Genomic DNA, 57,671 nt, shown 5'->3' with positions numbered 1-57,671 from the left:
TGGTAGCCCGCCTTCCGGGTGCGCTCGATCAGCGTCGCATCCGGAACGCGGCCCTTGGTGACGATATGCGAGTACACGGCCAGCCCGGGCTTCGAAGCGCTGAACAGTTGCGCGGCCTGGGCGACGGTCAGCAGCTTCGCAAACACCGGCTTCCACTGCGCCAGGCCCTCCTGCGCCGGAGTTCCGGCAGCGACGTTCGCGATCAAGACGTCCACGCGAGGAGCGGCCTGCAGCAACTCGGGCGTGAGCGTGCAGTCGCCCGTGAGAAACACCGAGTGGGATCCGTTGCGAATCAGGAAGGCGAACGCGGGATTGCCGTCGGCGTGCTGCACGGTTTTGGCGCGAACGGAGAAGCCGTTGATCTGGAAGTCGGCTGCGTCCTCGAGTTCTATGACGTGGATGTCGAGGTCGCGGACCAGAGCGGTTGGATTGGCGCGGGCGACCAGGTCATGCGTGTACATGGCTCTCATGCCGTTTACCATCTGCTGCGTGCCGCGAGGTCCGTAGATCGTGAGTCCACCTGTGCGGTGGAGCAGGAACCACGGCGTGATCCAGAGGTCGGGCAGGCCGCTGATGTGGTCGCTGTGCAGATGCGTGAGCAGGAGCGTCTTGACCGTGTTCGGGTCGATGCCCGCACGGTAGAGGTTATCGAGCGTGTTGCGTCCTGCGTCGATCAGCAGCGTGTCGTCGCCGCTTCGCACCAGCGTGGCAATGCCGCTGCGGTCGGGCGTGAGTTCCGGTCCACCGGTGCCGACGAGGGTGATGGTGAGCTTCTGCGCGTGGGCTGTAGCGGCGATGGCGCAGAGGCAAAAAAACAGCCGCAGGGAACGAGTCCATGCGGCTGTTTGGGTTTGTGCGGAGGCACGCATTACACATTCGCTCCGTGGCACTTCTTGTACTTCTTGCCGGAGCCGCAGGGGCAGAGGTCGTTGCGGCCAACCTCGGGTTGCGCGGGCTTCGGGCTCGGGTCCGAGGTGCCGGCGACCGCACCTTCTTCGCGAGCCATGCCGAGTTCGCGAGCCTTACGCTCCTCGAACTCGCGCTCCATGGCGTCGATCGAAGTGCGCTGCTGCGGTGTGCCGAAGGCCTGATGCGAGAACTGTGCGGGAAGCTGCTGTTGCGCGGCGGCTGCGGCGGCGAGTTGCTGCTGCTGGGCCATCTGCGCATCGTAGGCTGCCTGCTGAGCTGCGGCCATCGCTGCCTGCAGAGCCTGGAACTGCTCGGCGGACTCGATCGGCGTGCCATCGGGAGCGAGGATCTGCATGCGGAAGAGGTGACGTGCGGTCTGCTCCTGGAAGGCGAGCATCATCTGCTCGAACATCTCGAAGCTTTCCTTCTTGTAGGCCACGAGCGGGTCCTGCTGCGCATAACCACGGAGGCCGATGCCCTCCTTGAGGTGGTCCATGTTCAGCAGGTGGTCCTTCCAGAGCTGGTCGAGCACGCTGAGCATCACCACGCGTTCGTGATAGCGCATCGTGTCCGGTCCGAGGATCTGCTCCTTCACGCTGTACTTGCTGCCGAGCAGGTTGAAGATGGCTTCGCCGAGGTCGTGACGGCTGAGGTCGGTGACGTTCGGTACTTCGCTTGCCAGCTTCACGCCGAAGACATCTTCGACACCGCTATAGAGGCCCTCGGTGTTCCACTGCTCGGGGCGCGACTGCAGCGGAATGTTCTGCTCCATCAGCCCGGAGAGGATCGTCGCCGTGTAGTGCTCGGTGATGAGCTCCTTCTGGTCGACGCCTTCCATGAGCTGGCGGCGCAGTGAGTAAACAGCTTCGCGCTGCTTGTTCATCACGTCGTCGTACTCGAGCACGTGCTTGCGGCTTTCGAAGTTCTGCGATTCGACGGCCTTCTGCGCGGCTTCGATGCGGCGCGAGATCATCTTGCTCTCGATCGGCACGCCTTCTTCCATGCCGAGGGACTGCAGCAGCGTGGAGACCCACTCGCGCGCAAAGATGCGCATGAGATCGTCTTCGAGCGAGAGGAAGAAGCGCGAAGAACCGGGGTCCCCCTGACGTCCAGCACGTCCGCGAAGCTGGTTGTCGACGCGGCGCGATTCATGGCGCTCGGTGCCGAGGATGTGCAGACCGCCAGCGGCGATCACGGCATCATGCTCGATCTTCGTCGCAGCCTGATGCGCTGCGATCACTTCGTTGTACTGCGGTTCAGCTACCTCGAACTCCTGCGACTGATACAGGAAGCGCACGAAGCCGGGAGCCGCGTTCGGGGTGATCTCGCCTTCCACGACTGCGAGAGCCTTTGCGATGTTGCGCTTCACGAGGTCCTGGCGCGCCATGAACTCAGCGTTGCCGCCGAGCAGAATGTCGGTACCGCGGCCCGCCATGTTGGTGGCGATGGTGACCATGCCCAGACGGCCGGCCTGCGCGACAATCTCCGCTTCCTTCTCGTGGAACTTCGCGTTCAGCACGACGTGGCGCACGCCCTTGTGCTGCAGGATCTGCGAGAGTAATTCCGACTTTTCGATGCTCGTGGTGCCGACCAGCACAGGGCGCTTCTCGGCGTGGAGCTTCTCGATTTCGTCGGCGACGGCGAAGTACTTTTCCTTCGCGGTGCGGTAGACGACGTCCGGGTGCTCGATGCGCTGCATCCCGCGGTTGGTCGGGATGACGACGATGTCGAGCTTGTAGATCGAGTGGAACTCGGTGGCTTCCGTTTCGGCCGTACCGGTCATGCCGGAGAGCTTTGCGTAGAGGCGGAAGTAGTTCTGGAAGGTGATCGTCGCGAGCGTCTGGTCTTCCTTGCGGACTTCCACGCCTTCCTTGGCTTCCACGGCCTGGTGCAGGCCATCGGACCAGCGGCGACCCGGCATCAGACGACCGGTGAAGGTGTCGACGATGATGACTTCGCCGTCCTTCACAACGTATTCGACGTCGCGCTTGTACAGCGAGTGAGCCTTGATCGCCGTCTCGACGTGGTGCTTCATGTCCCAGTTTTCCGGGTCAGCGATGTTGCCGATGCCGAGCAGCTTTTCGACCTTCTCCCAGCCTTCGTCGGTCACGGTCACGGCGCGTGCCTTTTCGTCCACAACGTAGTCGCCGGACCAGGTCTTGGTCTCGAGCGTCTCGACGAGTTCGCCTTCTTCCAGCTGCGGGATAATCGTGTTCGCGATCCCGTACTTGTCGGTCGTCTTGTCGGTCGGGCCGGAGATGATGAGCGGGGTACGCGCTTCATCGATGAGGATGGAGTCGACTTCGTCGACGATGCAGTAGTACTGTCCGCGCTGCACCATCTGGCCGAGCTCGAACTTCATGTTGTCGCGCAGGTAATCGAAGCCGAGCTCGTTGTTCGTGCCGTAGGTGATGTCGCACTGATAGGCGTTCTTGCGCTCGTTGTCATCGAGCTCGTGGGTGATCACACCTACGGACAGCCCGAGGAAGCCGTAGACCTTGCCCATCCACTCGGCGTCGCGCTTGGCGAGGTAGTCGTTCACCGTGACCACATGCACGCCCTTGCCGGCGAGCGCGTTCAGGTAGCAGGGCAGCGTGGCGACGAGGGTCTTACCTTCACCGGTACGCATTTCGGCGATCTTGCCGGAGTGCAGCACCATGCCACCGATCATCTGCACGTCGTAGTGGCGCATGCCGATGATGCGGCGCGAGCCTTCGCGCACGACGGCGAAGGCCTCGGGCATGATCTCGTCCAGCGCCTTCTGCTCAGCGGCCTTGATCTGCTCGGCGTCTTCGAGTCCGGCGCGAGCGGCTTCGATGCGCTGCTGGAACTCATAAGTCTTGCCGCGAAGCTGCTCGTCGGTGAGCTGCTTGAGCGACTCTTCGTAGCCGTTGATCTGTGCGAGAACGGGCATCAGGCGCTTTACAGCGCGCTCGTTGGAGGTGCCAAACACTTTGGCGAGGGTCTTGTTGAACACGGTCGTTTGTCCTAGCGGGATGGGCAGGCTGTCTGACGCACAGACGCACTGCGGATATGGAAATCGAAAATCAGGGAGGTGCGACGGGGTGGTCGCTTAGGCCGCGATGCGCGCGACGATGGCGCTGGTGTGCGCGGCGGCTGGCATCATGGGCCAGCTTGTGTCGAGCGCGGCGTGCTCGCGGGCGTCGAGCGCTGTGGGGCGAACGTGGGAAGCTTCGTCGGGCTCGCCTGCAGAGGCCAACATGCGAAGGTTGCGGGCGTGCAACTCCTGCAGCACGGCCACATAGCGCGGGGCGAACTCAGCGGTCGTATGACGGCTGTTGTCTCCTGCCGCTGCCGTGATGCTGGCGAGGAGGAAGAGGAGGCAAGCGAGTTGGCGAACGCGCAAACGCATCGATGGCTTCCATTTTAGACGCAAAAATGGGGCGGTTCGTCGCTTTGGGGCCGGAACTTCGTTTCCCGCGCGACCGAAAGCGTTAGCATGTTGCTGAATCCAAGGAGTACGAGGAATGAAGCGAGTGGTTCGTGGGGGTGTGGCGGCGTGCGTGTTGGCGATGGCGTTGCCGATGACGGCGCAGCAGGCTGCGTGGACGGTGAAGCCCGAGTGGGTGAAGGCGCATGAGGAGTTTCTGGCCAGCGATGTGATGGCCGGGCGCGGCTCCGCCACGCGCGACGAGCAGATTGCGGCGACGTATGTTGCCAGCGAGTTTGAGGGCTACGGGCTGCAGCACGCGCCGGGCATGTCGAGCTATCTGCAGATGGCGACGCTGATTTCGCCGAGGCTCGACGGCCACGCGACGCTGAGCGCGGGCAGTGTGTCGGTGAGTGAGGGCAAGGACTTCGACCTGCTGGTGTACGGAGGCAGCGACCTGAGCGGCAAGCTCGTGCGCGTGCCGATCACGGAGCTGAAGACGACGAAGTTTGAGCGCGGCTCTATCGTGCTGGTGACGGGCGTGGCGGGCGATCCTGGCAAGGGCTTCGGCGCGTATACGGCGGCCAGGCGCGCGGGCGCGGCGGCGGTGTTGCTGCAGGGTGAAGGCGTCGAGGGGCTGTACGGCGTGCTCGGCAGCCAGACGAAGGTCGGGATGCATCTCGAAGGCGTGAAGCCCGAGCGTGCCCAGGCCGCAGCGTTGGCGTTGAAGTCCGCGGCGCTGGATGGCGTGGCTGCAGGCACGGTGGTGACGCTGAGCGCGAAGGAGATGGCCCCGGCGAAGATGGAGACCTTCAATGCGATCGGCTATCTGCCAGGCTCGGACCCGAAGGCGGGAACGATTCTGCTGACCGCGCATCTGGACCATCTCGGCACGGGCAAGCCGGTGAATGGCGACGCGATCTACAACGGCGCGAACGATGACGCTGCCGGAACGACCGCTGTAATGGAGTTTGCGCACGCGCTGGCGGCAGGGCCGAAGCTGCGTCGCAGCGTGCTTTTCGTCTGCTACGGCAGCGAGGAGATGGGCGAGTACGGCTCGCTGTACTTCGGCGCGCACTCGCCTGTGCCGCTGAAGGATCTTGTGGCCAACATCGAGTTCGAGATGATCGGCAACCAGGACCCCAAGACGCCGAAGGGGACGCTGCTCTTCACCGGCTACGACCGCTCGAACCTTGGCCTGACGCTGAAGGAGCATGGCGCGCTGGTCGGGCCCGATCCTTACCCGGAGCAGCACTTCTTCGAGCGGTCGGACAACTATCAGTTGGCGCTAAAGGGCGTGGTGGCGCATACGGCTGCGGGTTGGGGCACGGTGCCCACGTATCACCAGCCGAACGACGACATCGCGCACCTCGACCTGCCGTTCATGACGGCGGCGATTCAGTCTTTCGTCGAGCCGATCCGCTGGCTGGCGACGAGTGATTTCGTGCCGAAGTGGAATCCCGGCGGCGATCCTAGCAAGGAGAAGTAATCGCTTGAAACGTCGAAGGGCTTCTGCGATCTGCAGAAGCCCTTTGTTGCGTCTAGTGCCTTTGTTGCGTCTAGTGGTGGATGCGCCTGGCGATGCCCTCAAGATAAGCGCGCGTGTCCGCGAGGTCCTGCGGTGAAAGCGACGGTGCTGTCTGCTGGAGCATCGCGATGTACCAATCGATCTCGGCGGGCAGGACGGGGTAGCCGATGTTGTTGCTCTTGTCGCCCTTCAGGTAGGAGTTCACGAGCGGCTTGCCGGCGGCGTCGGTGACGATGAGGAACGGGAAGCCCGGTTCGGCTGCGGCGCCGAGTTGCGAGCGCAGCTTTTCGCCGCCGGGAGTATTGGTGTGTTTGGTGTCATCGGCGCGCTCGCCGACATCGATGCGCTCGACGACGTAGCCCTTCTCGGTGATCGCCTTCATCTTCGGATCGTCGAGGAAGCGCTCGTAGAGCTTGCAGGGACCACACCACGAAGCTGAGAAGACGAGCAGCACGTTCTTGTGTCCGGCGCTGGCTTCGGTGCGTGCGTGCTCGAAGATCGCGTTGGCGCTGCCGGGTTCTGCAGCGCGGGCGCGCGGCATGGCGATGAGGCTCAGCGCGATGCCGGTGAAGGCCAAAGCTGTACGAAGAGGGTGGCGCATAAAAACTCCTGAGAAGTGGTGACGCCAGCATACACGCGGGGTTTCGTCGGCAGGAGTCTTGTATGCTCGCGGAAGGCGCAGAAGCCGCCGAAGATCGCCCGCTCTTTGGAACTTTGGCCGGTGTTTGAGCATCGGAGTGAAGATGAAGATTGCATCGTCGTTTCTCGTAAAGCCGCATGACAAGGTGAAGCTCGGATCGCTGCGCACGAAGATTCACACGGGTGTGAAGGATGAGCACGCCGCCAGCGATGTGGTGAAGCAGCATCGCAAGCAGCTGGAAGACCTGCAGGAGATCTTCTACGCGACGCAGCAAAATTCGATCCTGGTCGTGCTGCAGGGCATGGACACGGCGGGCAAGGATGGCACGATTCGCCACATCTTCTCGGGTATAAACCCGCAGGGCTGCGATGTGGCCTCGTTCAAGGTGCCGACGCCGATTGAGCAGCGGCATGACTTCCTCTGGCGCTGCCATCAGCAGGTGCCCGCGCGCGGCATCATCGGCATCTTCAACCGCTCGCACTATGAGGATGTGCTCTCGCCGCGAGTGCATGGGCAGATCACGAAGAAGACGGCGCGCGAGCGAATGCAGCAGATCAACGACTGGGAACAGATGCTCGTCGAGAACGGCACGGTGGTGCTGAAGTTCTTCCTGCATATTTCGCAGGAGGAGCAGACGGAGCGCCTGCAGGCGCGCATCGATACGCCGGAGAAGCACTGGAAGCTGTCGCCTTCGGACTTCTCAGAGCGCCTGTACTGGGACGGATACGTCGAGGCGTATGAAGACATCTTGCGCCACACATCGAAGAAACATGCGCCGTGGTTCGTGATTCCGGCGGACCATAAGTGGTATCGCGATGTGGCGGTGTCGAAGGTGCTGCTCGAGACGATGCAGTCGCTGAAGATGAAGATGCCGAAGCCGCAGTTTGATCCGACGGGGCTGAACCTCGACAAGGAAACGCCCGAGGCAATTGCGCTGAAGGTGAAGATGCGTGTGAACAAGGGCGCGGTCGAGGCCGAGCATGACTCGCTGACCGCAGGCGGCGGCGAGCGCGGCTCGCGCTAGGGCGGCTACACTGTTGGACGTGGATAAGGTTCGCTTTGGAAGGGCGTTAGGGCGCGGGGTGCGGGCATCGGCGAAGTCGCTGATGGAAGCCGCTGACGCTGCTGCTTCGCCCGATCCTCGCGCAGATGTGCGTAGCTCGGCGCAGCCTGTGGTCGAGAAGGTGATTGAAGCGCACCGCCACGTGTCCGAGACGAAGACGCAGGCCAGGCGCGCCGTGATGGCTGGCGGCAAAGGTGCTGCGAAGGGCATGGCTGCACCAATTCGTCGCTTCTCCAGCGTGCTTTGGCTGGAGGTGACGGGGTTCTTCTTCGTAGTGATCGCGGCGTTCATCGCGCAAGGGGCCTGGAAGCTGCGGGGCTCACTGCATGGCGGGCCGGACCATGTGAAATTCCTGCTACACCTCGTACTGTTTGCGCTCTTTGCGTACTTTGCGGTGAGCAGCTTTGTGCGGGCTCGCCGCCGCGAGCGTCGCGGCTGATAATCGCTCCGTTGCCGTATCGCTTGCGTGGCTCTCCGCGCATACACTAAGAGCGATATGGAAACCATGCTCGAAAACGCACTTCCTCTTCGCAAGACCTCTCTCCACGCCACGCACCACGCGCACAAGGCGCGCATGGTGGACTTCGGCGGCTGGGACATGCCCGTGCAGTACACGGGCCTGATCGACGAGCACATGGCCGTGCGTGAACGTGTGGGCATCTTCGACGTCTCGCACATGGGCGACATTCAGCTGCGTGGGCCGAACTCGCTGGCCGCCGTGCAGAAGCTGCTGATGAACGATGCGAGCAAGCTGCAGACGGGCCAGGCGCACTACTCGGCGATGCTCACGCCCGACGGCACCTTCGTCGATGACGTGGTGCTACACAAGCTCGGCGAGAATGACTACCTCATCGTCATCAACGCTGGCACGCGCGAGAAGGACGTGAAGTGGGTGCGCTCGGTGATCGGCGGCATGAGCGGCGTGCACGTCACCGACGTCAGCGACTACTACACACAGATCGCGATCCAGGGACCGCGCGCCATGGAGACGCTGCAGAAGCTCACCGGCGTCGACCTGAAGGCGATCAAGAACTACTGGTTCACGTGGGGCACGGTCTGCGGTTGCCACAACACGCTGATCGCGCGCACCGGCTACACCGGCGAGGATGGCTTCGAGATCTACGTGCCGAGCGATGAGCCGACGAGCTCGCGCGTGTGGGCGGAGGTGCTCGAAGCAGGCAAAGAATTCGGCATTCAGCCGTGTGGCCTGGGCGCGCGCAACACGCTGCGTCTGGAGTCGGCGATGGCTCTCTACGGCCACGAAATCTCGGATACGATCAATGTGTTTGAGGCCAACCTTGGTCGTTACTGCAAGCTCGATAAGGGCACAGACTTCGTCGGCCGCGACGCTCTGCTGAAGGTGCAGGAAGCAGGCGGACCGAAGCGCAAGCTCGTCGGCCTGGAGATGGTAGAGCGTGGCATCGGTCGCGATATGTATCCGGTGCGCTCGGCGGAGGGTCTGGTAATTGGCGAAGTGACCTCGGGTTCGCCCGCGCCGTTCCTCAAGAAGAACATCGCGCTTGCGTATGTGCCGGTGGAGTTCGCTGAGGTGGGCACGGGAGTGTTTGTGGAGATTCGCAATCAGCCGGTTAAGGCCGTTGTGGTGCCGACGCCGTTCTACAAGCGTCCGAAGGTTGCGGCTCCTGTGGTGACTGCGCCGCTGTCGTAAGCTGCGCGCACATCAGATTGCCAGAGTTGAGATTCCAGAGTTCCAGTGGTTCAGGAGTTTGTGATGAGTGAGAAAGCGACGCAATACGCGCAGCAGAATGGCGCGCGATTTGTCGATGAGTTGAAGGACCTGCTGCGGATTCCGTCGGTTTCGACGGCGCCGGAGCATGTGGAGGATGTGCGCAAGGCTGCGCAGTTTGTGGCGGATCATTTGACCGCCGCGGGCTTGCAGAATGTGAAGCTCATCGAGACGACCACGAGTGAGCGCAAGGGACATCCGCTGGTGTATGCGGATTGGCTCAACGCGCCGGGTAAACCGACGGTGCTTTGCTACGGGCATTACGACGTTCAACCCGCTGAGCCTTTGGACGAGTGGAAGACGCCGCCGTTCGAGCCGACTGAGCGCGACGGCAACATCTACGCGCGTGGTGCGGTGGACGACAAGGGCCAGCTCTGGATGCATGTGAAGGCGCTTGAGTCGTTGCTTAAAGCGGACGGCACGCTGCCGGTGAACATCAAGGTCATCGTCGAAGGCGAAGAAGAGGTTGGTGGCGAGGGCATCGCTGCGTTCGTGCGTGAGCATGGCGATGTGCTGAAGGCCGACGCGGCGCTCGTTTCTGACACCGAGATGTTTGCGCCGGAGTTGCCGACGTTGTGCGTTGGCCTGCGCGGCATGATCTACGCCGAACTTGAAGTGCGTGGCGCGATGACCGATCTACACTCGGGCATGTACGGCGGCGCGGCGCCGAATCCGTTCATCGCGCTGGCGCAGATCATCGCGCTGATGAAGCGCGCCGACGGCCACATCGCGATCCCCGGTTTCTACGACAACGTGGAAGCGCCGACGAAGGCCGAACTCGACGCGTGGCGTTCGCTGCCGTTCGACGAAGAGCACTATCGCAAGACCGAAGTGGGCTCGCCTGCGTTGACCGGTGAAGAGGCGTTCAGCGTGCTTGAGCGCACGTGGTCGCGCCCGACGATGGACGTGCACGGCATGCCCGGAGGCTTCATTGGCGCGGGTGCGAAGACGGTGATCCCGGCGAAGGCTGTGGCGAAGATCAGCTTCCGCCTGGTGCCGGGCATGAAGCCTGCGGAGACCTTCGAAAAGTACAAGAAGTTTGTGGAAGAGAACATGCCGAAGGGCGTGACCGCAGAGGTTCGCATGATTCACTTCGGCGAGCCGATCGTGGTATCGACGGACAACGACTACATTCACGCAGCGGCTGCGGCGATGAAGGATGTATGGGGCAAGGACACCGTATATGTACGCGGCGGCGGCTCGATTCCTATCGTCGGCGACTTCGTGCGCGAGCTGGGTATTCCGACGGTGATGATGGGCTTCGGTTTGCCGGATGACAATCTGCACGCGCCGAATGAGAAGTTCCATTTGCCGAACTTCCATCGCGGCATCGCATCGATCATCCGCTTCTTCGAGAAGGTCGGAGAGTAGCTCATGGTCGCCGAGCGTTTGCCTCTTCACGGCTTTGTGCTGGTGGGTGGGCAGAGTTCACGCATGGGGCAGGACAAGGCCATGCTCGTGTTTCGCGGGCAACCGATGGCGGAGATCGCCATCGATAAGTTGAAGGAAGTCTGTGAGGTCGTCTCGGTCGTTGGAAACCGAGACGACCTCGCGGCTTTTGCGCCGGTAGCGCATGAGCAACGCACCGGTTGTGGCCCCGCAGCGGGGGTGGAGGCCGGTGTCAGCACGGCCTTGCAGGAGTGGGCTTTGTTCATCCCTGTCGATGCGCCTTTCGTTCCAGCGGAGTTGCTGCATACATGGGCGCAGCAAGCGCTGGTGATGGCACAGGATGGCGTCAGCGTGTTGTTTGCAGAGGCGATGCAGCCTGCGTTCTGCATGGTGCGTCGCAACCACGCTCCAAAGCTGCAGAGCTTGCTGGAATCGGGGGAGCGTCGGTTGATGCGCGTGCTCGATCAGCTTGGCGAAGTGTACGTCTACCGCGTGGAAGACGCGCGCGCGGCAGAGTGGTTCCGGAATCTTAACACGCCTGAGGAACTCGCGGCGGCTGAAGCTGCGTCATACTAAAGAGCATGGCGCATACCCCCGACTCCCATGAGGCTCCCCGGCACGACGCGGAAGAACCGCTCGTCGCCGAGTTGACGCCGGACGTTGCCCCGACGATGGAAGCATTTCTCGGCGAGGTGGCCGAGCATGTGGAAGAGGGCGCGCAGGAAGCCAAGGCGCAGGCGGGCAGCGTCGTAGGGCCGTACATCGCGTTCCAGCATGTGCACAAATCTTTCGGCGAGTTCGTCGTACTCGACGACGTGAATTTCTTCGTCAATGCAGGTGAGACGCTCTGCATCCTGGGGCGTTCGGGCGTCGGCAAGTCGGTGTCGCTGCAGATTCTGATGGGTTTTCTGAAGCCCGACAGCGGAACGGTGCTCGTCGCAGGGCAGGACATCGCTGGCTTCAACGAGCGGCAGATGCAGGAGGTGCGTCGCAAGGTCACGATGGTCTTCCAGAACGGCGCGCTCTTTGACTCCATCACCGTTGGGGAGAACGTCGCGTTTCCGCTGCGCGAGCGCGGTGGTATGAGCGAAGAAGAGATGCTGCAGGTTGTCAAAGGCCTGCTGGAGATGGTCGGCGTGGCGGGCATGGAAGATAAGCTGCCCAGTGACCTTTCGACGGGCATGAAGCGGTCGGTGGCGATCGCTCGCGCACTGGCCGCGCAACCCACGGCGGTGCTCTACGACGAGCCGACGACGATGGTCGACCCGCTGATGGGGCAGCTGCTCGGAGACCTGATCCAGCGTCTGAAGCAGCAGTTGCATCTCACCAGCATTGTCGTGACGCATGACACTCGCTTTGCAGAGAACCTTGCCGACCGCGTGGTGTTTCTGCATGAAGGAAGGGCACGCTTTTTTGGCACGATGGCCGAGATGCGCGCGAGCGAAGACCCCATTCTTCGTGAATTTCTGGCACTGGACGAGTTAGTGCTGCCCTACTGATTTCCTGCTAACCCGCGGAATGCCGCATGTTAGCCTGAAGTCAACAGCAAGCCCCGCTTTTGTGATCGCTGCTCGTTCTTCCCAGCTCGCAGACAATTCGGGTGCAGGAGTTGAAACGCAGATGACCACCCCCGATTATCTCGAGCAGGTCGTTGTTTCCAACCGGAGACGACGTGCGACTTCGGGCGCGCGCGGAGAGGCCAGTCTTAAGTTCTCTGCGACAAGTTTTGCGTGGGCGTTGTTGGACACGCTCAGCATCCTCGTGGCGGCGTTGCTGGGGTTTCGCTTTCGCGTAAGTGGTGCGCCTGTGCCGGAGCATGGTTGGCTGCACGACATCTCGCACTCGCCGGTCGCACAGCTTTCGTATCTGACGATTTTCATCCTCTACTTCCTGATCTTCGCGCGTATCTACGGGCTTTATCGTGCGAACAGCAACACCAGCGGACTGCACGAGCAGCGCATGGTTTTCCAGACGACGCTGGTCGCTGGGCTGCTCTTTCTGGGCACGCTGTACATGCTGCACGCGTATGAAGTCTCGCGCCTGCTGGTGATCTACACCGTTCTGTTCACGGTGTTCCTCATCGCGCTGCGGCGCGGCATCTGGCGCAAGCTGCGGCAGCGGCAGTTCCTGGAAGGCATTGAGACGCGCAACGTGCTGATCGTCGGCAGCGGGCGCGTGGGGCAGGCTTTGCGCAACCATCTTGAAGCGCTGCCGCATATGGGTTTCCGTTTCAAGGGGTTCATCTCGCTCTCTGATGTTGGAGAGAGTTCGGCCGACCCGAATGTGATCGGCAACGTGCAGGAGTGTGTTTCGTTGGCGCGCACTCTCTTCGTGGACGAAATCTTTTTCTCCACGCCTGCGGACAAGAAGATCGTCGTGGGTGTCGTTGAGGAAGCGCGCGCACAGGGCATTGACGTGCGCGTAGTGCCCGATCTCTACGACGGCCTGGCGTGGAACGCGCCGGTCGAGTTCATCGGTCAGTTCCCGACGATCCCGCTGCACCGCGGCGATTTTCCGCGCGGCGCGTACATGATGAAGCGCATCCTGGATGTCGTGCTGTCGACGCTTCTGCTCATCGTGCTTTCGCCGATCCTGTTGGCCATTGTGATCATGGTGCGCCTCGACTCCAAGGGCCCGGTGCTCTACCGCGCTGTGCGTATAGGCCGCAAGGGCCGCATGTTCCGCTGCTTCAAGTTCCGTTCGATGGTCACGAACGCAGACAAGATCAAGGAAGATCTGGCGCATCTGAACGAGCGCAATGACGTGCTGTTCAAGATCACGAATGATCCGCGCGTGACGAAGGTTGGCGCGCGTCTCCGTAAGTACTCGCTGGACGAGTTGCCGCAGTTGTTCAACGTCCTGCGCGGCGACATGAGTCTCGTCGGGCCGCGTCCGCCGTTGGCGTCGGAGGTCGCGAAGTACGAGATCTCGCACCTGAAGCGTCTTGACGTGCTGCCCGGCATGACCGGATTGTGGCAGGTGGAAGCGCGGCAGGACCCGTCCTTTGACAGCTACATTTCGCTGGACACCGCGTACGTCGAGAACTGGAACCTGATGCTCGATTTGCGCATTCTGGCCCGCACGATCGGCGTGGTGCTTTCGGGTAGCGGCAGCTAAGCGTTTAGACTAGACACGTGCGAATTGCGCTTGCTCAGATCAACCCCACAGTTGGGGACTTCGACGGAAATTACGGGAAAATCGCGAGCTTTTACGAGCGCGCCACAGCTGCCGGCGTCGAGCTGGTGATGTTTCCCGAGCTTGCCGTCTGCGGCTACTGGCCAGCCGACCTGCTCGAGAAAGAGTCCTTCATCGCGCGCACGGAAGAGACGCTGTTGCGCGTGGCGGAGGTGACGCGCGGCGACGGCAAGCCTGCGATTCTGTGCGGCGCAGTGATGCGCTGCGATCGGCCCGGCGAGAAGCATGTACGCAACGTGGCGGTGGTTTGCGATGGTGGCCAGGTGCAGTTCGTGCAGACGAAGATGCTGCTGCCGTTCTACGACGTCTTCGATGAGCAGCGTTATTTCGAGCCCGCGCAACAGCAGGGGCTCACGATGATCAAGGGCCAGCCGGTGGCGATCAGCATCTGCGAAGACGCCTGGAACGACAAGATGTTTTGGCCGCGTCAGCAGTATCCTGTCGATCCGATCGAAGAACTGATGAAGCAGTGGGCCGTGCTGCCGCAGCCTCTCAGCGGCAACCGCATCATCCTGAACATCTCTGCCTCGCCTTACTGGCACGACAAATGCGAGGTGCGCTATCGCATGATCGGCGCGCTGGCGAAGCGGCATCGCGCCACGGTGGTGATGGTGAACCAGGTCGGCGCGAACGATTCATTGGTATTCGACGGCGCCTCGTTTGCGATCAACCCGGAAGGCAAGTTGCTCGCGCAGTCGCATGGCTTTGTCGAAGATCTCGTGATCGTGGACACCGCTTCGAGCGAGACCATTCCGTTTGCTGAAGATTCTGAGCAAGCTGAGATTGCACGTACGTGGGATGCGCTGGTGCTCGGCACGCGTGATTACCTGCACAAGTCGAAGTTCTCGAAAGCCCTCGTGGGCTTGAGCGGCGGCATCGACTCCGCGCTGGTCGCCGCGATCGCGGTCGAAGCGCTGGGTGCGGAGAATGTGACAGGCATCGGTATGCCGAGCGAGTTTTCGTCGGAGGGCTCGGTGACGGACGCGCGTGAACTCGCGGAAAACCTCGGCATTCGCTTCGAGATTGCACCGGTCAAAGAGATTTACAACCGCTTTGAGGATTCGCTGACGCCATTCTTTGCGGGTACGCCGTTCGGTTTAGCCGAAGAAAATCTGCAGCCGCGCATCCGCGGCACGATCCTGATGGCGGTCTCGAATAAGACCGGTGCATTGGTGCTGACGACAGGCAACAAAAGCGAGATGGCGACGGGCTATTGCACGCTCTATGGCGACATGGTCGGCGCGCTGGCGGTGATCGCGGACTGCTACAAGACTGAGGTCTACAAGCTCAGCCGCTATGCAAATCGCGAGCGTCGCATCATCCCGGAAGAGACGCTGACCAAGCCGCCGAGCGCGGAGCTGCGACCCGGGCAGAAGGACACCGATTCGCTGCCCGAGTATGACGTGCTTGATCCGATCGTGCGTGCGTACATTGAGGACTACACCTCGGCCGAAGAGATTGCCGCGCAGCAGCAGGTGGACGTGGAACTTGTGCGCCGCATCATTCGTCTCATCGAGATCAACGAGTACAAGCGCCAGCAGGCCGCGCCGGTGTTGAAGGTTTCCAAGAAGTCTTTTGGCCGTGGGCGCAGGTTCCCCATCGTGGCCGTGCGATAACGAGTTCAGCAAGAAAGAGGAAAAGCGTGAAGCAGACAGTGAAAGCAGCAGTGTTGGGATGGGCGCTTGCAGGCGCAGCAACGATGACGGCGCAGACCGCAGCTCCTGCGGCGCCGGCTCCTACTGCGGCCGCGCGCGCCGCTGCGCAGGGTGTGAAGTTCCCGACGCCGAACCCGAAGAACTTCACCGCAACCACCCCGACGGCCGCAGACACGGACGCCTTCCTGAAGCAGCTTTGGGGCTATGACGAAAACCGCGTCTGGAGCGTGCAGGCGATTCAATCGACGCCGGCACCGGGCATGGCCAAGGTGTCGGTCCTGGTGGGAGATACGCGTCAGCCGGGCAAGGAAGTGGAGTCGGTCTTCTACGTGACGCCCGATGGCAAGCACGCGCTCGCAGGCGACATCATGGACTTCGGCCCGAAGCCTTTCGCAGAGAAGCGCGCTCGCCTGCAGGCCGAGGCGAAGGGCGCAGCCCATGGCGCGAAGGGCAATGAACTGCTGCTGGTGGAGTTTGCCGACCTGCAGTGCCCGCATTGCAAGGAGGCTCAGGTGGCGATGAACCAGCTCGAAACCGACTTCCCGCAGGCGCGCATCGTGTTCGAGCATTACCCGATCAGCGAGATTCACCCGTACGCTGCCGAGGCGGCTGCGATGGGCGAGTGCATTCGCAAGGAGAAGGGCGACGAAGCGTTCTTCAAGTACGTGAACGCGGTGTTTGAAGCCCAGGAAGCGCTGACGGATTCCAACCACGAAGGTGCACTGACGACGGCGATCGCCCGCGCGGAGGCGGACCCGGCGAAGGTGCGCGCATGCTCGGCCACGCCGGAGATCAAGGCGCTCGTCGCGAGCCAGCGCAAGCTGGGTGAAGACCTGGGCGTGAACTCGACGCCGACCCTCTTTATCAACGGCTGGGCGCTGCCGGTGGCGTCGATCCCGTACGAGACGCTGAAGAAGATGATCGCTTTCCGTGCAGGCCTGGACGGCGTGACGGTGCATCTGCAGCCCACGCTGACTTCGCTGCAATAAGCACTTTGAGGAAAACGAGGATGAAGGGCGCCTTCGGGCGTCCTTTCGTTTTGCAGAGCGCGGCGAAACCCGCATGAACAGCGGCTTCTGCTCCAGCTGGAATTTCTGTTGTCATCGCTTTGCAATTTCGGCGGGTTTCCGCTTATACTGGTTGAGGCAGGGCGGGAGTAGCTCAGTGGTAGAGTGCTTCCTTGCCAAGGAAGATGTCGCCGGTTCGACCCCGGTCTCCCGCTCCAAAACACCCCTTCTCAGCGGTACACCCCGTTACAATCTACGAGTGTTCCCCGCCGGAGTTTTCAGGTGAGAGCCGGTGTGTGTTCGAGGCGCGGTACCCAAGTGGTAAGGGAGAGGTCTGCAAAACCTTTATGCGTCGGTTCGATCCCGACCCGCGCCTCCAAACAACTTTCAGGATTCGCCCCCGCCAGTGACGGGGGCTTTGTTGTGTCTGCGGGCATTCTTCTATGCGTGAAAAAAGAGCGCCACACTGTCGGTGTGGCGCTTCCTGAGAAAAATTGAGTGGTTAAAGTTTAGCCGTGCTTTTCGATCCTTGCCCGGAGCGTCTTCGCGGCCTCGGCGGGATCCTTCGCCGCATAGATTGCGGCACCGGCTACGGCGATGGTTGCGCCTGCGGCCTCTACAGCGCCGATGCGCTCGGTGTTGATGCCGCCAGCCACTGAGAACGCTACGTCAGCATTGCGACCTGCTTCCAGCAGCGACTCGATGGAGTAGCCAGCCTGTGCCTGCTCATCAAGGCCTGCGTGGAGCTCGACCCAGCTCACGCCGAGCGCCTTCAACTCCTTCAGGCGGGTCGTCTTGTCTGCTACGCCGATCATGTCGGCAACGACGTGCTTGCCATGCGCCTTACCTGCCTTCACTGCGCCTGCGATGGTGCTGTCGGCTGCGGACGCGAGGACGGTCATGATGTCGGCACCGGCCTTGAATGCCAGTTCTGCTTCGAGTTCGCCTGCGTCCATCGTCTTCATGTCCGCGAAGACGAGCTTGTCAGGGTAAGCGGCCTTCACATTGGTCACAACGCTGAGGCCCTGCTGTTTGATGAGCGGTGTGCCGAGCTCGATGATGTCGACGTGGTCAGCGACCTTGTGCAGCAAAGCGAGAGCGTCCGCAGTGGACAGAAGGTCGATGGCAACTTGCAGCTTCATGTGTTTCTCCGTGGTTGATCGTGCGTGGGGTTATTCGAGGTTGGCGTGGCGCTTCCACAACTCCTCGGCGGATTCGCCGCGTTCGCGCCACATGGTGTCGAAGAGAGAATCGACCAGCAGCAGCACGCTCTGTTCGAAGAGCGAACCGGCATACTGGCGGGAGATGGTGCCTCCGTGCTCCTGCTTGCCAGCGGCTTGAACAACGAGCAGATGATCCGCTATGACCCCGAGAGGTGACGCAGCCGCGGTAGTGATGGCGAGGACCTTTGCGCCGACCTTCTTCGCGACGCTCGCTGCGGCGAGCGCGCTCACTGTCGTGCCGGAGCCGGAAGCGATGATCAACAGGTCGTCAGCCTTGATGGCTGGCGTCGTGGTTTCGCCAGCGACGTGCACCCGGAGGCCAAGGTGCATGAGGCGCATGGCGGCCATCATGAGTGAGAGGCGGCTGCGCCCTGCGCCCGCGGTGAAGATACTCTCTGCCGCGAGGACCGCTTTTTTCGCTTCGTGCAACGCTGCCGAGTCGACAGAGGAAACGCTGCGTTGCAGCTCTTCGAGGATGAGGGTGCGGGAGTCGAGTATAGCTTCGGCGAACGGCATGACTCCAGCGAGCATGACATTGCTTGTCAGGGCAACGCCAACTGGAATTGCAGATGTTTGATCGGTAATTCCTATGAAGATTTTTTGCGCACTCCGGAGTTCAGCATCGGCTCGTGAGCACTCAGCATTTCGCGCAACGACGCGACCACTTGCGGAGTGTGCGCGAGTTCCATGAACGCATGAAGCGAGGCAGGCAAGGGCGTGACACGTGCTGTGACGAAGCCTACGGCGGCGTCTGCGTGAGCACCTGATTGCAGGGGAGCAGCTTGCAGCTTTGGAGACGGCATCAACTCATTGGCGAGTGATTGCGGGAGCACGGTAGACCAGGCTCCTGTGCGTAGATGAGCGGCGAGCATCGCGATGGAGTCGGTGTAGAGGACCTTCGGTGCCAGTGCAAGCTGTTCGCTGAGAGACGCGGGAAGACCTGCGGTCAAGAGACAGAGCGGCTGCTCGATGATCTGCTTCATCGCAACACGATTGCTTGTGATGGGGCTTTTCGCCGAGAAGAACAACATACGTTCGCGATAGAGCAGATGTGTCGCGAGGCCCTCGCTCGAGGTGTCATCGAGATAGGTGATGGCTACATCGAGGTCGCCGCTGCGCACGAGGTTCAGCAGCTCCAGCGAGCTCGCTGTGCGGATTGAGAGCTCAAGCTGCGAGGCCTGTTCCGCGAAGGGGACACTGAGCTGCGTCCCCAGTGATGTCGTTGCGGGAAGCACGCCGATGCGGAACGGACCTTGCATTGCAGACTCGCGGAAGGAGCGGAGTTCGTGCTTCAGACGAGTGCAGTCATCCATCATCTGCTGGGCCCACGCGAGCACTCGTTCACCTTCAGCGGTGAAGCCTTCGAATGTACGACCGCGCTCAACGATGCGCACGTCCATATCTTCTTCAAGCTGCTTGATGCCGCCGGATAGCGTGGGTTGCGAGACGTTGCACGCTGCGGCTGCGCGAGAAAAGTGGCGCTCCCTGGCGAGCGCAAGCAGGTATTCAAAGTTGCGAATGATCATAAAGGCCCCGACCTATAAGCGTGACACACAATGAGAATGCAAGCGAGTGTGCATCGGCGACGATGCGATGTGTATTCGCGAAGATCAATATTCATGCGGACATCAGAGGCCTATAGAGAGAGGGTCTGCTTGAAGAAGATGGTTCTTCTTCGTTGTTTGTTTTGACAAATAAGTCGTATGACATTACGGTAGGCATGTGAACCTCCTTCACCAGACCGCTTGTTGTTGTTGCTAATCGCGACCTCGTCATAGAGCGCTCTGCTTTTACTTCCTAAAAATTTTTAGCGTTGCGGCCTCCCAGGCCCAAGGTGTTTCCTTGGCTGCCCGTGCGGGCTGTCGGTGGACTTTGTCCGTCTCCGCAACGCATACCCCGAGCATCCGGAAACGCTTGTTCCGAGATGCATGTGCCGCCGCACTTTCCAGGAGATCATCCATGCGACGCAGTCTGTGGGCGACCGTATTTTTCGCCCTTATCCTCACAATTTCACCAGCTCTTTTTGCGCAAACGACCAATGGCAGTATTTACGGCGTGGTGACCGATCCTACTGGCGCAGCCGTGGCTCACGCCAGTGTTGTGGTCACGGACGTACACACGAACGTGAAGCAGACGCGGGAAACCAGTTCCAAGGGCGAGTACCTTTTCCCGACGATTTTCCCGGGCGACTATGCCGTTGAGGTGCAGGCTCCTGGCTTCAAGACGCAGACGCAGACCGGGGTCACGGTACAGGCCAACAGCAACATCCATGTACCGGTGGCGCTCACCGTAGGTGGGGCAAGCGATACGGTGTCGATCGAAGCTGGAGTGACGTTGGTGGATACACGCGAAGCGCAAGTGGCAAGCACGATCGAACGTGAAGACATTGAGTATCTGCCGTCCGTCGATCGCAATGCGTATAGCCTTCTGGCCACAGTCCCGGGCGTATCCAACCTCGGCACCGATGGCGTCACAGGCACTCGTGGCGGTGCGACGCTGAGTGTCAATGGCTTGCCGACGGACCAGACGAGCTTCTACCTGGATGGCGCGTATGACACCAACTTCTACGGTCCCGGTGGCAACAAAGCTCCGAATCCTGACGCGCTGGAGCAGTTCCATGTGATCACGTCGAACTTCGATGCGGAGTTCGGCCGCACGCCGGGCGCGGTCGTCAACATGATCACGAAGCGCGGCACGAATAAATTCCACGGTTCGGTGTATGAGTACTGGCGCAGCGATCAGGTGAATGCGCGGGGCTTCTTCAACACTTCTGGTCAGAGCGCTCTGCTACGCCAGAACCAGTACGGTGCATCACTTGGCGGGCCGGTTTTCAAGGACAAGTTTTTCTTCTTCGCCTCGTATCAGCATCTGACGCTGCATCAGAACGCAACGCAGAACTCGCAGCAAACGCTGACTGCGGCGGAGCGCACAGGCGACTTTACGAATGACAATCGCACTCCAGCAGGTTTCACTGTGCCCGCAGCCTACCAGTGCGCTGCGAATCCGAATCCCAAGATCATTTGCTCGGACAAGCTCGACCCAGTGGCGCTTGCGTTGCTGAAGTTTGTGCCGGTGTTCAACAACGGTACTCCACAGGAATTGGCATCAGGCAACATCAACAACGACGAAGGCCTCGGGCGCATCGACTGGGACGGCTTTCAGAACCACAAGATTTCGGGCATGTACTTCCGCACGCAGGGACTGACGCTTGACCCGAGTGCTGGTGGCAATGGTGGACTCGGTATTCCCGGAGTGTTGCCGCAATACTCGGGTATGCGCGAGTTGGAAAATCAGCAGAACGCGGTCGTGTCGGATGACTGGACGCTTAGCACCCGTGCAGTGAACTCGATCCGCTTCTTCTATACGGCGAACCGCTATATCATCACCAATGAGCTCGGAAACGACAACTTCTCCAGCAGCCTCGGCAGTGGTCTCGCGCAGGGAAGTGACACCACATCCCCCACGCAATATGCGGTGACCGGATACTTCACGTTGGGGCCGAGCGGCGCTGGCCCAAGCGATATCAACCAGATCGCATTCGGCGCCATCGATACGGCCACACTGCAGCTCGGCCGTCATGCGGTCAAGGTCGGCGGTGCATGGATCTCCGCGAAGTACAGTGAGGACGGTAAGGGCAACTCCAACGGAAACTTCACCTTCAATGGAAGCGGCGCTACGAACTTCGCATTGGCGAACTTCATGATGGGATCCGCGACGACGCTCGTGCAGAACAACGGCGTGCATCATCGCTATCGCAACCAGGATCCCGCACTCTTTGCGCAGGACGACTGGCAGGTGACTCGTCGCTTGAACCTCAACCTCGGCGTTCGTTGGGAGCTTGTGCAGCCGTGGCTCGGGGAGCACGACCAGAGCACCTTCGTTGCAGGCGTACAGTCGGTCGTGAACGCGAATGCTCCGCTTGGGCTGCTGGTGAATGGCGATGCAGGTGTGCCGGACGGCGCGTTCAAGACTGCGTGGAACCGCTTCGCACCGCGTCTTGGTTTTGCATATGACTTGAACGGCGATGGCCGTACCAGCGTACGTGGTGCGTTCGGCATGTTCTATTCGCAGATCGAGATGAGCACTATCAGCGGACAGACGCAGGAGCCTTACGCGATTGCGCAACAGACGAACGGCGTCACCAGTCTTCAATGCCCTTACGGCGGCACCTACAGCGGCGGAAGCTGCGTGGGTTCATCCTCGCCCTTCCCCTATAAGTATTCGGCTGGGAATGCAAAGTATTACAGCAACACCACGCTGTCGGCGTTCCGCCCCGGTGAGAAGAGCACGCCTTACGCTGAAGAGTGGAACCTGCAGGTGCAGCAGCAACTCAGCAAGTCCACCGCGCTCACCATTGGCTATGTGGGCATGAATTACATGAAGCAGTACATTCAACTCGACATCAACACTCCGAAGTTTTATCCGGGCGCGGATGTCAACGAGAATATCTTCAAGCAGACTGCTGCTCTTCCGATCGGCGACAATGGCCTCAACTGCCGCCGTCCCTATCAGCCGTATCGTGTAGGCGGACCGACGAACACCACGGGTAGTTGCACCTTCAACAGAGCAACCGCCGGCGGTTTCAGCGATGCGCAGGGGTATCCGCTGCAGTTCGGTGCCATCAACGAATACTTTCCGGCGAACAACAGCCACTACAACAGCCTGCAGGCGCAGCTTACGGGCCACCTCCGTTCGTTCGACTTCAACTCGAACATCGTGTGGGGCAAGGTGCTGAACTTCACCACGCCGACGGTCGACCAGTCGGATATCAGGAAGAACTACGGCCCGGCCGACGTGGATGTTCGTCTGCGCTATGCGTTTTCAGGAACGTACCGCACGCCGGATGTTCATCTCTGGGGGCAGTTCGGCAAGCAGGTATTGAGCGGATGGCGTTTGAGCGACATCAGCATCTTCCAGTCCGGATCTTCGTTCACGCTGCAGGCCAATGTCGATGTGAATCGCGATGGCAACACGAACGATCGCGTGAACATCTCGGGCGATCCGTACAAGCACTATCGCAGTCACTACGACATGGTCTACAAGGGCTACATGTATGGAGGCCCTATCGTGTCGCAGCCTTGCGGCGCTGCTACGACGGATGTGAACTGCTCGCCCTATGGGCAGGAGAAGCGCAACACGATGCGGAACCCGAACGATTGGCGTAGCAACATCTCTGCCAACAAGGAGTTTGCCTTGCCGAAGAGTGTGAAGTTCCAGCTTCGTGCTGAGGCCTTCAACGTCTTCAACTACACGCATCTGACGAGCGTGCGCAATAACCTGACGGTCTATCCGACGGCGGTGAATGCCTTCCAGAGTGCAGATGCAGGCCGTGTCCTGCAGTTCGCAGGCAAGTTCTTGTTCTAAGGCTGTAACAGCAGCGCCCCCTCTCCCGCGGCCTATGCCGCGGGTTTCTTTTTGTGGCCTGCAGCGTTGGTTGCACACGACGAAGCCTGCGTCCTCGACGCAGGCTTTGTCGTGTAGTTTGTGTGGCAGACGCCTTTACTGCTGCTTTGCAGCAGCCTCTCCGCTCTCTGTGTGTTGATACTTCTTCAGATAGGGTGGAACGCCCAGTTCACCGGTGCGTTCGCGTGGAGGCGTCTGTGGCATTGGCCATGTTTCGACGCCAACACGCTTCGCCCATTCGTTCCACTCTGCCGTCATCGCCTTCGTGCGTTCCGGGTTTGCGGCCGCGAGATTATGCAGCTCTGTTCGGTCCGCGTCCATGTCGAAGAGTTCCCATTGGTCCGGGAAGCGCGAGACGAGCTTCCACTTGCCATCGCGCACTGCCTTGTTGCCTTCATGCTCCCAGAAGATCGGCTTGCGTGTGCGCGAGCGACCTGCAAAGAGGGGCGTAAGGCTCTGGCCCTCAAGCGGTGGCACGGGGCCTGTCGCGACGCGTGTGGGATAGCTCGCGCCCGCAACCTCGAGGAAGGTGGGCATGAGGTCGGTGGAGTGTCCAGCCCCGCTCACAGGAGCATGAGAAGGCCTGATGTGCGCAGGCCAGCTTGCGATGAACGGAATGCTGATGCCGCCTTCGTGTGCGTAATGCTTGTACAGACGGAAGGGCACGGTTGCCACGTTCCCCCAGGGGATGCCGATGCTCTGGAACGTCTGCTCGCTGCCCGGCATTACGCCAGGAATGTTGCCCGCGCAGTTCATGCCGAGCTGGCAGGGATCCGTGCTCGGCCTGGGGCCGCGTCCAAGCTCTTCGGCGTTGCCACCGTTGTCAGACATGAAGATGATGAGTGTGTTCTCCGTCTGCCCGGCTTTCTCCACGGCGTCGAGTATGCGGCCGATGCCCTGATCAAGGCGATCGATCATCGCTGCATAGACAGCCATGCGTCGCATCTCCCACTCCTTGTCCTCGGCGACTTCCCATGCGGGCACACGTGCATCACGCGGTGTGAGTGCCCACTTCGCGGGAAGGAGGTCGGAATCCAACTGCTTCTTATGGCGCGCTGCGCGAATGCTGTCCCAACCTTCGGCGTAGCGCTTCGCATACTTTTGCACGGACTCTTCCGGTGCTTGAATCGGCCAGTGTGGCGCGTTGAACGCGGTGTAGAGAAAGAAGGGCTTCTTCTCCTTCGAAAGCTCTTCTACGAACTGCACAGCGTGTTGCGCCCAGATGTCGGTAAGGTATTGGTCCTTCGGCGGAGGCGGCAAGCGGTCATTGCCGCTCATCAGATGCGGTGATTCGTAATACACGCTCGCGCCCGCGATCATGCCCCAGAACTTGTCGAAGCCTCGCTGCAAAGGCCAGCTGCGCCTGCCTTCTTCATCTTCGGTGGCGAGATGCCACTTGCCTACGGCGGCGGTGTTGTAGCCTGCGCTCTTCAACGCTTCGGCCACGGTCACAGTGTTCTGCGCAAGGATGCCGTCGTACGCTTCGAAGGGATAGCGTTTGTGGTCTGCGGTCATGTTGCCCATGTGCGCCTGATGCGGATAGAGCCCGGTGAGGATCGACGCACGAGCCGGGCAGCAGCGAGGGTTTGTGTAGAACTGGTTGAAGCGAACACCACGCGCGGCGAGCTGATCGAGGTGGGGTGTCTCGATCTCGGAGCCGAAGCAGCCGATGTCGGAGAAGCCCATATCATCGGCAAGGATGAAGATGATGTTGGGACGCGATCCCGCGGCTGTGCCTGCGTTTGCACGAGGCAGATTTGCAGCGGAAGCTACGAGCGATGAAGCTGTGAGACCAGCCCCCATCTTCAAGAAGTCACGACGATTTGCCATCTACATTTCTCCTGCGTGCACGCCAACGAACGCATGGCCGACAGCACGGCTCTTGATGCGGAATGATGTGGGGATTTCGTTTGTGCCCCTTAGGGCTTCAGCGAGTAAGAGAAAGAACGGCTTTGCTCCAGGACTCAACCGACACGATGAAAAAGTGTCAGCGACAACAAAGATTCTGTTGATGAGTCCGAGCTGCGTTCATGTGAGGAGCATACCGCAAAGCCATAGCGAATGCCATTGATTCTTGACACGAGGCATCACGGCGTTTAGGCTCGGTTCGCATGAGCGTACACACCAACATGAATTGTTGTTGCCTTCCAAAAGGTTGCGTGTGCGCGTGTTGTCTCGGCTGATGTTGCGCCAGACCCGCTGGTAAGTTTTTGAAAATGCCCACGCATCGAAGTACGGATGCGTGGGCATTTTCATGCGCTCGTTCCGCTGATGCGGCAACGCTCTCCTACAGGATTTGTTGATGGCTACAGCGCTCATTCGCTGTGGCACAACCCTAACCTCGAGCGATCAAGAAAGAAGTCGAATATGCAGGAGTTTTCAAAGCTGGATCGGAGACAGTTTCTCGGCCATAGTTCCGCTGCTGGCCTGAGTGCGCTGTATCCAGGGCTGCTTGGTAAGAAGAACGGCAAGCGCCCGAACATCCTTCTGATCATGAGCGATGAGCACAATCAGCGCGTCGCTGGATGCTATGGCAACACGGTCGTGAAGACTCCGAACATCGACGCGCTTGCAGCGAGTGGCATCACGTTTGAGAACCACTACTGCAACTCGCCGCTCTGTGTACCGTCACGTTCGTCATTCACGGCAGGGAAGTACGCATCGCGAGTCGATGTGTGGGACCTCTCCAACGAGTTGCCGCGTGATGACATGCCGTCGATTGCGCGATCGATGAATGCAGCCGGATACGAGTCGTTTCTATGCGGCAAGATGCACTACGAAGAAGGTCGCCGCTATGGATTCACCGAAGTCGGCGGCGACTTCAACCGCTATCCGAAAGACGGTCTTGGCAAGCGGATGACGCCCGCAGAGTTGAAAGACCACACGGTGCTGTCGCAACGCTTCCGCGAGTTCGCCACGCGTGATGATGGATCAACGGTGAAGCATGACTTGCGCGTGACCGCAGGTGCCGTGGACTTTCTCGAGCATCGCAAGAGCGACGCCCCGTTCTTCCTGCTCGTCGGTTATCTCGCACCGCATTTTCCGCTGATTGTGCCGGAACCTTTCTACGCGCAATACAAGGACAAGGTGCCTGCGCCTCATGTTCCAGAGGGCTTCGTCAACACGCTGCCGACGAACTACAAGCTGGAGCGTGTGGGATTTCACGAAACAGATGTGCCGCAAGAGACGGTGAAGTTTGGGCGCGAGCTGTACTACGGCTTGACGAGCTGGATGGACAACCAGGTCGGGCAAGTCCTCGCGGCACTACGCAAGAACCCCGAGCTTGCCGAGAACACCATCATCATCTACACCAGCGACCACGGCGAGAACATGGGCGAACACAGCCTGTGGTGGAAGAACAGCATGTATGACCAGGCAGCGCGAGTGCCGTTGGTGGTGAGTTGGCCGCAGCGTTGGAAGGGTGGACAACGTCGCAAGCTCGCGTCGGGGCACGTGGACCTGGTGAAGACCATCGTTGATCTGGGTGGTGGGCAGTCGGGTGCGGATTGGAATGGCGACTCGATGTTGCCCTGGCTCGACAATGCGAAGCATACGTGGAAGGACCAGGCATGCTCGGAGTACTACGCGAAGCTGATTGCACATGGCTTTGCGATGATCCGTACTGGCAAGTGGAAGTATGTCTACCATGGTCGTCCAGCAGAGAACATGGCCACGGAGCGTCAGCTATTCGATATGCAGGCAGACCCCGAGGAGCTTTCCAATCTGGCAGCGGAGCCGCGCTATGCTGCGCTCATCGCGGAGCTGCACACGCGACTGGAGCATGAAGTGGGCGGATCGATCGACGAAACAGAGCAGCGCGCACGCAAGCAACTCGCGACGGGATACCCGGGCAAAGTTGTCACGCGCGGTGGCGGAGAAGACGGTGCGTAATCTGCATCGCGGCTATCCAGTACGTCTGCCAAAACATTTCTGAATGAACGGAGTATCTCTCGCATGAATCGTCGTGAATTTCTGAAGCAGACCGCAGCGGCATCATTGGCCGCCACTGCGACTCGGGCTCTTGCTGAACCTGCAGGGACGAAGAAGTGGAACGTGCTGTATGTCTTCAGTGATCAGCATCGCGCAGCATCGTTACCGGGTGAGCCTTACTCCGAGGTCATCGCGCCGACCTTCGAGCGCTTCCGCCGAGAGAACCTCTCGATGGATCGTTGCATCTCGAACTATCCGCTTTGCGTGCCGCACCGCGGCATTCTGATCAGCGGACTCTATCCTCATCAGTCGAAGGTGGTGGGGAATGAGTCTTCGCTTGAGCCGGGTGTGCCCGGTCTGGGGGAGACCTTCCAGAAGGCTGGCTATCACACCGGCTATGTGGGCAAGTGGCATCTGCACAACGGCGAAGGGCAGTTCGTTCCTAAGGGCCCTTATCGGTTCGGCTTTGAGCACTGGCGTGTCTGGTCCAATACGAATAAGCATTATGACGGCATCACCTTCGACGCTGAGACAGGCGAGAAGATCACAGTGCCGGGCTATCAGCCGACGAGAATGACGGACCAGGCGATCGAGTTTCTCGGTGCGCAGAAGGGTGCTACAAAGCCGTGGCTGCTCGTGGTGAGCTGGAACCCGCCGCACCCACCGTACAATCCTCCCGCGGAAGACCAGAAGCTATACGATCCTGCGACGTTCAAGCTAAGGCCTAACGTGCGCAAGCCCACGCCGGCAGATCGTGCCGTGCAACCGTGGGGCGCGTTGGAGTCGGACGCGACGTTACGCCAGGCGACGCAGGGTTACTACGGAGGCGTCACAGCCGTTGATCTGGAGTTCGCTCGACTGTTGAAGACGCTGAAGGAGAACGGACAGGAAGAGAACACCATCGTGATCTACACGTCGGACCACGGCGACATGATGGGATCGCATGGACACATGGCCAAGCAGATGCCGCATGAAGAGTCGAGTCATGTTCCGTTCTTCATCCGTCATCCTCAGTTCAAGAAGCCGCGTAAGTCAGAAGCACTCTTCGCTTCGGTCGACATCTATCCGACGCTCTGCGGTCTTGCAGGAGTACCGGTGCCGTCTCATTGCTCCGGCAGGGACTTCTCGGCGCACATGCAGGAGAAGCCGGGATTCAAGGAGAGTGAAATCGTCTTTCTGCTCAACAATCAGGGGCCACCGAATCGTCAGGAAGTGAACACTCCGACGTATCGCGGCCTGCGCACGAAGACGCATACGTACGCCGTGCAACTTGACGGCAAGTGGGTACTCTACGACAACACGAAGGACCCTTACCAGGTGAAGAATCTGATTCAGGATCCGGCGAATAGCAAGCTCATCGAAGAGTTCAACGCCGCGCTCATCGAGTGGAGCAAGTCCGTCGGCGATGACTTCCCCTACGAAGCCGCGCTGAAATCGTACTCGTCGTATCCGGGGGCATAGGCGCGACTCTGCTCTCCAGCATTCCTCGTAAAAGCAGCGGTTCCCAAGGGCAATCGTGCTTTCCGTCGCATAGAAAAGTAGGTGTTATGGATCGTCGTGAATTTCTCGTAGGCGCTGCGGCCTCAGGGCTCAGTGCAGCCTCTCTGTCAGCACGAGCTGCCACGTCTAAGAAGCGTAAGCCAAACCTTGTTTACGTGTTTGCAGATCAGCTGCGCTACAGCAGTTGCGGCTATGCGGGCGACGCGCTCGCGCATACGCCCAACATGGACAAGCTCGCAGCAGAAGGTGCGAGCTATCGCCAGGCCGTTTCGTCAACGCCGGTGTGCGCGCCCTATCGCGCGTCGCTCATGACGGGGAAGTATCAGTCGAGTACGGGCATGGTCATCAACGAAATGCGCCTGAGCCCGGAGCACGAATGCTTTGGCCACGTGCTGACGAGGGGTGGTTACCAGACCGCATACATCGGCAAGTGGCATCTGTGGGGAGCGCAACTGGGGCATCACGACCTCATCCGCAACGGCTTCACGCCGCCGGGAAAATATCGCCTGGGCTTCGATGGGTATTGGGCGGCTTACAACTTCAACCATTCCTACAATCACTCGCCGTACTTCCTGAATGACACGACGCCTCACATCCGCGAGCAGTACGAGCCGGATGCGCAGACCGATGTTGCGATCGAGTATCTAAAGTCGCATCGCCGTGACGATGAGCCTTTTGCGCTGTTCCTCTCGTGGGGTCCGCCGCATTCTCCATGGGGTCCGAGCAACAACGCTCCAAAGGAGTTTGCCGAGCTCTTCGCGGGGAAACAGATTCCTCTGGCGCCGAATTACTCGACCATCTCAGACCCTTACTCCGATAACTGGCAGAAGATCGGGCCAGCGTATGACCAGCGCATTCACGAGTGGATGCGTGTGTACTACTCGCAGGTCGCGAACCTCGATTGGAATCTCGGTCGTCTGATGAAGGCGCTCGACGATGCGAAGCTGACTGAAGATACGATCTTCGTCTTCACTTCCGATCACGGCGAGATGTTTGGTGCGCATGGGCGGCAGGGCAAGTTGATCTTCTATGAGGAGGCGGCGCGTGTACCGTTCCTCGTGCGCTGGCCCAGGAAGATTCGCCCGAAGACGGTGACCGATGCATTGCTGGGTACGCCGGATATCATGCCCACGATTCTCACGATGCTCGGTTTGCCCACGCCTCAAGCGGTAGAGGGGCAGGACCTGAGTGGTCATGTGACCGGCAAGCCTGTCAAGCATGTGGAGGCCGCTCATCTGCAAGGTATGGGCGCCACGGCGGCCTGGGCTGACGGCAGCGAATGGCGTGCTGCGCGCACCGAGGAATTTACCTACGCGATCTATCGCAAGGATGGAAGGGAACTCCTGTTCAACCATGCGAAGGACCCTTACCAGCTCGAGGATCTTGCCGGCGATAAATCCTACGCTGCGACGCTGGCGCACCTGCGCGAGACATCCGTGAAGTGGCGGAAGGAACAGAACGACGAGTTTCATAACTGCCAGTGGTACGAGTCGCGATGGACTCATGATCGCAACATCACGAGTACGGCGAAGGGCGTCGGGCAAAACCTTGATGAGCTGGACGCACTGCTTCATCGCTGGTTCCCGGGAGATGTCGGCGATCGCAGTGTAGGAGTGCCGGTACTCGCCTAGAGCTTCTGTTCGCGTCGAGCATGGGACTCCGCGTAAGGTTGGGCACTTACTGTGATCGTCGTTCTCGCGACAGCGTCAGAGCGGACTCAGCGTTCTCGAACACGTGCACTAAGGATTGGGAGGAAGGGTCACTGTGGCTATGAAGAGGATTTTGTTTGCGCTCGCGCTATGGTTTGCAATGTCTTATGCTGCATCCGCGAACACGCCGCGCGGACGTTGGACCGAAGCGCAAGCATGGACATATATGCGCAGTCAGCCATGGCCGCTGGGGAGTAATTTCCTGCCGTCCAATGCGATTAATCAGTTGGAGATGTTTCAGGCAGACACCTTCGACCCCGCAGAGATTGACCGCGAATTCGGCTGGGCCGAGAGCGCTGGCATGACGACGATGCGCATCTTCCTGCACGACCTGCTCTGGCAGCAGGACGCGGAGGGTCTGAAGAAGCGCCTTGACACTGTGCTGACGCTGAGCGCGAAGCACCACATCAAGCCGGTGCTGGTGCTGTTTGACTCCTGCTGGGACCCCGCGCCGAAGCTCGGCCCGCAGCATCCGCCCATCCCGGGCATTCATAACTCCGGCTGGGTGCAGAGCCCCGGCATTGCGCTGGCCGATGAGTCCAACCGTCCTCGCTTCGAGGCGTACGTCAAAGGCATCGTCGGCGCGTTCGCGAGCGACAACCGCATCCTGGCGTGGGATGTCTGGAACGAACCCGACAACCCCGGCGGTGGCAAGTACAAGAACAACCTGAAGCACAAGACTGCTCTGATGGATGCCATGTTGCCGATGGTGTTCTCGTGGGCGCGCTCGCAGGGGCCCATTCAGCCGCTCACCAGCGGCGTGTGGACGCGCGAAGACTGGAGCAATCCGAAGGAGTGGTCGAAGACGGAGAAGATTCAGCTCACCGAGAGCGACATCATCTCCTTCCATGATTACTCATGGCCGGAGAGGTTCGAGAGCCGGATCGAGCAGCTCGAGAAGCTGCATCGCCCGCTGCTCTGCACGGAATACATGGCGCGCGGTACGGGTTCCACGATCGACAATGACATTCCGATTGCGATGGCGCACCACGTGGGGATGATCAACTGGGGCCTTGTGCAAGGCAAGATGGGAACTTACATTCCGTGGGATAGCTGGGACGTTCCCTATGCGAACCGCGAGCCGACGGTGTGGTTTCACGACCTCTACTACCCGGACGGGAAGCCGTATCGCGAACATGAGATTGAGATTCTGCAGAAGGCTTCCAAGACGATGCAGAGCGATGCTGCTCGCTGAGGCGAGCGGTCGTCGTCAACGACAGAGCCCGAGGCGCTGGTGCCTGCAACGACATCTTCGTGGTTTACCCACGCTCGGGCTGCTGGACGGATCATTACGCTCTCGGCGCGTTGCGCGCGTCGACCGAGGTGAGCTGGCGCGCAGCGCAGCTACTGCGAGTTGCTCCCACCCTGAGCCGGATTCGGGGTCAGGTAAGGGTGCGACTCTACGCGCATGTGGCTCTGACGGATGATGTGCGGCGTCACGGTAATCAACAACTCCGTTGTGTCTTTGATGGAGTCTTTGTTCGTGCCCGAGAAGCCGGGGATGTCGTTCAAGCCCGGATAGTCCGAGAGCGCTACCGCTTCGCTACGCGACATCGCACTCGTGATGAGCGCGGTCTGGTTCGCAGGTACCGTGAGCGAAGAAGAGAACTCGCGGTTATTCAGCACGGGCAGGCTGTTGATCGTCTGCGAGCCGAGCGCGGAGAGCTTCATCTCAAGCGTCAGGTACACCTCGCCGCCGCGATGGATCTTCGGGGTGACCTTCACGCTGAGTCCCAGGTCCTGATATTGGATCTGCGGAATCGTTACCGAAGTGACGCTGTAGCCGTACTGCGCAGCGAGTGCTGCGACGGAGCTCGAGACACCCGAAGAATACGTTGAGGTGACGATGGGATAACGTTCGCCGAGGCGGAACTGCGCGGCCTCGTTGTCTTCAGCACGCAGCGTCACTGAGTCGAGCAGGCGCGTCTGCGAGTCCGTGAGCAGGCCATTGATCGTCGCACCACTGCTGAGGGAGACGCCAAGCAGCGGCACGCCACCATATGTTCCGAGGTAGCCAAGCAGACCGGAGATCAATGAAGTTTCCGACGAGCTGAGCACGCCGGCTTTGTACAGATAGTAGAGCTCCGCCAGTTGTGTCTGCGACTGCGAGAGGCCGGAAAGGTCGATAAGATTCGAAGACAGAGCCGCGTTGATCGTGCTCTGGTACTCGGTCAAGATGCTCTCTAGCTTGGTGTAAAGCGAGTAACCACTGGCGGAGGTCGGCGTGGTCACACCGAGGTTGCGTTCGAAGCTCTTGTCCACCTCATAGAGGTTGATGTCGAGCATGATGTCCGTGGTGCCATCGAGCAGGTCCGCATAGGCCGCGTTCACCAGCTTCAGCGTGGGTTCGTCAGCGCGCAGGACAAGCGCTCCGGAAGCCGCGCTGGCCGTAACGTTCTTCACGTCGTAGATATTGCGCGCGACGTTGGCGTACTCCTGCAGCTTTTCGGTCGTCATGCCGCGAACGTAGATCGTCTCTTCGACCAGCGGCGTCAGGCGGTCGCGATTGTCCGGCGTGTCCTTGGCGATGATCACGCGATCGGGCTGCAGCGCCGTCGCGAAGCTGCGTGTCATCGTATGGGCCAGACGTGTCGCCGTATCGAAGTCGACGTCGTCCAGATCAAAGCGGATCGGCGTCGTCGGTAGATTGTCCGTGCTGTTCGTGTCGACGATGGTTGTGATGCCCCAGGCAGCATAGATCGCGCGCAGCAGACTGGTCGCGTCGCCACGCTCGTGGAAGCTGTGCTTGCCCGAGGTGGGCTTCAATTGCACTGCGCCTGCAAGCGTCGACGCAATATTCGCGGGTGGAAAGCGCAGAGGATCGAAGGCGGGCGAGTTGTACTCCCCGCCATTGGCCAGGTGCTGCGCCACGATGCGGTTGTCCGGATCGAGCTTCTGCGCCTCTTCAAGAAGCGACTTCGCGCGAGGAAAATCTTTGTCGTACTTCGCTCGTGCGGCGGCGTGCAGCAGATCGGTGATCTGCGACTCGCGCGCGAAGAACAACGCACGCGGATAGTCGGGGTTCGTGGGGTCGAGGTGCGTCGCGCGAGCGAAGCTGCGCTCGGCGTTCAGGAAGTCACGCTTCTGAATGTAGTGCGCGCCCTGCAGGTAAGCGTTGTCCGCCTCGCGATGGTCGCGGTCGGAGACCTCGATAGTCGGCGTGGGGCTGGGCGTCGTCGATGCCGTAGGCTGGGCGCCTGCGGGGGGCGAGACCGGTGTGTTGGCCTCGGTCTTCTGCGCATGCGCCGCAAACGCAAAACACAGCACGGACGCGAGCGAACAGGGAAGTGCGGCTCGACGAAGGTGCTGTGCAGGTGACATGAAGTTTAGACGCAGCAAACGGCTTAACGTCCGCCGTTAACCACCTGAAGATTCGGGCGCTGCATGGTGGCAACCGCCGGGCGCACCGAGCGCACCGGGCGACGCATACCCTTGCGGATCTGCGCGGAGTCCAACTCCAGCTCGGCGAGTGTGCGCGAAAGCGTGTTGCGGTGCATGCCGAGCTCTTCGGCTGCCTTGCACTGGTTGCCGCGGTGACGCGAAAGGACCTCGAGGATGTAACGCTTCTTGAACTCGCGCACGGCATCGTTGTAGTTGACGCCGGCAGCGTGCATTTGAAGAACGAGTTGGTCGAGATCGCGTTTCACTCGGTGCGGTTCCTTCGGTCAGTGAGTTGAGATACCAGTGTGCGACGAAGAGCCGAGTTTGATCCAATCGGCATTTGTGTGCTTGATTTCCTCAAGCCCATGCCGCAGGCGCGCTGCAAGATCGGCTGGCATGGTGAAGGATACCGCATGAGCGGCCCGGAGAAAATACGGTGCGAGAGAAGAATTTTGGATCCACGGCGCCACGGGCAGGAATGCGGTGATCGCGAGCAGGAACGCGCCGCCGAAAACAGCGCCTCGCACCAGTCCGAACGCCGCCCCACCGAGGCGATCGAAGAAGCCTAGTCCTACCGCCGAAGCCGTACGTCGCACCAGGTGCCCGAGCAGCGTGGCGACGATCATCACGCCTGCAAGAATGACGAAGAATGCCGCCAACTGCGCGATCGGCGCGGCGTTGATCAGGCCCTTCAGCTTGAGGGCGAGCGCCTGATAGCCCCAGCAGGCCGCGACGAAGCCGACCAGCAAACCGGCCAGCGCAAACGCCTCGCGCGCAAAGCCGCGAAACGCCGCTCGAATCGTCGAGTAAGCGAGCAGGGTGATCAGGAGCCAGTCGAGAGGGTTCATCCAGAACTATTGGTGCACGGGAGTGAGCACCTTCGCAAGCGCGTCGGCGAGCGGCGGCAGCATATCGGAGGTCGCCTCCCACGTATGACCGCCATTGACCTCCGCGAAGCTGTGCCGCACACCGTGGTGCTCGACCATCTGCGCGAACTCCTTGTCATCGCGCGAATCATCATCGTCCTTCGACCAGGCAAGGAAGATAAACGGCGCCGTTGCGGGATTCACACTGTGGATCAGCGTCATGGGGTTGTACTTGCTGCGCAGGGGGCTGCCCGGCGGTCCGAGCGCGCTGTTGGTCATCAGAGACTCGTGAAACTCGGTCCAGATGAAGGGACGCGTCGAAATGTCGAACGCAGAGTTCAGCCCGCCGGCGAACGCAAATTCTTCGGGATGCCGCAACGCGATGCTCATGGCACCATATCCGCCGCGCGACATGCCTACCACTGCGCGGTGAGCGCGATCATTCGCGGCCTGGGGCACTACGGCTGAAACCATCGGAATCACTTCGTTGAGGAAGTAATCTTCATAGCGCGCCTTGCCGCCCGCCTGGTTCAGATAGAAGCCGGAAACGTCCTCCGGCATCACGAGAATGTATCCCTTGGGGACGAGCAGCGAGTCCGCAGCCGTCCATGCGGAGAAGGACGTGTAGTTCGCCGCATAGCCGTGCAGCAGATAGATCACGGGGAGCTTTGTGTTGGTCGCAATCGTCTCGGGCATAGCGACGCGCATCGGCAGGTCGCGACCGAGGATCGTCGAATGAATATTGACGTCGAATACTCGCACGCCCTCTGCCGGAAGAGCGGAGAACGGTTTCATGCGGTGGCAGCCGAGTAAGGACAGCAACGCAGCCGTAGCAAAAATAGGGAACGACACGCGCTTCAAGTGCGATGCCTCGACAGGATGAAATACGGCAACAGGAAGAAGCTCAACCTCTGTGCAACTCCCAGTATCGCTATTCTCGCGGCGCTGTAAATGGCTTATTTGTGCGAGGATGCCGAGTCGTTCAAACGTCGCAGCAAGATGCGAACGGAAGCTTCATAAACTCACGAAGACTCGTAAACAGTTTCGCGGAGACCGCCGTCTAAGCGATCCCCGCGACGTGTGGTTGAAACGCTCACGCCGCCTGTTGCGCGGCGCGCGATTCCTTACCCTGCGAGCGACCGCCGAGCGACACGGATACGAGCTTCGAAACGCCGGGCTCCTGCATCGTCACGCCGTACATCACGTCCGCCTGCTCCATCGTGCGCTTGGAGTGGGTGATCACGATGAACTGCGTTGTGTCCGCCATCTCAGCGACAAGGCGCGCGAAGCGGCCGACATTGGTTTCGTCGAGCGGCGCATCGACTTCGTCCAGGATGCAGAACGGTGCAGGCTGGAACTGGAAGATACCAACTAGCAGCGAGAGCGCAGTGAGGGCCTTTTCGCCACCCGAGAGCAGCAGCACGTTCTGCATCTTCTTGCCCGGAGGCGAGGCGATGATGTCGATGCCCGAGAGGTCCGTCTTGCCGTTTGCTTCGGGATCGGTGAGCTTCATGAACGCCTGTCCGCCGCCAAAGAGCTTCGTAAAGGTCGTCGAGAAGTTGTTGTTGATCACCTGGAAGGCTTCGTCGAACTTCACCCGCGAGATCTCGTCGATTTCCTTGATCGAGGCGGTCGTGTTCTCGATCGCGTCGAGCAGGTCCTTGCGCTGCGTCTCGAGGAACTCGTGGCGCTGCGCGGTCTCGGCGTACTCTTCGAGCGCCATCATGTTCACAGGGCCCATGCTTTCAAGGCGGCCCTTCAACGTGCGTGCCTGGTCTTCTTCTGCAACCAGCGCGTCGCCTTCGATGCGCTCGATGCTCTCGTCTTCACGCAGCACCGTAGCTTCGACAGCGAGGTCGTTGAGGCAGGTGGCTTCAAGATGCTCGATGTCCGAGGTGAGTTTTGCGGAGCGCGCTGAGAGCGTCGCGCGCTGCTCACGCAGGGTCTCCGTCTCTGCACGCAGGGCGCGAAGCTTGCCGTCGAGTTCAGCCATCTGCGAGCGAAGCTGCGAGGCTTCGGCGGAAAGAGTTTCTCCCTCGGCTACGGCCTGCTTGCGAATCTCCGCAAGCTCGGCCTGCTGTCCGCCGAGCGTGCCGTTTTCTTCTTCGCGGCGAGCGCGCTCAGCCTGTGCCGAAGCAAGCTGCTGCTCCAGTTGCTGAATGCGATGCTGCTGCGACTGGAAGAGGCGATTGGTCTGCTCGAAGTTTGCGTTTGCGTTGCGGCGACGCTCTTCGATGCCTGCGAGCATCGCGTTCGCAGCAGAGGCTGCTGCCTGCAACTCTTCACGCTGCGCACGCATGTTGGCAATGCGCTCGGTGAGCTCGGCCACCTGCGCTTCGATGCCCGCCTGCTCGGCGAGGAAGCGCTCTGCGTCGGCGCGCTTGCGGTTGATGAACTCCTCGCGCTGGCCGCGCTGGTCCTTGTTGCGGCTCTGTGCGAGTTCATACTGCTGCAGGCGCGACTGGATGCGCGAGACTTCCGATTCCATCTGGCGCAGCGCTGCGCCCTGGTTCGCACTCTCACGCTCGGCGTCACGGCGCTCGGCCTGCTTGGCCTCAAGCAGGGAAGAGAACTCGGCGATCTCGCGCGTGAGCGTGGCGGTGATGATCTCGTTCTGCGAGAGCTCCGCTTCCACGCCTTCGAGCTTCGTCTGCACTTCGGCGAGCTCACGCTTCAGCGCGAGCGGGCCCTGCGAGCGAGGACGTCCGCCGGTGACCGTGATGCCGTTGAAGATTTCGCCGTTCGGTGCGAGGAAGAAGCTCTGCGGATGCGACAGCGCAAGCGAGCGTGCGGTCTCTGCGTCGGAGGTGATGAAGCCTTCGCGCAGCTTGGGCAGAACCACTTCGAGCGACTTGCCGAAGCCATCGCGCACACGGATGCAATCCTTCAACGCAACGACGCCATCGGTTGTCGGCACGTTCGAGCTCTGGCCGTCGAGCGGGAACTTTGCTTCTGCGCCATCAGGGTGCACGAGGAAGGTTGCGCGCCCGCTAACGTCCTTCTGCAGCAGGCTCATGCCCGCCTCGGCAGCGCTCCAGCTCTTCACCACGATGAAGTTCAACTCATCACGCAGGAACTCGTCGACGACCGATTCGTACTTGCCATCGACCTCGAGATAGTCGGCGAGTGTGCCTACGGTCTCAAGACCGCCCTGGCCCTTCTGCGCAGCACGCAGCAGGTCGCGAACGGTGTCGGTCGAGTAGGAGTGCTCGTTGATGAGCGCTTCGAGCGAGGTGCGACGACCGGAGAGTGTCGCCGTTTCCGAGCGAAGCTCGTTGGAGCGGCGGCGCGACTGCGCTTCTTCTTCGCGCTTGCCCTGCGTCTGCTGGCGGACATCGTTGATCTCGCCTTCAAGGTTCTTCAGGCGCTCGGTGACGTCTTCGAAGGTCATCTTCGCCTGTCCGCGCTGCACGCCGAGCTGTTCCAGTTCTGCGCGTGCGGAAGAGGCTTCGCCTTCGAGGCGCTCGTTCTCGCGATCGAGGCCCTGCAGGCCTGCTTCAGCCTGTGCGATTTCGTTGTTCGCGCCCGACGCACGCTGCATCGCCTGCATGGCAGAGCGACGCTGGTTCTCGGCGTTGGCTTCCGCCGTGAAGACTTCGCGCGTCGCTGCCTGTGCCTGTTCCGTCTGTTCGCGTGCAGCATCGCGCGCGTTGTCGGAGTCGCTGGTCGCATTGGCGAGAAAGGCCTTGTGCTGCTCAAGCTCGCCAGCGAGCGTCGCAAGCTGGGCCTGCGCCTGCGCAAGCTCTTCGCTGGCTACGGCCGAGCGTTCGGTGAGGTCTTCGATACGATCGTTGTTCGCATTGTTGCGAGCGGTGATGCGCTCCAGCTCCACTGCGGAGGAGTTCGCGCGCGCGTTGGCTTCGCGGATGTTGCCGTCGAGCTCATAGCCGCGTGCGACGCCTGCGGTATGCTCGGCGTCCATCGCTTCAAGGCCGGTCGCATGCTCGTCGATGATAGCACCGAGGCGGGCGATCTCTGACGACGCCGACGACTGCTCGGAGTCCATCTGCGTGAGGCGCGAGGCAAGCGTGGTGCGCAGCTTGGCGCGGAGTTCCGTCTGCACCTCGCGATAACGCTCCGCCTTCGCGGCCTGACGCTTCAGCGAACCCATCTGGCGTGTGACTTCTTCAAAGATGTCGTTCACCCGCGAGAGGTTCTGCTTGGCCGACTCGAGTCGCAGTTCGGCGAGGCGCTTCTTCGTCTTGAAGCGCGTGATGCCTGCGGCTTCTTCGATGATCGAGCGGCGATCCAGCGGTTTGGAGGAGAGCAGCTGACCGATGCGTTCCTGACCGATGATGGCGTAGCTTTCGCCGCCCAGACCGGTGCCCATGAAGATGTCCTTGATGTCCGAGAGGCGGCAGATCTTGCCGTTCAGCAGATACTCGGAGTCGCCCGAGCGGAACAGGCGACGCGTCACAGTGATTTCACCAGCGCGCACGGGCGTACGGCCAAACTTGCGGCGGCGAATCTTCAGCACAACGTTCGAGGCCGCAGGCGCGAGCGTCGCTTCGCCTTCGGCGACCTCTTCTGCAGGCTGCGGTTCAGCAGCGAGCGCAGCCTGTTGCGCTTCGTATTCGGCCAGCGAAGCCTCGTAGACTTCCATCTGGTCCGGCGTTGCGTTCTCAGGCAGAACGGGCTTGCGCTTCTTCGGCATGCGCGCTTCGTAGGTCTGTCCGGGCTGCGCTTCGGCGACAGCCTCCTCGGTCTCCTGTGCGATGTGCGCGCGGAGAGCATTCTCGTCCCAGTCGCCATTGGCCTTCACGGCGGTCTCAGCAGGGTGCTCGTCGACGAGCAGCAGTTCAGGCTCGCCGTCGGCAAGCGTCTGTCCGTCGTAGACATCCGGGTCGACGAGCGTCAGCGAAACCTCGGCCATGCCGGTGGGCTTGCGGTCGCGCGTACCGGCGAAGATGACGTCTTCCATCTTGATGCCGCGCAGGCTCTTGGCCGACTGCTCGCCGAGTACCCAGGTGATGGCGTCGGAGATATTCGATTTGCCGCAGCCGTTCGGGCCGACGATGGCAGCGATGCCTTCGCCGGTCAGTTGCACTTCCGTGCGATCACAGAACGACTTGAAACCAAGAATCTGAACTTTTTTGAGCTTCAGCACGCGCAGAAACCTCGCTGGAAACGGACGAACGAACCGTCCTTAGGTATGTGGAAATGCTACGGACGGGAACCATGTGCGGCAACCCATTTTGCGCGAGATATTGTGGATAAGGCGTACCAATACCCATAAGTTGTGGTGATCGCGTGGCGAATCGCAGTATCTCGCGGCTCGGCGATTTGCCCACTGCACCGGTTTTGTGGCAGCCGCAGCGAAGAGGAAACGAAACGAAAATTCCGGTGTCTAAGAGATCAGCACCAGAGGAGGTGCAATATGTCGGGCCCAGGCGAAAGAGTGCAGGAAATGGCAGAAGTTGCGCACGAGCAACACGGTTTCTATAATCCGCATCATCCACCTATGGGAATTCTGGTGTGGCAGAACCCCAATGGCTCTCCCGGCGTCCTAGATGTTTTGGCGCGCAATCTTGAAACCGTAGAACCCCGAAGTCCTCGAGGAGTTTGCTTTATGAAGAAGGTCGTCCTTGCCTCGCTGCTGACGCTTGCTGTTGCAGCGCCGGCGGTTCCTCTTGCCGTAGCACAGACCCCGGCCGCCCCGGCCGCAGGTCAGGTTCAGATGTCGGAGCAGGAGTATGCGGTCTACAACAACGCAGCTACCCAGACGACGCCTGCTGCCAAGGCTGCCGCGTTTGAAGCGTACTTGAAGCAGTTCCCGAACTCCGCTGTGAAGAACGACGTTCTGAACCAGATGCTGTTTGCCTACAACCAGGCTGGTGATCAGGCGAACACGGTCGCAACTGCTGATCGCGTGATCGCAGCTGATCCGAACAACCTGCGTGCGCTGACGCTCGAGGTTTACTACCGCCGCGCTGACGCGGACAAGCTGACCGATCCGGCAGCGAAGGCTGCGGCTCTCGAGCCGGTTGCGAAGTATGCGCAGCAGGGCCTGAACGCCACCAAGCCCGACGCGATGGCGCAGGCCGACTTCGACACGTTGAAGAAGGCAACGACGCCGACGTTTGATTCGGCTCTTGCTGATGCTGCGCTGGCGAAGAAGGACAATGCTACCGCTATCACAGCTCTGAAGGCTGAAATCGCGGCTGATCCGGATGACACGACCAAGCCCAGCCCCGTGCTGCAGGATGTCTTCACGCTGGCCCAGGCTTACTACACCTCGACCCCGCCTGATTATCTGAACTGCGCCTGGTACGGCACGCGCGCTCTGGTCTACGCACCGGATGCGTACAAGCCGCAGATTCAGCCGACCGCGCTGTATTGCTACCAGAAGTACCACGGCAGCAAGGACGGCTTCGATCAACTCCAGGCTCTGGTGAAGACCTCGATTGATCCGCCGGCGACGCTGACCTCGACGATCAAGCCTGCTCCGAAGCCGGAAGACTACGTGAAGCAGATCATCGCGACCACGCCGGACCTCGCAACTCTCGCTCTGTCGGACAAGGAATTCATCCTGCAGAACGGCACGCCGGAGGATGCAGACAAGGTCTTCTCGACGATCAAGGGCAAGGCCGTAGAACTGCCGGGTGTTGTGGTTTCGGCCACCGACAGCCAGGTTCAGCTCTCGGTTTCTGATGACGCGATCCAGGGTAAGACGGCTGACTTTACGGTCAACCTGAAGACCCCGGCAACGAAGGTTCCTGCGGCTGGTGACAAGATCACCGTCGACGGCACCTACGCTAGCTACACGCAGAAGCCGCTGAACATCACGATGTCGGATGCGACCATCGTTCCGGCGAAGAAGCCGGCAGCTCCGGTCCACCACACGGCTCCTCGCAAGCGCTAAGCTGCGAGTCCCCAACAAGAACGGCCTCCCGCATGGGAGGCCGTTTTGCTTGCGCAGCTACTGTGCTAGCAGGTTGGCGAAGAGTCGATAAGCGCCGGGAACCGCTTCTGGAAATTGCCGATAAAGCGCAAAGGCAACGTACGTCCAATGGCCTTTGCCAAGCGAGGCGGTGATGATGCCGCCACGTTGGGGCTTCTGCGGCAGAATGTGTTCCTCAGCCGCGCCGGGATCATGCGTCTCCGTAAGCGCGGTGTAACGCGCATCCCAGGTCTCGAGGAAGCCGTGGCCTCGCTCTTCTACCCAGCCGTTGAAATCTGCGGAAGTGACGACGTTCGGCGTCGTCAGCAACGTGTTTTTTGCGTCGAGCAATTTCACCGGAGCCGTTTCGTCCACGACCTTCTCGTTCGCACCGAGTGAGAGCGGGAACGGTGCGTCGTCCGCGACGAATTCTGTGGTCTGGTACTGCACGATCACGTTACCGCCGTTGCGTGCGAACTCAAGCAGCTCCTGTGTGGGAGAGCCGTGCAGATCGCTATGCGCCGCGTAGGTGCGCACACCGAGGATGACCGTGTCGAACGCAGAAAGCTGTTGCGCGGTGAGGTCACCGACAGTGAGCTTCGTAGCGTGAAGTCCCATCGCGGCAAGCGCTTCGGGCACGGCATCGCCTGTGCCGGGAAGATAGCCGATACGACGCTTCTCCGGTAGGCGCAGTCCTGCAGGCGCGATGAACTTCGCCGGACGCTCGATGAAGTTTGTGCGCGGCAGATCGCCGTAGCCGACCGCGCGCAGGTGGGCTCGCAACTCAGGCGTCGATGGCAAAATTTGCAACGGTTGTTGATCCGCACCGTTCGTTACGACCACAGGTACGGTGAAGCTGAGGCCTGCCGTAATCTTTGCCTGAACGATAAGAGGCGGATGCGAGAGCGGAGCGTTCCGCAGCACTTCCGCAGTGAGATCGTAGATGGGCTGCTCGATGTTGTTTCGCTTGAAATAAGGCAGCGTGGGCCTGAAGCGTGCAATATCGTTTGCAGTCAGAAGGATCGTGCTCGCCTGCGGATTCGCCGTCCCGTTCGACTCGCTACGAATATTGAGTTCCCACAGCTTCGCCTCGTCGAGCGTTGCATACGGTGCGTCGTATTGAACGGTGATCGCGAGTGGATTGCCGGGGGCGATATCGCCTGAGACAGAGGGCGCTGAAGCCTGCAAGTGAATGCCCAGTGCAAAGTAACGTGCTTCGTCGATCTCTGCTCGCTTTGCCAGAAGCTCATGACGGAGACTGGCACGCTCTTGCGCCGATAAGCTCAAGAAGCTGCTATCGCCATTCTGAGCGTTTGCTTCGCGGAGTGATGAGAGCAGTTCATCCATGCTCGCTGCGCTCTGCTGCAACAGCGCGTCAATCTCTTTCAGAGAACCGGAGGGCAATTTCTGCGTCGCTTGATCGAGCAGGCTCTGCACATGCTGCAGCCCTGTGCGAAGAGACGCCGGAGCCTCGGGTGCGACATCCGCTATCCCGACGAGACTCGTGTCGATGCCATCGAAGAAGTCGCGCTTAGGGCCAGCCATTTCCTGCGCAACGCGGGAGCCATAGAGGTGGTACGCCACATCGAACGCACCCTCTGGTGCACTGCGGCCGCCCGGACCCATCTGCGACTTCTGTTGGCTCAAGCCGCGACGCGCAAATTGCACGTAGCTTACCGGGCCTTCCCCTTCGGCAGAGAGCAGTGGATCAACCTGCCCCTCATGCACACCGACGTCCGCCTCTGGCGGAGTGGATGACGTCTTGCCTGTGACATAGTTGTGGAACTCTGCAGGCACGTACTGATTCGTGGCGTAGTCGTAAAGCCCCTGCTTGCTGATCGCGCTGTGAGGCACGCGCGCATAAACGCGCAACGGCTGCCAGGGGTAGATGCCTTCCTTTTCCATCTCGGGGAAGACCTTCGGATCGCCCGCTGCGACAAAGGCTTCCTGCGCAATCTGGCCGGAGACCTGATGCTGTCCGTGGCCGTCGGTCACGCCGCCGATCCACGTCGAGGTGATCACGAGGGGACGGAAGATGCGAATCGCGCGCACGGCGTCATAGAGCACGCGCTCATGGGTCCACTTGCCGAAGCTCTCCGCCTTCGTCTTCGAGAAGCCAAAGTCCACCTCGGTGCCGAACATCTGCGTGATGCCCACGTAGCGGTCGTTGGCGAGTAACTCCTGTGTGCGCAGCAGGCCGAGCGCGTCTTCGAAGTCGCCGGTCATGGCGTTTTGTCCGCCCTCGCCACGCGTCAGCGAAAGGTCGGCTACGCGTGCTCCCATGCCGCGCGCGTAGAAGGTCAACATGCCCCCGTCTTCGTCGTCTGGATGCGCGACGATGTTGAGGATTGACGCACGGGTGTTCAAGCGACGGAGCATCTGCTCCAGTCCTCGTTTGCCCTGGTCGATCGGCAACTCGCGACCATCACGCGGCTGCATACGCTCGCCGCTGAGGTTGGCGGGGTCGGCGAAACGGGGCAGCGACGCTGCGGGTTGTTGCGCAAGAGCCGAGGACGCGACCGCAGTCGCGAGCAGAGCGGGGATGATTCGCTTCATGCCGAATAGATTCGCATAGCCTGCGTCAGGATGCGACCACGAAGAGGGTGCTGCCCGGAAGATCGCGCCTGTACACTCGGACGAGATGACGGACGCATCGCCCAATCTGCATCGCTCGCTGTCGCCGCGCGGCGCACTCACGCTGAACCTGCTCGACATGATCGGGGTCGGACCCTTCCTCACGCTGCCGCTGCTGGTGGCGGCGATGGGCGGGCCGCAAGCGATGCTCGGGTGGATTCTCGGCGCGTTGCTCGCGGCATGCGATGGCCTGGTGTGGGCAGAGCTCGGCGCGGCGATGCCGCACGCGGGCGGCACGTACCGCTACCTTGCCGAGATGTTTCCGGGCAAGTGGGGACGCTGGCTGAGCTTCCTCTTCGTCTTTCAGCTCTGCTTCAGCGCTCCGCTCAGCATCGCGAGCGGATGCATCGGCCTCGCGCAGTATGCAGGCTTCATATGGCCTTCGTTCGCTTCGCAGGCGAGCGTGCATGCGCTGCATCTTGGCGCGTACACCGTCGGCACGGTGACAGGGAAGGCAAGCCTGCTGGCCGTCGTCGCGGTGGTCGTTGCGACTACGTTGCAGATGCGGAGCGTGGGAGCGCTGCGAGGGCTTGCGACGTTCATGCTGGGCGTGGTGCTGCTGACAATCTTCGGCGCCTGCGTGACCGGAGCACTGCGCGGACATTGGTCGCAGATCGTGGCATTTCCGCCTCATGCCTTCGCGCCCAACCATACGTTCTTCCTCGGGCTCGGCTCGGCGATGCTGGTCGCGACCTACGATTACTGGGGCTATTACAACGTTACGTTTCTTGGAGCAGAGGTGCGTGATCCGCAGCGCACGATTCCGCGCGCTCTGCTGGGGTCGATTGCGATCGTGGCCGTGCTGTATCTCGCGTTGAACGCCAGCGTGCTGAGTGTGATGGGCAGCGATGCGCTGCTCAAGGTGCAGACGCTCGGCGAACGCAGAGCGATGCTTTCGACGTTCATGGTGATGGCGTGGCAGCCGGTGGTCGGCAGTGCACGCGCTTATGCGATCGCGGTGGTTGCGGCCGTGTGCGTGATGATCACGGCGTTTGCGAGCGTCTTTGCGCTATTGCTCGGCTATTCGCGGATCCCTTATGCCGCCGCGCGCGATGGCAACTTTCTGCGGTCGTTTGCAAAACTCGATAGCAAGGGTGACTTTCCGGTGGTCTCGCTGCTTGCGCTCGCGTTAGTGGCCTGCGCGTGTTGTTTTCTGTCGCTTGCGGACGTGATCGCAGGGCTTGTTGTCCTGCGCATCCTGCTGCAGTTCATGCTGCAGCACGTGGGCGTGATGCTGTGGCGCAAGCGCGTGCCGGATGCACCGCGTCCCTTCCGCGTCTGGCTTTACCCGTTGCCTCCGGTGCTCGCGCTGGTGGGTTTTGGCTATGTCGTTCTTTCGCGCGCGCACTTTGCTCGTGAGGTCATCTTCGCAGCGGTCATCGCGGTGCTTGGCACGATCGTCTTCCTGCTGCGCCGCAAAACATCCACAGAGCTTTCCGCCACGTAGAGTTAGAGACGCGCTTGTTGGCACCCTTCGCTGCTGCTGCGCGTCGAATGAGAAGAGGAACGCCGATGCTGTTACGAACTCGCCAGGAAATTCCCTCCAGTGAAATTACTTCGCAGTCCGTGATGCGCGAGTTTCAGCGCAACCGCCGACAGTTTCTGGCAGGGCTGGGAACGATGGCCGGAGCCGCGATGCTGCCGCGCACGATGTTTGCAGCGACAAAGCTGAACGCCTCGCCGACGAAGTACAACCTCGGCGACATCACGCCGCAGTCGAAGGTGACTTCGTACAACAACTTCATCGAGTTTGGCCCAGACAAGAGCGACCCCGAGCGCAACGCGCAATCCATGCATGTGCGACCGTGGACGATCCAGGTCGACGGCCTCGTGAAGCAAAAGAAGACGATCGACATCGACACCCTGATGAAGCTGCGGCCGATCGAGCAGCGCGTCTATCGCTTCCGTTGCGTTGAGGGTTGGTCAATGGTGGTGCCGTGGGACGGCTTCTCGCTCGGTGAATTCCTGAAGACACTCGATCCTTTGCCCAGCGCCAAGTTCGTGCAGTTCTTCACGCTGCATGATCCGAAGCAGATGCCTGGCGTAAACTCTTCGGGCGTCGGCCCGCAGGGCTATTCCGAGGGGCTGCGCATGGATGAGGCAATGCATCCTCTGACACTGATGACCTTTGGCAGCTATGGCGAAACGCTCGCCAACCAGCAGGGCGCACCGATTCGCATCATCGTGCCGTGGAAGTATGGCTTCAAGAGCCCGAAGTCGATCGTGCGCATTCGCTTCGTCGACAAGCAGCCGGAGACGACGTGGAACGATCTGAACGCGCCGGCGTATGGCTTCTACTCGAACGTGAACCCGAGCGTCGCGCCGTGGCGTTCGCAGGAGCGCGAACGCGTGCTCGGCAGCGGCTTCCTGCCAAAGATCGTGGGCACGCAGCCGTTCAACGGTTACGGCAACGAGGTGGCACACCTGTATGCGGGCATGGATCTTCGCGTGAATTACTAAGAGCGGATCACGAAAAGTGATTTCTCTTTCTGCAGCCATGCGGCGACAATAGCTGCAACGTTCTTCGTTGATCCCGCTCGTTGAGGTGCTGTCCGCTCATGCCAGGCAAAGTGATTCCGTGGCTCAAGGTCGTAGTGCATCTGCTGTGCCTGTTGCCGCTGCTGAAACTCCTCATGATGTTTCACTCCGGCGCGCTGGCTGCGGAAAGCGACCCGGTACAGTTCCTCACGCACTTCACGGGGCTCTGGGCGCTGTGGCTGCTGGTGTGGGACCTCGCGATTACGCCGGTGCGACGCTTGTCGCCGAAGCTGTCGTGGCTCATCCGCTTCCGTCGCATGGTGGGCTTGTACTCGTTCTTCTACGCCACGCTGCACATGCTGGTGTACGTGTTCCTGTTCTCGGGGTATGACACCGCGACGGCGCTTGAAGGCATTCGAGCGCACCACTGGGGCGTGCCGTGGCAGCAGTTGAAGCTCATCGTGCCGTCGATGATCGACGACGTGAAGCAGCGCGCGTTCATCCAGGTCGGCCTCATCACCTGGGTCCTTCTGCTGGCGCTCGCGATCACCAGCCCGCAGCGTGTCCTGCGCGCAATGGGCGGCAAGAACTGGCAGCGCCTGCATCGAGTGGTGTACGTTGCCGGGTTCCTAGCGCTCATGCACTTCTGGTGGTCGCTGAAGAAGGGGAACAACGCTCCGGCGGTGGTTTCGATCGTCTTCTTTGCGTTGATGATCGCTCGTCTGGTGTGGACCCTTTGGCAGAAGCGCAAGAAACGCGCGCGAATGGTCACCGCCTAGGCAACTTCGGTTTGCCAACTGTGTTCTCGTAAGCAGAGACTGTTTGCGCGCAGGTGGAGGTGTGTCCCGATGAAGTTGAGTCCTCTGGCGTTGGTGTTGGCTTTCCCATTGAGTGCAGGCGTATTGCCGCGTGCGAATGCGCAGGCGATGAGCGACACGAAGATGCAGTCGCCATCGCAGCAGGACGCGCCCGCGGACGAGATGCGTCCGCCCGACTCCGATCGCAGCAGCGACACGTTCGCGAAGAAGGGCAAGGCCGCGTTTCCGCCGAAACCCGCCGCCACGAGCGCGCAGATGCTTCCGCTGAATCCCCGCGATCGCGTGGTGCAGATGTTGAACCGCTTCGGCTACGGCCCGCGGCCCGGTGATGTGGACCGCGTGTTGGCGATGGGGGCGGACAAGTGGTTTGAGCAGCAGCTCAACCCCGCAAGCCTCAAGGACGCCGCGCTCGACTCGAAACTCCGCGACTATCCGACGGTGAACATGACGCCTGCGCTTGCGGCGCAGGTGTATCCGTTCGTGACGCAGGTGGACATGGTCACGGAAGGCAAGATGCCGTATCCCACCGATCCGCTCGACAACGCGGTGATGGAAGTGCAGGTCGCCAAGCGTGTCGCGAACAAGACGCACCGTGACGCGGACGGCAAGGTGATTGCGAAGCCTGAGTTGAGCGAAGCCGAGAACGCTGCGAAAAAGCAGCGGGAAAAGGAACGCGCGACGCAGCTTGCAGCGCAGTTACTGGTGCTGCCGAGAAACCAGCGCATGGCGGCCATCGTGAAGCTGCCTGTTGAGGACCGGATCGACCTGACGCGCAATGGCAACCTCACTGGCGATCAACACAACTTGCTAACGTCGGGCTTCACCGCACATGAGCGCGAAGCCTTCAACGCGATGAGCGGCGAGACGAACAGCGCGTACTTTCTTCGCGATGAGCTGGCGCAGGCACGCATCCTGCGCGACATCATGACCGAGCGACAGCTCGAGCAGGTGATGACGAATTTCTGGTTCAACCACTTCAACGTCTACATGCCCAAGGACGGTGACCAGTGGTACACCGCGAGCTACGAGCGCGAGGTGATTCGCAAACATGCGTTGGGCAAGTTCGGCGACCTGCTGCTGGCCACCGCGCAGTCACCGGCGATGATGGTTTACCTCGACAACTATCTCTCCATCGGGCCGGATTCACTGGCGAATGGCGTCGACCCGCGGAATCCGGACGCGAAGCGCGGCGGCCGCGGCTTGAATGAAAACTATGGTCGCGAAGTGATGGAACTGCATACGTTGAGCGTGAACGGCGGCTACTCGCAGGGAGACGTAACGGCGCTTTCGGCGATCCTCACCGGTTGGGGCGTGGACCGCGTGAATCAGGGCGGCGGCTTTGCGTTCGACTACAAACGGCATGAGCCGGGGCCCAAGTACTGGCTGGGCTATCGCATCAATGAGGACGGTACGGCCACGAAGATCGCTGCGAGTGAAATGCCGAAGCAGAGCTTCGGGCCAAGCGATCAGGTAGCGACGCCGGAGAGCATCAAGCAGGGCATCACTGCTTTGAAGATCCTTGCGGCAAGCCCGCAGACGGCGCACTTCGTGTCGCAGATGCTGGCGCAGTACTTCATCGCAGACACGCCTCCGCCTGCGATGGTCGCGCGGCTGGAGAAGACGTACGCGAGCACCGGCGGCGACATCAAAGAGATGCTGCGCACGATCGCGCATTCGCCGGAGTTCAACTCCAGGCTGTACTTCCACAACAAGGTGAAGACGCCCGAAGAGTTCATCGCTTCCGTCTTCCGCGCGACGGCGACCACGCCGGACAATCCCGGCCAGCTTTCCAACTCCATTCGCGATCTCGGCGAGCCGCTGTATAACAAGCTTGAGCCGACGGGCTACTACCTCACCGCAGATATCTGGATGAACTCGAACGCGTTGAAGGAGCGCTTGAACTTCAGCTATAACCTCACGACGGGACGCTACGGTTCGCAGAAGTTTGACGCACCGAAGTTGCTCGCCATTGGCCTGATGACTCCTTCGGGTTCAGGGCAGATCATGCCGACGTCCACGCAATCGGCGCTGCCCGCAACACCAACGCCGGGCGCTAAACGTGTCGGCTACGAAGCCAGCGCGCAGGAGGCAGCACCTACTCCCCCCGCACCGCGCGTTGGCCCCATGGTGACAATGCGAGTGCTCGAGACGACGATGATCGGCACTCCCGTATCGCCGCAGACGAACCAGCTCATTCAGAAAGAGCTGGCATCGCAGCCGGAGTCTGCCGATCCTGTCGGCATGTTGAACCTGCTCTCGGCGCTGGTGATGGGCTCGCCAGAGTTTCAGTTACGTTGACGTCCGCCGAAGCTCTTATAGAGCGAAAGCGTCACAAGCAGCTGGTTCGCGTGGCTAGCGGCAAAATGATAACCGCCCGCGTCGTAACCAGGGAGCATCTGCCGCTCGTAGCGAGCCTCCGGACGCAAACCAAAACCACCACGAATCGGCAGGTTCGCACCTGCGCCTGCACCGAAGTAGCCACCGTTCGCGGTGGTGGTGTTCGCACCGGAAAGAATGGTGCTACCCGCATAGTAATACTGCGCCGCGACGGTATCGCTGACGTGCAGCCCGCCTCCTGCCACGAGCAGATATGACTGCGCGGGGCGGTGATGAAGCAAGCCAAAGCGCACCACGCCACCATAGTTCTGCAAACGTTCCTTGCTGTCCACCGAGATGACAGAACTGCCAGAAAGAACTTCGGTATTTTGGGCTTCGCCAGCGCTCTGGTATGCATATTCGGCGCCGACCGAGAGATGATCGCCGAAGTGGATCGCTCCTGAAGCCACCAGCGCGCCGTGCGCTGATCCCTGGCTGAGATTGTTGAAACCGCCGCCGACGGAGACATCGGTTCTTTGCGCGTGTAGCGGCATTGTGCCACCCAGCAAGGCCAGGGACAGCAGTAGATATTTGGGCATTACAGTGAAGCTCCTGAGGATACGAGTTACGGGTGTTGTGGAAACGATTCTATCGTGAACAGACGTATAAGAATCTGACTTCGTGAGCAAAACTCGCAGTTATCCGCAAAAGCAAGAGGGATACGCTCGTTGCGTATCCCTCTTGTTGCTCGAAGCGAGTGATCCCTTAGACGTCCGCGACGCCTTCGAAGAGATCCGTCGACTGACGTGCAGGTTGCGGGACGGTAGCGGCTGCCAGCGTGTAGTGCTCGCTCTGTCCGTACCTGGCGAACGCGTCAGCGGTCGAGTGCATCACCGGCGCCTGCGAGACATGCTGGCGGAAGGCTTCCTGCTTGCGCTCGAAGACGTCCTTGATGTCGAGGGTGCAGGTCCACGGCGCGAGCAGCGGGATGTGACGCTCCGGCAGCACGAAGCTGCTGGTGACGTAGTAGAGGCGCTGCGGCTGGAAGAGCGGGCCTGCGTCCGGGTAGCGTTTCGCATGACCTGCCCAGTGAAACGCCGCCGTCGTTGCTGCCGAAACGGTCGTGTGGTCCGCATGCGTGTTCAGCGCGCCTTCGCCGCCGAAGGTGATGATGACGTGCGGGCGAAGCTGGCGGATGCGCTTCACCAGTTCCGCGCCCAGCGACGACAGCGATTCGAACTCGAGTTGCGCGTCCTGGTAGGTGAGCAGCTCGAAGTTCTTCACGCCGAGCACCTTGCACGAGGCCTCGAACTCCTGGCGACGCATGGCGCCGAGTTCTTTACCGGAGGACGAGGTGCCGCGGTGTGTCGCGGCCTGGCCGTCGGTCAGGCAAACGACAGAGGTTTCCACGCCGCGGTTGGCGGCGAGCGCAAGTGCTCCGCCGAAGGCGAAGCATTCATCATCAGGGTGAGCGCAGACGCAGAGAAGCCGAAGTGCCATAGACACCTTATGTTAGCGCGGATGCGGGGACCGCGCAGCCTGGCTAGGCTTCGAGCGCTTCCTGCTCGTCGCCGAAGAGCAGGTCGGCGGTGTCGAGGAGCTCGTCGAGGCTGGCATTAGGGTCGAGCCGCGCCACGGGTGCAAAGCTGCGCCGGTGCATCGGGGTGGGACCGTGTTCGCGCAGGGCCTTCTGGTGCGTCGGGGTGCCGTAGCCCTTATGTGCGGCCAGGCCATACTGCGGATGGAGCAGATCGGCCTCGCGCATCAGCGCATCGCGATGCACTTTGGCCACAACCGACGCGGCGGCGATGGACAGGCAGAGCGCATCGCCGTAGTAAAGCTTCGTCTGCGCACAGGGATGGTCGATCAGCATGGCGTCGAGGATGATGTGGTCGGGCATGACGGCGAGCGACTGCACGGCCTGCAGCATGGCGAGGCGCGAAGCCTGGTAGATGTTCAGGCGGTCGATGGTCGCGGCGTCGACCTCGGCGATCGCAAACGCCAGCGCGACCTGGCGGATCTTGCGGTCGAGCTTTTCGCGCTGCTCCTCGTCGAGCTGCTTGGAGTCGGTGAGGCCCATGCGCGCGAGCACGGAACACTTCTCCGGCAGGATGACAGCTGCGGCCACGACGGGGCCGTAAAGCGCGCCACGACCCACTTCGTCCACGCCGGCGATGACGCGATAGCCGTGGTAACGGAGTGCCTCCTCAGGTGCGGAGCTGCAGACAAGCTGCCGCAGCATTTGCTGCTTTGCGGTAGCCTTGGTGACACCGACAGGTTGCGGGATGCGGAAGAGTGTGCCCATGATTTTCGTGTTCGCCGCAGTGTCCTTGCGGTTTCCGCTTCCAGTGTAGAAGACGCGCGGCGTCTGTTTCTTTTGGGCAATGGCGATACCGCATCAGCCAAGCTAATCTAGTCTTTCGCAAGCGGATGGCGGCAGCCAATGACAAGCGTATGGGGCCAGTAATGACGCAGAAAGTGTGGTGGTTTCGAGGGTTTGCGACGGGCTTGCTCGTCGCCGCAGCGCCTCTGGCGCTGGCGCAGGACGCGACTCCTCCGAAGCGCATCAGCCTGCATCCCACTACCGACAGCAGCGCGCCCACGCCTTCCACATCCACGCCGCCAGCCACGACCGCTCCGGCGAGCGCCGCTCCAGTGGCGACGGCCCCGGGCGTTTATGCGCAACCGGCGCGGACGTCTGTTGCTGCTCCCGCCTCCTCAACGCCGGCACCGGCCGCGAAGACTGCTCCGGTGTATCCGCGGCCGGTCTACGCTCAGCCGGTTTACGCTCAGCCGGGACGCGAGACGGCTCCGGCCACTTCTGCTCAACCGACTGAAGCCGCTCCCGCTCCGGCTCCAGCCTCGCCGCGGAAGATCGTGCTCTTTCAGCCGAAGACAGAGGCTGCTCCGCCACCTGCGAGCACACCCGAGCCTGTGGCTCCGCCTGCTGCCGAAAAACCCATTGAGACGGAAGCCGTGGAGCCGCCCGCTGCGGCCCCAGCGCCCCGAGCCACTCCGGTCCGGGGTAAGCCGACGCGCAAGCCGATTCATCCCGCCGCGAAGCAGGAGCTGATTGTCGTTCAGGGCAAGCCGATGCTCGATGAGTTGGGCGTGCAGCGCACGGACGCGGACGGCAAGCTGATGTTCGAGCCGGAAGAGCGCCAGCTTCGCGATAAGAACGGCAAACCCGTTTTCGTGAAGGGCAAGCCCGTTTTTCAGACGCCCGATAACCTCGGCTACGACGAACGCGGTCGCCGCATTCGCCCGCCGAAGGAAGAGACCGCTCGCCGCACAGGATTGAAGATCGAAAGCGGCGCGCTTATGGTCGACGGCATCGTCGGCAAGGTGCGACTGAATTACGAGATCGCCGAGTTGCACTATCTCTACGTCTATGTGCCGGACACGGGTGTGATCATCATCGGCACCGGGCCTTTCGCGGGAGCGACGCGTCAGTTGGGCGCATTCCGCGGCGAATCGCTGAGTGTGCACACGGAAGAGCACACCATCAAGCTGAGCTCCGACAGACCGTTGATCGGGAACAAGCCGCTGCCTGCGTATGTGGCGGTGGATCGCGGCTTCATCCTGCCGCATGCGCCGTTTCCGGTGCTGGGTTACGGGTCAACGCGACTCGCACCCTACGTCTGGCCCGGCAGTAAGGCCGAAGCTCAGCAGCAGGGTGTTTCTGCGGCCGCGCCGGAGATCAAGAAAGAGTTGAAGCCGCGTCTGGAAGGGCAGGCCTGCGCTGCAGGCGTGCGTTGCAGCGAGGTGCAGGAGACCCCGACGCCTGCGACAGCGACTTCGGCACCCAAGGCCGCGCCCGCGGGGGCTCCGGCTATCCCGACCGCGCCTGCAGCGGATGCTCCGCCGGCCGTGACGGACCCCACACCGGCCAGGCCGCCAGTCACAACGGACCCCGCGCCGGCCGCGCCTGCATCGGAGACACCGAAGCAGTGATTCCGCCACGAAAGGATGTCGCCTTTCGTGGTTCGCCCTCATCGCAATCTGCTGGCATTACACAATTTGCGCGGCTATGCTTCATTCCAAACGCCTTTATCTAAGCGCGGATGGCCTTGAAGCCCCGCGCATTTTGGAGCCCGCCGTCATGCTTCGTAGACCGCAGCTTTTCGCTTGTACCTTCTTCTTGTCCTTCGCCGGGGTCGCACCCTTCACGTTGGCTGCACAGACCGTCGATCCTCAGGCCGCGACGCAAAATGCGGCACCGCAGAACGCCACGCCTGAGAGCGATGGAGCTCAGCCGGACATCGCAAAGCCCGTTGCCTCTGCTGCGGCGATCGCCCCGGTGAAGATGCCGGTTTACGTGAAGAACGGCAAGAAGGAAGAGTACGTTGGTCCGGCGGAGATCATCGCGCTGCCCCCTACGCCAATGCTCGATGAAGAAGGCAAGCAGCGCGTCGACCCGGACGGCAAGTTGATGTTCAACGCGCCGGTAAAGCAGCAGCGCGACAAGAAGGGCAATCCGTTCTTCAACGAGAAGGGAATGCCGGTCTTCCAGACCGCCGCGGACCTCGGCTATGACCAGCACGGCAAGAAGATGCGCGCCGAGAAGGTGAAGCCGCCTAAGCTTACGCCGCTGTCGATCGCTCGCGGAACGTTTACGGTGGATGGCGTCGTCGGCAAGGCCGAACTGAACTACGAAATCGCCGATCTGCAGTTCCTCTATCTGTATGTTCCGGGGCTTGGCGTGACGGTCGTTTCCAATCACGCGTTCCCGGGCGCGAAGGAACAGAAGAACGCTTTCGATGGCAACACCCTGACCGTGAAGGCGGATGATCACACGCTGCAGTTGAGCGGCGAAAAGCGTCTGCTGGGTAAGGTGCCGACGTCGGCATTCGTCGTCGTGAACCGTGACTTCGCGCTGCCGTCGCGCTTCCCGGTGGTGGGATACGGCGCCATTACGCGCTCGCCGTACAACTGGCCGGGCAGCCACGCAAACCAGCAGATCGCTGGTGTGACGGCCCCGCCCGTTCCCAGGGACCTGCAGCCGCAGATGGCGCTGAAGGCTTGCCCGGCCGGACAGATGCGTATGCCAGGACCGGCAGCGTTGCCGGGACAGGTGCTGCCGCCGCAGCCTTGCGCACCGCTGGCTGTTGCACAAGCCGCGCAGAAGGCCTGGACCGCCAAGCAGGCGGCTCGTGCTGCTGCGGCTACGGCTCCTGCGCCGGTAAGCGTGGCGACGACGCCGGTAGCCACGCCGTAAGTTTTATCTCGGTGGACCGCCAACAGGAAGGGCAGCGCGAAGATGCGCTGCCCTTCTTGCTGGGCTGAATTTACAGCAAGAAGAAGAGGCTGCGCCGGGTGGGCGCAGCCTCTTCTTTGCCTTGTGGGCGGTGGTTTACTGCACGTTCAGTTGGAACGTTGCGGTCTTGGTCGCGGTCGAGCTCTTCGCCGTAACCGTTACGGTGGAGGTGCCCGACGGCGTGGAGTTGCCGTCGCCGCAGCCGGTCATCACGCCGGTGAGCATCATGCCGAAGCCGAGGATCGCTGCCAGCGTCGTGACGCGGGCCAGCTTGGCACGCATACGACGGCGGAACGCCAGCGGCAGTGCGAGCAGACCGAAGGCGAGTGCGGTTTCGCTGCCACGCTTGCCGAAGGGCGAGGTGTGGCGGAGCGAAGCGCCGTCAACGGCGATGGTCAGCACCGAGGTGCCCGAACCCGTGATGCTGGTCGGCGAGAACTGGCAACGCGAACCGGCAGGGAGACCCGAGCAGGAGAGCGCGACCGTGTCGCTGAAGCCGGTGACGCCCTGAACGGCAACCGTCATCGTCTGCGTGCGCTGTGCGCCCGAAGCCGTCAACGCCGAGTTGCTGAGGATGAGGTTGAAGTCCGCAACCGGCGTCGTCGTTACGGTGACGGTCACCGAAGCGGGCGTGCTGGTCGTGGTGCTCGGGAAGGTGGAGTCACCCGAGTACGCGATGGTGATGACGTGGGAGCCAGCAGCCAGAGCGCTGGTGGTGTAGTACCACGCGCCGGTGGAGGCCGTTCCTGCGCCAAGCAGCTTGCCGCCGTCGTAGAAGTTCACCGTTCCGGTCGGGGTAGCGGAGCTGTTCACCGCTGTAACGACGGCGGTAAACGTCACAGCCGAACCAACGGCTGCAGTCGTGGTGTTGGTGTAAAGCGCCACATTTGCCGAAACGACTGCGGGTGGCTGGATCGTAAGGGCGATCGAGCCAGATGCCGTACGGGCCTGCGAGTCCGACGCCGTGAGCGCGATGGTGTAGTTGGCTGCCGCGGTGCCCGAAGGAACGGCCAGCGAGTAGCTGTAGATGCCGTCGCCGGACGTCTTGTCGCCGTGAGTGCCGTCATCGTAGAACGCCTGCGTGGTCGAGCCACCGAAGGCCGAAAGGTTTCCGACGACCGCAAGGCTCGTGGACGTGGGGTTCGTCGCTGCGGTGGCTGCCACGGTCAGCAACGTCGTCGATCCAGCCGTCACGGAGGAGGGCGTCGCCGTTCCGTTGGAGAGCGTGATCGGATTGGAGACCGTAGCCGACTGAACGGTGTACGTGGTGGATGCCGTCGCCGTTTGCGAGTTCGAGTCCGTAGCCTTGAAGTTGACGGTATACGTGGCCGCTGCCGTGGAGCTCGGAACGGTCGTCTGGTAGCTCCACACGCTGCCGCTCGTGTTGGTGAGCGCCTGAGTCGAGCTGCCACCGATGGGGCTGAGGTCAGCCGTTACCGTGCTGATCGTACCCGAGCCCGGGGTGACTGTGACCGAGACAGTCAACGCGCCGCCAGCGGTAACCGTCGCGGGCGAAGCTGTCGGGGAGCTGAGCGACGGTGCGGTGACCGTAGCGCCGCAAGGCGTTGCGGTGGCAGTGGACGCGCGAGGCGCGGTGGTGCCGGTCGAAAAGTCCGAAGCGTTCTTGCCCGTGTTCGTGCAGGCATTCGTGCGAATGGCAATGAGCGACGAGGTGAGAGTAGGAGCTGTGTCGCCGGCGCCTCCAGCTCCGCACAGCGCGGCTGTCGAGGAGAGACCGTAGGCCACATTGTCGACGACGTTGGGGTCGCTTTCCGGGCAGGCCAGCGGAGAAACAGCCGTGGAGCTCTTGACGAGGAAGAAGTGACCTGCACCAGCTGCTGCGGCGAAGGAACCGGTGACGTCGGCGGTGGGAAGGGGGTTCTGGCTGCCGTATGACGCGGAGTAGGTACCCGCGATGAGATAACGCTGACCGGGAGCAAGGCTCACGCCGGATGGGACCGAGGCGATGTTCGACGCAGAGACCGCCGTGGTCGTTGTAGCGGTAGCGGCGACGTACTGCACGGACCATCCGCTGATGTCCACGGCAGCGCTGCTCATGTTGAAGAGCTCGACGAAGTCCTGCGGGTAGAGACCAGCGGTGGAGGTGCTGCCGCCTCCGCCGTAGACCTCGGAGATGACGACCGTCGTGGAGGGCGTGGTCTGTGCGGAAGCGATGCATGTGGTCGCTGCGACGGCAAAGACAACGGCGCACAGACGCCGGAAGGCGCGGGAAACTCCTGAACTTGGGAACATGTGAGGTATCGTAACGCGATTCAGCGCATTCTGTGGGACATTTCGATGAAATTCGATATCCCGCAATCAGAATGCGGGGGCGACGGTATAGCGCAAATGCGCTTGGTACACTAAAACGTCGGGTGTGCGCTTCGTCGCGACCCACTTGGATTTTCAGCACGATGAGCGAATATTTGAGCCGGATCAAGTCTCCGGCTGATGTAAAAAAACTCGGCATGGTCGAACTGGAGCGCCTCGCGGAAGAAATTCGCGAACGGCTCATTCAGGGCGTGGCCAAGACCGGTGGACATATCGGGCCCAACCTCGGCGTTGTCGAACTGACGATCGCCATGCACTATGTCTTCGATACGCCGCAGGACAGCTTCGTCTTCGACGTCAGCCACCAGAGCTACGTGCATAAGCTGCTCACCGGCCGCGAAGACCGCTTTGAGACGATCCGCCAGCCCGGCGGCCTGAACGGTTTTATGCTGCGCACCGAAAGCGAACACGACAGCTTCGG

At 61.2% G+C, this 57,671-nt stretch carries 40 protein-coding genes, 2 tRNA genes and 1 pseudogene (2 of these 43 only partly in view); 25 read left to right on the top strand and 18 right to left on the bottom strand.

The features are described from left to right. From OHL11_RS09150 to OHL11_RS09140, 3 genes are all read right to left on the bottom strand, one after another. Nucleotides 1–869 carry the 5' portion of an MBL fold metallo-hydrolase gene (locus OHL11_RS09150; RefSeq protein ID WP_263371181.1) on the bottom strand. Its footprint begins 109 nt before the window's first position, so the window shows 869 of its 978 coding nt (coding positions 1–869); its start codon is at nt 867–869; the stop codon falls past the left edge of the window. Continuing rightward, nucleotides 869–3,886, bottom strand: coding sequence for a preprotein translocase subunit SecA (gene secA / locus OHL11_RS09145; protein WP_263371180.1), 3,018 nt, complete (start codon nt 3,884–3,886; stop codon nt 869–871). Before secA ends, OHL11_RS09150 begins: the two co-directional genes overlap by 1 nt. A gap of 96 nt (nt 3,887–3,982) precedes the next feature. Then, the gene (locus OHL11_RS09140) at nt 3,983–4,282 is read right to left on the bottom strand and encodes a hypothetical protein (protein ID WP_263371179.1); all 300 of its coding nucleotides are present in this window, start codon (nt 4,280–4,282) and stop codon (nt 3,983–3,985) included. A 115-nt stretch (nt 4,283–4,397) separates the two neighbouring features. Between OHL11_RS09140 and OHL11_RS09135 the strand changes: the two genes are divergently transcribed. After that, complete coding sequence (locus OHL11_RS09135) at nt 4,398–5,789, top strand: M28 family peptidase (RefSeq protein ID WP_263371178.1); 1,392 nt, start codon at nt 4,398–4,400, stop codon at nt 5,787–5,789. A 70-nt stretch (nt 5,790–5,859) separates the two neighbouring features. On the opposite strand, the gene OHL11_RS09130 is transcribed toward OHL11_RS09135, so the two are convergent. Continuing rightward, nucleotides 5,860–6,429, bottom strand: a complete 570-nt coding sequence (locus OHL11_RS09130; protein ID WP_263371177.1) for a thioredoxin family protein — start codon at nt 6,427–6,429, stop codon at nt 5,860–5,862. 142 nt (nt 6,430–6,571) lie between these two features. Between OHL11_RS09130 and OHL11_RS09125 the strand changes: the two genes are divergently transcribed. From OHL11_RS09125 to OHL11_RS09075, 11 genes are all read left to right on the top strand, one after another. After that, a complete protein-coding gene (locus OHL11_RS09125) occupies nt 6,572–7,492 on the top strand; it encodes a polyphosphate kinase 2 family protein (protein WP_263371176.1) in 921 nt (306 codons plus the stop codon). 82 nt (nt 7,493–7,574) lie between these two features. Then, nucleotides 7,575–7,970 (top strand): hypothetical protein, encoded by a 396-nt coding sequence (locus OHL11_RS09120; protein ID WP_263371175.1) that lies wholly within the window; start codon nt 7,575–7,577, stop codon nt 7,968–7,970. A 66-nt stretch (nt 7,971–8,036) separates the two neighbouring features. Beyond that, nucleotides 8,037–9,200, top strand: coding sequence for a glycine cleavage system aminomethyltransferase GcvT (gene gcvT / locus OHL11_RS09115; protein WP_263371174.1), 1,164 nt, complete (start codon nt 8,037–8,039; stop codon nt 9,198–9,200). 63 nt (nt 9,201–9,263) lie between these two features. Beyond that, complete coding sequence (locus tag OHL11_RS09110; RefSeq protein WP_263371173.1) at nt 9,264–10,649, top strand: dipeptidase; 1,386 nt, start codon at nt 9,264–9,266, stop codon at nt 10,647–10,649. Between the two features lie 3 nt (nt 10,650–10,652). Beyond that, nucleotides 10,653–11,243 (top strand): molybdenum cofactor guanylyltransferase, encoded by a 591-nt coding sequence (mobA, locus tag OHL11_RS09105; RefSeq protein ID WP_263371172.1) that lies wholly within the window; start codon nt 10,653–10,655, stop codon nt 11,241–11,243. Nucleotides 11,244–11,248: 5 nt separating this feature from the next. Continuing rightward, nucleotides 11,249–12,166: an ABC transporter ATP-binding protein gene (locus OHL11_RS09100; RefSeq protein WP_263371171.1), complete on the top strand. Its 918-nt coding sequence runs from the start codon at nt 11,249–11,251 to the stop codon at nt 12,164–12,166. A 121-nt stretch (nt 12,167–12,287) separates the two neighbouring features. Then, nucleotides 12,288–13,784: a sugar transferase gene (locus tag OHL11_RS09095; protein ID WP_263371170.1), complete on the top strand. Its 1,497-nt coding sequence runs from the start codon at nt 12,288–12,290 to the stop codon at nt 13,782–13,784. Between the two features lie 17 nt (nt 13,785–13,801). Continuing rightward, entirely contained in the window at nt 13,802–15,478 is a 1,677-nt protein-coding gene (locus OHL11_RS09090; protein WP_263371169.1) for an NAD+ synthase, read from the top strand. A 26-nt stretch (nt 15,479–15,504) separates the two neighbouring features. Further along, nucleotides 15,505–16,506, top strand: a complete 1,002-nt coding sequence (locus OHL11_RS09085; protein ID WP_263371168.1) for a DsbA family protein — start codon at nt 15,505–15,507, stop codon at nt 16,504–16,506. Between the two features lie 161 nt (nt 16,507–16,667). Next, nucleotides 16,668–16,742: transfer RNA gene (locus OHL11_RS09080), tRNA-Gly, on the top strand. Nucleotides 16,743–16,828: 86 nt separating this feature from the next. Continuing rightward, nucleotides 16,829–16,903, top strand: a tRNA-Cys gene (locus OHL11_RS09075). A gap of 130 nt (nt 16,904–17,033) precedes the next feature. Here OHL11_RS09075 and hxlA read toward each other — a convergent pair. From hxlA to OHL11_RS09060, 3 genes are read right to left on the bottom strand one after another with little or no spacing between them, the layout of a single operon-like run. Next, nucleotides 17,034–17,666, bottom strand: coding sequence for a 3-hexulose-6-phosphate synthase (gene hxlA, locus OHL11_RS09070; protein WP_263371167.1), 633 nt, complete (start codon nt 17,664–17,666; stop codon nt 17,034–17,036). A 30-nt stretch (nt 17,667–17,696) separates the two neighbouring features. Continuing rightward, nucleotides 17,697–18,278 (bottom strand): 6-phospho-3-hexuloisomerase, encoded by a 582-nt coding sequence (hxlB, locus tag OHL11_RS09065; RefSeq protein ID WP_263371166.1) that lies wholly within the window; start codon nt 18,276–18,278, stop codon nt 17,697–17,699. 56 nt (nt 18,279–18,334) lie between these two features. Next, nucleotides 18,335–19,273 (bottom strand): LysR family transcriptional regulator, encoded by a 939-nt coding sequence (locus OHL11_RS09060; protein ID WP_263371165.1) that lies wholly within the window; start codon nt 19,271–19,273, stop codon nt 18,335–18,337. Nucleotides 19,274–19,706: 433 nt separating this feature from the next. On the opposite strand from OHL11_RS09060, the gene OHL11_RS09055 reads away from it, so the two are divergent. Then, nucleotides 19,707–23,111, top strand: a complete 3,405-nt coding sequence (locus OHL11_RS09055) for a TonB-dependent receptor (RefSeq protein WP_263371164.1) — start codon at nt 19,707–19,709, stop codon at nt 23,109–23,111. A 135-nt stretch (nt 23,112–23,246) separates the two neighbouring features. Here the strand turns inward: OHL11_RS09055 and OHL11_RS09050 are convergent, their stop codons facing one another. Continuing rightward, nucleotides 23,247–24,980, bottom strand: a complete 1,734-nt coding sequence (locus tag OHL11_RS09050) for an arylsulfatase (protein WP_263371163.1) — start codon at nt 24,978–24,980, stop codon at nt 23,247–23,249. A 537-nt stretch (nt 24,981–25,517) separates the two neighbouring features. On the opposite strand from OHL11_RS09050, the gene OHL11_RS09045 reads away from it, so the two are divergent. From OHL11_RS09045 to OHL11_RS09030, 4 genes are all read left to right on the top strand, one after another. Continuing rightward, nucleotides 25,518–27,041: a sulfatase-like hydrolase/transferase gene (locus OHL11_RS09045; protein WP_263371162.1), complete on the top strand. Its 1,524-nt coding sequence runs from the start codon at nt 25,518–25,520 to the stop codon at nt 27,039–27,041. A 63-nt stretch (nt 27,042–27,104) separates the two neighbouring features. Then, nucleotides 27,105–28,541 (top strand): sulfatase family protein, encoded by a 1,437-nt coding sequence (locus OHL11_RS09040; protein ID WP_263371161.1) that lies wholly within the window; start codon nt 27,105–27,107, stop codon nt 28,539–28,541. Nucleotides 28,542–28,627: 86 nt separating this feature from the next. Next, nucleotides 28,628–30,211, top strand: a complete 1,584-nt coding sequence (locus OHL11_RS09035) for a sulfatase family protein (RefSeq protein WP_263371160.1) — start codon at nt 28,628–28,630, stop codon at nt 30,209–30,211. Nucleotides 30,212–30,350: 139 nt separating this feature from the next. Continuing rightward, a complete protein-coding gene (locus tag OHL11_RS09030; RefSeq protein ID WP_263371159.1) occupies nt 30,351–31,484 on the top strand; it encodes a glycoside hydrolase 5 family protein in 1,134 nt (377 codons plus the stop codon). A gap of 149 nt (nt 31,485–31,633) precedes the next feature. Here the strand turns inward: OHL11_RS09030 and OHL11_RS09025 are convergent, their stop codons facing one another. From OHL11_RS09025 to smc, 5 genes are all read right to left on the bottom strand, one after another. Next, nucleotides 31,634–33,556: a hypothetical protein gene (locus OHL11_RS09025; RefSeq protein ID WP_263371158.1), complete on the bottom strand. Its 1,923-nt coding sequence runs from the start codon at nt 33,554–33,556 to the stop codon at nt 31,634–31,636. A 77-nt stretch (nt 33,557–33,633) separates the two neighbouring features. Beyond that, nucleotides 33,634–33,936, bottom strand: coding sequence for a helix-turn-helix domain-containing protein (locus tag OHL11_RS09020; RefSeq protein ID WP_263371157.1), 303 nt, complete (start codon nt 33,934–33,936; stop codon nt 33,634–33,636). Between the two features lie 18 nt (nt 33,937–33,954). After that, nucleotides 33,955–34,518 carry a CvpA family protein gene (locus OHL11_RS09015; protein WP_263371156.1) on the bottom strand — a complete coding sequence of 188 codons (564 nt, stop codon included), beginning with the start codon at nt 34,516–34,518 and terminating at the stop codon, nt 33,955–33,957. Between the two features lie 6 nt (nt 34,519–34,524). Next, nucleotides 34,525–35,388 (bottom strand): alpha/beta hydrolase, encoded by an 864-nt coding sequence (locus tag OHL11_RS09010; RefSeq protein ID WP_263371155.1) that lies wholly within the window; start codon nt 35,386–35,388, stop codon nt 34,525–34,527. Between the two features lie 241 nt (nt 35,389–35,629). Further along, nucleotides 35,630–39,643: a chromosome segregation protein SMC gene (gene smc / locus OHL11_RS09005; RefSeq protein ID WP_263371154.1), complete on the bottom strand. Its 4,014-nt coding sequence runs from the start codon at nt 39,641–39,643 to the stop codon at nt 35,630–35,632. Nucleotides 39,644–40,105: 462 nt separating this feature from the next. Here smc and OHL11_RS09000 point away from each other — a divergent pair, with 462 nt between their 5' ends. After that, nucleotides 40,106–41,398, top strand: a complete 1,293-nt coding sequence (locus OHL11_RS09000; protein ID WP_263371153.1) for a hypothetical protein — start codon at nt 40,106–40,108, stop codon at nt 41,396–41,398. Between the two features lie 57 nt (nt 41,399–41,455). Here OHL11_RS09000 and OHL11_RS08995 read toward each other — a convergent pair whose 3' ends face one another. Continuing rightward, the gene (locus OHL11_RS08995; protein WP_263371152.1) at nt 41,456–43,972 is read right to left on the bottom strand and encodes a PIG-L family deacetylase; all 2,517 of its coding nucleotides are present in this window, start codon (nt 43,970–43,972) and stop codon (nt 41,456–41,458) included. Nucleotides 43,973–44,057: 85 nt separating this feature from the next. Here OHL11_RS08995 and OHL11_RS08990 point away from each other — a divergent pair, with 85 nt between their 5' ends. The 4 genes from OHL11_RS08990 (at nt 44,058) to OHL11_RS08975 (ending at nt 49,644) form a co-directional block, all read left to right on the top strand. Continuing rightward, on the top strand, nt 44,058–45,497 hold the full coding sequence (locus OHL11_RS08990; protein ID WP_263371151.1) for an APC family permease: 1,440 nt from the start codon (nt 44,058–44,060) through the stop codon (nt 45,495–45,497). A gap of 65 nt (nt 45,498–45,562) precedes the next feature. Further along, on the top strand, nt 45,563–46,510 hold the full coding sequence (gene msrP / locus OHL11_RS08985; RefSeq protein ID WP_263371150.1) for a protein-methionine-sulfoxide reductase catalytic subunit MsrP: 948 nt from the start codon (nt 45,563–45,565) through the stop codon (nt 46,508–46,510). 98 nt (nt 46,511–46,608) lie between these two features. Next, nucleotides 46,609–47,307, top strand: a complete 699-nt coding sequence (locus tag OHL11_RS08980) for a protein-methionine-sulfoxide reductase heme-binding subunit MsrQ (protein ID WP_263371149.1) — start codon at nt 46,609–46,611, stop codon at nt 47,305–47,307. Between the two features lie 69 nt (nt 47,308–47,376). After that, nucleotides 47,377–49,644, top strand: a complete 2,268-nt coding sequence (locus tag OHL11_RS08975) for a DUF1800 domain-containing protein (protein ID WP_263371148.1) — start codon at nt 47,377–47,379, stop codon at nt 49,642–49,644. Here the strand turns inward: OHL11_RS08975 and OHL11_RS08970 are convergent. From OHL11_RS08970 to OHL11_RS08960, 3 genes are all read right to left on the bottom strand, one after another. Beyond that, nucleotides 49,632–50,261 carry a hypothetical protein gene (locus tag OHL11_RS08970; RefSeq protein WP_263371147.1) on the bottom strand — a complete coding sequence of 210 codons (630 nt, stop codon included), beginning with the start codon at nt 50,259–50,261 and terminating at the stop codon, nt 49,632–49,634. The genes OHL11_RS08975 and OHL11_RS08970 overlap by 13 nt on opposite strands. Nucleotides 50,262–50,427: 166 nt before the next feature. Beyond that, the gene (locus OHL11_RS08965; protein WP_263371146.1) at nt 50,428–51,162 is read right to left on the bottom strand and encodes a PIG-L deacetylase family protein; all 735 of its coding nucleotides are present in this window, start codon (nt 51,160–51,162) and stop codon (nt 50,428–50,430) included. A gap of 43 nt (nt 51,163–51,205) precedes the next feature. Next, on the bottom strand, nt 51,206–51,967 hold the full coding sequence (locus tag OHL11_RS08960) for a ribonuclease HII (RefSeq protein WP_263371145.1): 762 nt from the start codon (nt 51,965–51,967) through the stop codon (nt 51,206–51,208). A 161-nt stretch (nt 51,968–52,128) separates the two neighbouring features. Between OHL11_RS08960 and OHL11_RS08955 the strand changes: the two genes are divergently transcribed. Together OHL11_RS08955 and OHL11_RS08950 are read left to right on the top strand one after the other, a co-directional pair. Next, on the top strand, nt 52,129–53,616 hold the full coding sequence (locus OHL11_RS08955; protein ID WP_263371144.1) for a hypothetical protein: 1,488 nt from the start codon (nt 52,129–52,131) through the stop codon (nt 53,614–53,616). 148 nt (nt 53,617–53,764) lie between these two features. After that, a complete protein-coding gene (locus OHL11_RS08950; RefSeq protein WP_263371143.1) occupies nt 53,765–54,880 on the top strand; it encodes a hypothetical protein in 1,116 nt (371 codons plus the stop codon). A 660-nt stretch (nt 54,881–55,540) separates the two neighbouring features. Here the strand turns inward: OHL11_RS08950 and OHL11_RS08945 are convergent. After that, nucleotides 55,541–57,172, bottom strand: a pseudogene (locus OHL11_RS08945) (Ig-like domain repeat protein); the annotation flags it as partial. Nucleotides 57,173–57,333: 161 nt separating this feature from the next. On the opposite strand from OHL11_RS08945, the gene dxs reads away from it, so the two are divergent. Beyond that, nucleotides 57,334–57,671, top strand: the beginning of a protein-coding gene (gene dxs / locus OHL11_RS08940; protein WP_263371141.1) for a 1-deoxy-D-xylulose-5-phosphate synthase. Its footprint extends 1,537 nt past the window's final position; only the first 338 of its 1,875 coding nucleotides appear in the window; its start codon is at nt 57,334–57,336; its stop codon lies beyond the right edge, outside the window.

The sequence above is a fragment of the Granulicella cerasi genome (assembly GCF_025685575.1).
Classification (GTDB): Bacteria; Acidobacteriota; Terriglobia; order Terriglobales; family Acidobacteriaceae; genus Granulicella; species Granulicella cerasi.
Note: the sequence above shows the minus strand (reverse complement) of the source record. Positions and strands in the feature narration are given on the sequence as shown.

What these genes read in the sequence shown, in the direction of transcription:
- OHL11_RS09140 (WP_263371179.1), bottom strand. Translation starts at nt 4,282, where the DNA reads ATGCGTTTGCGCGTTCGCCAACTCGCTTGCCTCCTCTTCCTCCTCGCC.
- OHL11_RS09135 (WP_263371178.1), top strand. Translation starts at nt 4,398, where the DNA reads ATGAAGCGAGTGGTTCGTGGGGGTGTGGCGGCGTGCGTGTTGGCGATG.
- OHL11_RS09130 (WP_263371177.1), bottom strand. Translation starts at nt 6,429, where the DNA reads ATGCGCCACCCTCTTCGTACAGCTTTGGCCTTCACCGGCATCGCGCTG.
- OHL11_RS09125 (WP_263371176.1), top strand. Translation starts at nt 6,572, where the DNA reads ATGAAGATTGCATCGTCGTTTCTCGTAAAGCCGCATGACAAGGTGAAG.
- OHL11_RS09120 (WP_263371175.1), top strand. Translation starts at nt 7,575, where the DNA reads ATGGAAGCCGCTGACGCTGCTGCTTCGCCCGATCCTCGCGCAGATGTG.
- gcvT (WP_263371174.1), top strand. Translation starts at nt 8,037, where the DNA reads ATGCTCGAAAACGCACTTCCTCTTCGCAAGACCTCTCTCCACGCCACG.
- OHL11_RS09110 (WP_263371173.1), top strand. Translation starts at nt 9,264, where the DNA reads ATGAGTGAGAAAGCGACGCAATACGCGCAGCAGAATGGCGCGCGATTT.
- mobA (WP_263371172.1), top strand. Translation starts at nt 10,653, where the DNA reads ATGGTCGCCGAGCGTTTGCCTCTTCACGGCTTTGTGCTGGTGGGTGGG.
- OHL11_RS09100 (WP_263371171.1), top strand. Translation starts at nt 11,249, where the DNA reads ATGGCGCATACCCCCGACTCCCATGAGGCTCCCCGGCACGACGCGGAA.
- OHL11_RS09095 (WP_263371170.1), top strand. Translation starts at nt 12,288, where the DNA reads ATGACCACCCCCGATTATCTCGAGCAGGTCGTTGTTTCCAACCGGAGA.
- hxlA (WP_263371167.1), bottom strand. Translation starts at nt 17,666, where the DNA reads ATGAAGCTGCAAGTTGCCATCGACCTTCTGTCCACTGCGGACGCTCTC.
- hxlB (WP_263371166.1), bottom strand. Translation starts at nt 18,278, where the DNA reads ATGCTCGCTGGAGTCATGCCGTTCGCCGAAGCTATACTCGACTCCCGC.
- OHL11_RS09060 (WP_263371165.1), bottom strand. Translation starts at nt 19,273, where the DNA reads ATGATCATTCGCAACTTTGAATACCTGCTTGCGCTCGCCAGGGAGCGC.
- OHL11_RS09055 (WP_263371164.1), top strand. Translation starts at nt 19,707, where the DNA reads ATGCGACGCAGTCTGTGGGCGACCGTATTTTTCGCCCTTATCCTCACA.
- OHL11_RS09050 (WP_263371163.1), bottom strand. Translation starts at nt 24,980, where the DNA reads ATGGCAAATCGTCGTGACTTCTTGAAGATGGGGGCTGGTCTCACAGCT.
- OHL11_RS09045 (WP_263371162.1), top strand. Translation starts at nt 25,518, where the DNA reads ATGCAGGAGTTTTCAAAGCTGGATCGGAGACAGTTTCTCGGCCATAGT.
- OHL11_RS09040 (WP_263371161.1), top strand. Translation starts at nt 27,105, where the DNA reads ATGAATCGTCGTGAATTTCTGAAGCAGACCGCAGCGGCATCATTGGCC.
- OHL11_RS09035 (WP_263371160.1), top strand. Translation starts at nt 28,628, where the DNA reads ATGGATCGTCGTGAATTTCTCGTAGGCGCTGCGGCCTCAGGGCTCAGT.
- OHL11_RS09030 (WP_263371159.1), top strand. Translation starts at nt 30,351, where the DNA reads ATGAAGAGGATTTTGTTTGCGCTCGCGCTATGGTTTGCAATGTCTTAT.
- OHL11_RS09015 (WP_263371156.1), bottom strand. Translation starts at nt 34,518, where the DNA reads ATGAACCCTCTCGACTGGCTCCTGATCACCCTGCTCGCTTACTCGACG.
- OHL11_RS09000 (WP_263371153.1), top strand. Translation starts at nt 40,106, where the DNA reads ATGAAGAAGGTCGTCCTTGCCTCGCTGCTGACGCTTGCTGTTGCAGCG.
- OHL11_RS08995 (WP_263371152.1), bottom strand. Translation starts at nt 43,972, where the DNA reads ATGAAGCGAATCATCCCCGCTCTGCTCGCGACTGCGGTCGCGTCCTCG.
- OHL11_RS08990 (WP_263371151.1), top strand. Translation starts at nt 44,058, where the DNA reads ATGACGGACGCATCGCCCAATCTGCATCGCTCGCTGTCGCCGCGCGGC.
- msrP (WP_263371150.1), top strand. Translation starts at nt 45,563, where the DNA reads ATGCTGTTACGAACTCGCCAGGAAATTCCCTCCAGTGAAATTACTTCG.
- OHL11_RS08980 (WP_263371149.1), top strand. Translation starts at nt 46,609, where the DNA reads ATGCCAGGCAAAGTGATTCCGTGGCTCAAGGTCGTAGTGCATCTGCTG.
- OHL11_RS08975 (WP_263371148.1), top strand. Translation starts at nt 47,377, where the DNA reads ATGAAGTTGAGTCCTCTGGCGTTGGTGTTGGCTTTCCCATTGAGTGCA.
- OHL11_RS08970 (WP_263371147.1), bottom strand. Translation starts at nt 50,261, where the DNA reads ATGCCCAAATATCTACTGCTGTCCCTGGCCTTGCTGGGTGGCACAATG.
- OHL11_RS08965 (WP_263371146.1), bottom strand. Translation starts at nt 51,162, where the DNA reads ATGGCACTTCGGCTTCTCTGCGTCTGCGCTCACCCTGATGATGAATGC.
- OHL11_RS08960 (WP_263371145.1), bottom strand. Translation starts at nt 51,967, where the DNA reads ATGGGCACACTCTTCCGCATCCCGCAACCTGTCGGTGTCACCAAGGCT.
- OHL11_RS08955 (WP_263371144.1), top strand. Translation starts at nt 52,129, where the DNA reads ATGACGCAGAAAGTGTGGTGGTTTCGAGGGTTTGCGACGGGCTTGCTC.
- OHL11_RS08950 (WP_263371143.1), top strand. Translation starts at nt 53,765, where the DNA reads ATGCTTCGTAGACCGCAGCTTTTCGCTTGTACCTTCTTCTTGTCCTTC.